We start from the raw sequence: 56,972 nt of genomic DNA, 5'->3' as shown, positions 1-56,972 counted from the left end.
GCGCGACTCCCCGCCGTGCCGCCTCCCGCACCGTCGGTGCCTCCGTTCCCGGCGGCAGCCGCAGCACCGCGTGCAGGCCCGCCGCGATTCCCGTGACCGCGACGTGCGGAGCCCGCTCGGCGAGCGCCGCGACGAGCCGGTCGCGCCGCCCCCGGTACCGCTGCCGCATCCGCCGCACATGCCGGTCGTAGGAACCCGAGTCGATGAAGTCGGCGAGGGCCAGCTGTTCCAACGCGCTCGCCCACGCCTCCCGTTCCCCCTTGACGTCCAGTACGGCGTCCACGTACCGCTCCGGCAGGACCATCCAGCCGAGCCGCAGCGCCGACGACAGGCTCTTGCTGACCGAGCCGATGTGGACGACCCGCTCCGCGTCCAGCCCCTGCAGCGCGCCCACCGGCCGGCGGTCGTAGCGGAACTCCCCGTCGTAGTCGTCCTCCAGGATCACCCCGTCCCGCGCCCGTGCCCAGTCGATCACCGCCGCGCGGCGCTCGGCGTGCAACGGTCCTCCCGTCGGGAACTGATGCGCGGGCGTGAGCAGTACCGCCCGCTCCCGGCCCAACGCGCCCACCTGGGCGCCGTCCTCGTCCAGCGGCAGCGGGACGGTCCGCACGGAAGCGGCGGCCAGCAGCTCACGGTGGAACCCGAGGCCGTACGACTCGACGGCCAGCGGACCCCGCAGGACCTGGGGGAGGAGCAGCCGCAGGGCGTGCGCGAACCCCGAGCAGATCACGATCCGTCCGGGCTCCGCACGCACCCCACGCGCGCGTGCCAGGTACTCGGCGAGCGCCTCCCGCAACTCGATCCGTCCTGCCGGATCGCCGGGCCCGAAGGCCTCGTTGGACGCCTGTTGCAGTGCCCGGCGGTAGGACGCCAGCCAGGCGGCACGTGGGAACGACGACACGTCCGGAGTGCCCTGCCGCAGATCGTGCCGGGGTCCCCGCGCACGGGACGCGGCCTTCTCCGGCACGGGCACCGGTGCGTTCCGGCGCCGTCCGCCGGGTGGGGGAGTGACACCGGCGGCCACCCGGGTGCCCGAGCCCTGCCGGGCGGTCAGCCATCCCTCGGCGACGAGTTCGGCGTACGCGTCGGCGACCGTGTTGCGCGCGACCCCGAGGTCCGCGGCGAGCGAGCGGTACGGCGGCAGCCGGGTGTCCGGCGCGAGCCGCCCGCTGCGTACGGCCTCACGCAGCGCACGGGTCAGCGCGGCCCTGCGCCCGCCGGGGCCCGACAGTTCGAGATGCAGGTCGGCGCCGATCCGCTCCGCGGAATTGACCCACGAATCCGTCATGGAAATGCACCCTACCGCCGGTCTTTCCGCCCCGTAGATTCATGGTCATGACGACGAACACGAACACCGCGGCGACGACCGGCACGACCACGACGGGGACCACCACCACGGGGGCCGTCACCCCGGCAGGGACCGGCGGGAGCGCCGGCGGCAGGCCCGGGCGGATCGACTTCGCCAAGGCCGCGCCGAAGGTCTTCCGCGCCCTCGTCGGCTTCGACGTGGCGGCCCGGGAGGGCCTCGACCCGGCGCTCGTCGAGCTGATCCAGATCCGTGCCTCGCACCTCAACCACTGCGCGTACTGCCTCCACATGCACACCAACGACGCCCGCAAGGCCGGGGAGAGCGAGGACCGGCTGCACATGGTCGCCGTGTGGCGCGAGGCCCGTCACTTCTTCACGCCGAAGGAGCAGGCCGCGCTCGCCCTGACGGAGGCCGTGACGCGTGTCGCCGACGCGGGCGTGCCCGACGACGTCTACGCCGAGGCCGCCGCCCAGTTCGACGACGCCGAACTCGGCCACGTCCTCGCCCTGATCCTCACCATCAACACCTGGAACCGGGTCGCCCTGTCGACGGCCAAGGTGGCCGGAACCGACGAACGCCGCTGAGGCGCGGCGCGGTCGTGGTGATGGCCGTGGCCGTGCGCCGACGCCGTGGCCGCACACCGAAAGGCCGCGAGTCCGCCGCTCACGCGGTCATCGGGCGGTCGTACGGGCCGATCGGGGCCGGCAGGCGCAGGCGGTCCGAACCACTCAGCACACGGTCCACGGCCGCGGCGACCGCCCTGCCCTCGGCGATCGCCCACACGACGAGGGACTGACCGCGTGCCGCGTCCCCGGCGGCGTACACACCCGGGACGTTCGTGGCGAAGTCGGGACCCCGCGCGATCGTGCCGCGCGGCTCGAGTGCGAGGCCCAACTGGTCGATCAGGCCGTCGTGCCGGTCGGGTCCGGAGAAACCGAGCGCGAGCAGGACGAGGTCGGCGGGCAGCACCCGGTCGGAACCGGGGACCGGCCGGCGCCCCGCATCGACCTCGACGAGGTGCAGCGACCGCACCCGGCCGCTCTCGTCCCCGGTGAAGCGGAGCGTGGACGCCGCGAAGAGCCGCGCGTCCGCGTGTGCGGCGGGCGCCGTCCCCAGTGCGCCGGCCTCCTCGTGCGCGCCGGACAGCCGGTAGATCTTCGGATACGTCGGCCACGGCTCGACGTCCTCGTCGCGCGCGACCTCCGGCTGCGCGTAGATGTCGAGCTGGGTCACCGAGGCCGCCCCCTCACGCACCGCCGTCCCCAGACAGTCCGCCCCGGTGTCTCCGCCCCCCACGATCACCACGTGCCGGCCCGCCGCCGACAGCGGGGAGACCGCCAGATCCCCCTCGCACACCCGGTCGGCCAGCGGCAGATACTCCATCGCCTGATGGATGCCCGACAACTCCCGCCCCGGTACGCCCAGATCACGCCAGGCGGTGGCACCCGTCGCCAGAATCACGGCGTCGTAGCGGGACACGAGGTCCCGCGCCCCGAGATCGGTGCCGATGACGGTCGACGTCCGGAACTTGGTCCCCTCCGCCCGCATCTGGGCCAGCCTCCGGTTCAGCTGCCGCTTCTCCATCTTGAACGCGGGGATCCCGTACCGCAGCAGCCCGCCGACCCGGTCCGATCCCTCGTACACGGCGACGGTGTGCCCGGCCCGCGTGAGCTGCTGCGCCGCGGCGAGGCCGGTGGGCCCCGAACCGACGATCGCCACGGTCCTGCCCGAGAGCCGGTCCGGTGGCCGCGGCGGGGTGAGCCCGTCCTCCCAGGCACGGTCGGCGATGGCGACCTCGACGTTCTTGATGGTCACCGCGGGCTGGTTGATCGCCAGGACGCAGCCCGCCTCGCACGGCGCGGGGCACAACCGCCCGGTGAACTCAGGGAAGTTGTTCGTGGCGTGCAGACGATCGCTTGCCGCCCGCCAGTCGTCGCGGGAGACGAGGTCGTTCCACTCGGGGATCAGATTGCCCAGCGGGCACGCCTCGTGGCAGAAGGGGACACCGCAGTCCATGCACCGGTCGGCCTGCCGGCTGACGATCGGCAGCAGGGCCCCGGGGACGTACACCTCGTTCCAGTCCCGCACACGCTCTTCCACGGGCCGGCGCGGATACTCCTCGCGTGGTGTGGTCATGAACCCCTTGGGATCGGCCATGGCCGTCTCCGTCACGTACGCGGACCGGTGCGGGACCGCACGACCGCAGGGCGTCATCGGCCACGGAAACGGGCGGCACTCCTTTCCCACCACGGTACGTCGCCTCCGCAGACCCCGCCGCCCCACTCGGGCGCGGGGACATCGGACGCTGCCGTGGGGACGGGACCGCGACGGGCCGGTTCAGGTGAGGGCGAGGGCGTAGGCCACCGCCGCGGCCGCCGAGGTGATCGTGCGTATGTGGTTCCACATCGTCCACTCGCGCACGTACGTGGGCCACAGCGCTGTCGCCTCGGGCGTCCCGGGGTCCAGCTTCATCAGCGCCTCGTTGCGCGGGACGTTCGCCGCGATCGTCACCCCGAACGAGCCGAACAGGTAGAGCGCGCTGCCGAGCAGCAGCTCAACCGTCGCCCCGCCCGGCCACACCACGAACGTCACCACGGCGAGCACCGCGCACAGCACCGCCGTTCCGACGAACACGAACATGAACGGAGGCCGCACCGCCGCGACGTTGATCGCCTGCATCGCGGCGACCCCCTGCGCAGGAGGCAGCTGGGCGAGGGCCCGCATCACGAACGTGGAGAACCCGCAGAACACCCCCGCCACGAGTCCGCAGCCGAGCACCCCCAGCAGCGTCAGCACGAAATACGGTCCGTCGATCATGTCCACTCCCCGTCACCCGTCGCCCGTCACTCGTCGAATCCCAGCCGCCGGCCGCCAGTCGGCGGTCACCGGTTGCCGGTCACCGCCTGTACGGTCACGTCACCGCCGCGCCCGCGTCGACGCCGCGCCACCGGTCCGGCGCGCCCGGCGCGCCGCCGAACAACCGTCGAGACGGCCGAGGTCGAGCCAGTGATCCTGCACAGCGTGGGCCCACATCACAAGTGAAATCCGCCCGGACGACCACGACCATGGCCGAGTCCCGCGCACCCATGCGCGAGCCTCCAGCACCTCCGCGCCACGCCCCACACACCGCGCTGTCCGAGCCCTCACTCCGCCCCTTCTCACACCCCCGCCGGCTCCTCGCCGCGCCACTCCCGAAGCCTCGCCTCCACGACGGAGGCGATCCGGCGACGCGCCTCGTACCGCGGCACCCCGTTCATCAGCAGCTCGTCGTAAGGGGTCTCCGTGTGCCGGACGGCCGCGCGGACAGCCGCTGTCACCGCCGCCTCGGACAGCGCACGGCCGGCCGAGCTGCGCCCGACCCGCCCGCTTCCCCGCACCGAGGCGTGCGCGGCGATCGCGTAGGCACGGTCGGCGGGACAGTCCGGGAACAACCTGGCTGTCTCCCGTGCGAACGCGTCCGTGAACCGCACGTCCTCCGCCTGCCGGCGTCGCGCTTCCCGGGCCCGGCGACGCCGTCGCGCCTCGGCGTCCGCCAGATACCGCTGCTCGGCTCGGGCGAGCGCCTCCTCCTCGACCAGCAGGCCCTGCCGCTCGTACCGCCCCCGCCGCCGGTGGAACCGCACCACCACGGCACTCAGACCGCTGCCTTCCCGCGATCTGCGGGTCAGCGCGGTGTCCCCCCGCGGCAGGAACACCAGGTGACCGAGATCCGCGCAGTCCAGGCAGCGCGGCGCGCCCTCCTCCAGGACCAGCAGCGCGAGCGGGCCGCTCCGGCACTCGGCACAGTGCCGCTTTCCGAGCGGCTGGACGACAAGCAGGGCACTGGCGGGAAGCGCACTGCTGCTCCGGTGCGGGGGAGTGGCGAACCGTGCCATGTGGGGATCCTTTCCCGCCCCCGACCGCCGTCCACGCGGCGGATCAGACGGTTCAGGTGGCCGGGGCGGCTCCTCCCGTCCGTCCTCCCCGGCGGCCGATGCATCATGGGCTCTGTGCGACTCGAAGCGATCACCTGGGAACGGCTCGGCGACCTCCTCGCCGACCGGCTGCTCGACCTGAAACCGGCCGACGGCGGTCCCTGGCCCCGCGTCGCCTTCGACGGAGCCCCGGCCGCCCTCCCCGGTGACCTCGCCCAACGGGTCTCCGAGGCGTTGCGCGTCCGCGGTCGTCCGTCGCTCGTCGTCGGCGCCGAGGGCTTCCTGCGGCCGGGCTCGCTCCGGTTCGAGTACGGGCACCAGGACGTCGACGCCTACTACGACGGCTGGTTCGACACCCGCGCCCTGTGGCGCGAGGTCTTCGGTCCCCTCGAAGCCGGGGGCGACGGCCGGGTCCTGCCCGACCTCTGGGACCCTGCCACCGACCGCGCGACCCGCAGCGCGTACGTCCAACTCCCGCCCGGTGGAATCCTGTTGCTGCACGGCCCCCTCCTCCTGCGCCACTGGTTCCCGTTCGACCTCAGCGTGCACGTCCTCCTCTCCCCGGGAGCCCTCCGCCGCCGTACCCCCGAGACGGAGCACTGGACCCTGCCCGCCTTCGCGCGGTACGAGGACGAGGTGGATCCGGCCGGCACGGTCGACGTCCTGGTCCGTGCCGACGATCCCCGTCACCCGGCGTGGAACGGCTGACCCGGCCGGGGCACGAACCGCCGGGCGGAGCCCGCCGCACCGGCCCCACCGCCGCGGCCCGCACAGCTGAGGCGAGCCGATCTCCAGGTGCGCAGCCCCTGAAGCGCGGCGAGAATATAGGGCGCCGGGACTAGCGGTGTGTTCGGCGCCGCGCCGGCCGTCCGGCACCGGGAGGTACTCCATGACCACCGCCGGAGACATCATGCACCGTGGTGCCCAGTGGATCCCCGCTCACGAGACCCTGGACCGCGCCGCCCAGCTCATGCGCGAGCTGAACGTGGGGGCGCTGCCCATCAGCGACGAGAACGAACGCCTCTGCGGCATCCTCACGGACCGCGACATCGTCGTCGGCTGTGTGGCCATGGGCCACGACCCGGCCCGGGTGACCGCGGGCGACATGGCCCACGGCACGCCCCGCTGGATCGAGTCCGACGCCGACGTCGGCGAAGTGCTCACGGAGATGAAGGGCAATCAGATCCGGCGGCTTCCCGTGATCGAGAACAAGCGGCTCGTCGGCATGATCAGCGAGGCCGACCTCGCCCAGCATCTCAGCGACGAACAACTGGCCGCGTGGGTGGAGAGCGTCTACGCGAGGAGTGCGACGGGCTGAGCCGTCCCCGCGTACGTCCGTCCTCCGCGGCGCGCACTCTCGTCCGGCCGGCCGTGCCGGGCGAGAGGTGTGTCAGTGTCAGAGCCAGCCGTTGCGCCGGAAGCCCCGGTAGAGGACGAGACAGGCGACGGATATGACGCCGATGACGATGGGATAGCCGAACCTCCAGTGCAGCTCGGGCATGTTGTCGAAGTTCATGCCGTACACCCCGCAGACCATCGTGGGCACGGCGATGACCGCGGCCCACGCCGTGATCTTCCGCATGTCCTCGTTCTGTGCGACCGTCACCTGTGCCAGGTGGGCCTGCAGGATCGAGTTGAGCAGTTCGTCGAAGGCGGCTATCTGTTCGGTGGCCCGCAGCAGATGGTCCGAGACGTCCCGGAAGTACGCCTGTATCTCCGGGTCGACCACGCGGATCGGCCGGGTCGCCAGCTCCTGGACCGGGCGGGCGAGCGGCACCGCGGCCCGCTTCAGTTCGAGCAGTTCACGCTTGAGCTGGTAGATACGGCCCGCGTCCGTGCGGGCGCCGTTCTCGGCGAACACGTCGGCCTCGACCTGGTCGATGTCCGCCTGGACGGAGTCGGTGACGCTCACGTAGTCGTCGACGACGTGGTCCGCTATCGCGTGCAGGACGGCGGCCGGCCCCTTCGACAACTGCGCCGGATCCGACTCCAGTTCCTCCCGCAGCGGGCCCAGTGAGCCGTGCCGGCCGTGGCGCACGGTGATGACGAAGTCCGGCCCGACGAACACCATGATCTCGCCGGTGTCGACCACCTCGCTGGTCGCCGTCAGCTCGGTGTGCTCCACGTAGCAGACTGTTTTGAACACGGCGAACAGCGTGTCGCCGTACCGCTCCAGCTTCGGACGCTGATGGGCCTCCACCGCGTCCTCGACGGCCAGCGGGTGCAGGTCGAAGAGTTCGGCGATGCCCGCGAACTCCTGCTCCGTCGGCTCGTGCAGTCCGAGCCAGACGAATCCCTCGTCCCGCTTGCGGATCCGCTCCAGGGTGTCGACCAGGTCCCGCCCCTCCGGAACCCGGGCGCCTCCCTGGTAGGCCACGCAGTTCACCACCGCGGAGCCCAGCGGTGACCGGGCGTGGTGACTCAGGTCGACACGGGGCCGCCGCCGCGTCAGCCGTGCCACCTTGCGGAGGCCGCCGACGGCACTCAGCGCCGTCACCCTCCGCAAATTCCCTGCCATGGACATGGGATCTCCTCGTGGAACTCCTCGGGCCGCGATCTGCGCCTGGCGAGCCAGTCTGCCAGTCCCGCTCCGCCACCGGAAAAGGCTGTGGGAATGGAGGATTCCGTTCCGCCGTGCGGGGTGGCCGACCCCTCCGCCCGGCGGGATGGACGGCCCGACAAGCCGGTCAACTGGGAGGATCCCCCCATGACGCGAACCGACGGGTATCTCCTCGACAACCAGCAGGACGAGGCGGGACAGCGCTTCCAGGCCTTCGCCACCCTCTTCGACCCCACGACGTTCCGGCACATGGAGCGCTTCGGCATCGGATCCGGCTGGCGCTGCTGGGAGGTCGGGGCGGGCGGCACGTCCGTGGTGTCCTGGCTCGCCAAGAAGGTCGGGCCCACCGGCAAGGTCGTCGCGACCGACATCGACACCTCGTGGGCAGCCTCGGCGGCCCGTCCCCCGGTCCAGGTCCGCGTCCACGACGTGGGCACCGAGGAGCCGCCCGGCGAAGGTTTCGACCTCGTGCACGCCCGGCTCGTACTGGTCCATGTGCCGGACCGGGAGCGGGCGTTGCGGTCGATGATCAAGGCCCTGCGGCCCGGTGGCCGACTCCTCGTCGAGGACGCCGATCCGGCGCTCCAGCCCCTCCTCTGCCCCGACGAGCACGGCCCCGAGCAGCAGCTCGCGAACCGGCTGCGCCAGGGGTTCCGCAAGCTCCTCGCCGACCGCGGCGCCGACCTCTCCTACGGCCGCAAACTCCCGCGCCTGCTCCGTGAGGCCGGGCTGCGCGGCGTCGAGGCCGACGCGTACTTCCCCGTCACCTCTCCAGCCTGCACCGTCCTGGAAGCGGCGACGGTGCGTCAGATCCGCGACCAGCTCGTCACGGCGGGCCTCGCGACCGAGGACGAGATCGACCAGCACCTGGCGAACGTCGCCGCCGGCTCCATGGACCTGGCGACGGCACCCATGATCTCGGCCTGGGGGCGCAAGGGCTGAACGGCCGCCGGCGCCGGGCAGTGACCGCCGCGGTGGTCCGTCCCGGTGGCGCCGTGCCGCGACAGCGGTGACGACCCGCCCCGCCGGGAGGCGATCCCCGGGGCCGCCTTGTCGTCCGAGGCGCCGACGGCCGCCTGTCAACAGTGCGCCGGTGGCCTCCCTCCGACCCGTTCCACCGCCTTCGCTCCCGCCGCGCATCCGGCGACCGCGGCGGCCTCCGGCGCGGTTCCCGCGAGCAGTGCGGCGAGGAACGCGCCGGTGAAGGCGTCACCCGCGCCCGTCGTGTCCCGGGGCGTCACCGACCGTGCCGGGACACGTGCCCGGACGGTCCCGGACCGGGCCACCAGGGCACCGGCACCGCCCTGCTTGACGACGACCAGGGGGAACTGACGGCTCAACTTGGCCGCCGCGTCCGCCGGATCGGGCAGCCCCGTCAGCAGACAGGCCTCGTCCCGGCTGGGCAGCAGCACGTCCGCCCCCGCCGCCAGTTCCAGGAAGCGGTCCACACCCGACGCGGTGAGGAAGCCGGCCGACGCGGGGTCGACGCTCACCGGCACGCCGGCCGAGCGGGCCGACTCCAGCACCACCGACACCAGCGCCCTGCTCGGCTCGGAGAAGAACAGATATCCCGACAGATGCAGCCGCCCGACCCCGGTGAGCAGTGCCGGCGACCAGTCCTGCGGAGCGAGCCGCAGCGACGCCCCGCTGTCCGTGAGGAACGTACGCTCCGCCGACGCGCCGGAGTCCACGAGACAGACGACCGTCCCCGTCGGCGCCTCCGGGTCCGTGACCAGGAGCGGCCGCACACCGCCTGCCAACAGCTCACGTTCGTGCCACTCCGCCGCGTCGGCACCGACCCGGCCGAGCAGCCGTACGTCCGCACAGCCCTCGAACGCGGCCCAGCACGCGACATTGGCGCCCGCGCCGCCCGGCACGGTGCGGATGGCGGCGACCGTGTCCGTGCCGGACGCGAGCGGTCCGCGATGCTGCGCCACGACATCGGTGACCACGTCCCCGACGACGAGCAGGGCGCCGCCATCGGGGCGCGAACCCTGGCCGGGGTCCGCGCTGTCCCCACTCGCCGGAGGGCGTTCGTGAGCGTCCCGGCCCGCGCCGCTCACGCGCTCGCCCAGGCCGCCGCGATCCGTCCCGCGAGGCGGACGTTGCCCCGCACCGCCGCCAGATTGGCGCTGAGTGAGGCGCCGTCGGTGTGCCGGACCAGATAGCCGAGCAGGAACGGCGTCACCGCCTGCCCGGTGATCCCCTCCTCCTCGCACGCCAGCAACGCGTCGGCGAGCACACGCGCGTGCAGCGACGGATCGAGCTGCTCCTCCCGCGGAACGGGGTTCGCCACGATCAGCGCCGACTCGGGGGAGTCCAACGCGTCCTGGGCGCGCATCACCTCCGCCACCTGCTCGGGGGAGTCCAGTGTCCAGTCGACGGGGTGTCCCGAGTCGGACAGGTAGAAGCCCGGGAACCGGTCCGTGCCGTACCCGGCGACCGCCACGCCCAGCGTCTCCAGACGTTGAAGCGTCGCCGGCACGTCCAGGATCGACTTGACGCCCGCGCACACCACCGTGATGCGGGTGCGCGCCAGCAGCCCCAGATCGGCGGACTCGTCCTGGGTCACCGTCCATTCACGGTGCACACCGCCGAGCCCGCCCGTCGCGAACACCCGTACCCCGGCGCGCGCCGCGAGCAGGGCCGTGGCGGACACCGTCGTCGCCCCGCTCGCCCCCGAGGCCACGGCGAGCGGCAGATCGCGGTGGCCCAGCTTGCGGATGCCGTCCTCGTTCGCGACCCGCTCCACCTGCTCCTTGTCCAGGCCGACATGGGGCCGGCCGTCGAGCACGGCGATCGTCGCGGGTACGGCACCCTGCTCCCGGACGACCTCCTCCAGGTCGAGGGCGACCTGCAGATTGCGCGGACGGGGCAGCCCGTGCGCGATGATCGTCGACTCCAGGGCCACCACCGGCCGGCGCGCGTCGAGCGCCTCCCGCACCTCTTCGGACACCACGATCACGCGTCTGTCTCCTGTCGGTCGAGGTTCCCCGTCCCTGGATCTCTGGCGGGCGACGCGTCCTCCCAAACCACCAGGACCCGCGGCGTACGACACCTGGCGGACGGCGAGGGCGAACAGGGGCTCCGCCGACGGGAGCAGGACAGGGGAAGGGGTGCTCCCACGCGCGGGAGCACCCCTTCCCCTACGGGATCAGACGGGCCGTACGCCCGCGAGTGCCCCATGGGGATCGATGACGTACTTGCGGCCGGCGCCCTGGTCGAACTCCGCGTAGCCGCGCGGTGCGTCGTCCAGGCTGATCACGGTCGCGTTGACCGCCTTGGCGATGTGCACGCGCTCGTGCAGGATCGCCTTCATCAGCCCTCGGTGGTACCGCATCACCGGGCACTGTCCCGTGGTGAACCGGTGGCTCTTGGCCCAGCCCAGGCCCAGGCGCACCTTCAGCGTCCCGGTCCGCGCGTCCTGGTCGATCCCTCCCGGGTCGTCCGTCACGTAGAGACCCGGAATGCCGAGGGACCCGCCCGCGCGCGTGACGCCCATCAGCGAGTTGAGGACGGTCGCGGGAGCCTCCTCGGCGTCCCTGCCGTGTCCCCGCGCCTCGAAGCCCACCGCGTCGACCGCCGCGTCGACCTCGGGTTCACCCAGGATCTGCGCGATCTGGTCCTCCACACCGCCCTGCGACACGTCGACGGTCTCGCAGCCGAAACTCCGCGCCTGGGCGAGGCGCTCGGCGTTGAGGTCCCCGACGATGACGACCGCGGCGCCCAGCAACTGCGCCGACGCCGCCGCGGCCAGTCCCACCGGGCCCGCGCCGGCGACGTACACCGTCGAACCCACTCCGGCGCCCGCGGTGACCGCACCGTGGAATCCGGTCGGGAAGATGTCCGACAGCATCGTCAGGTCCAGGAGCTTCTCGAGGGCCTGCTCGCGATCGGGGAACTTCAGCAGATTGAAGTCCGCGTACGGGATCATGGCGTACTCGGCCTGGCCGCCGACCCAGCCGCCCATGTCGACATAGCCGTAGGCCGCGCCGGGCCGCGCCGGGTTGACGTTCAGACAGATGCCGGTGTTGCGCTCCTTGCAGTTGCGGCACCGCCCGCAGGCGATGTTGAACGGCACCGAGACGATGTCGCCGACCTCGATGAACTCGACGTCCGGGCCGCGCTCCACCACCTCTCCGGTGATCTCGTGTCCGAGGACCAGTCCTTCCGGCGCGGTCGTACGGCCGCGCACCATGTGCTGGTCACTGCCGCAGATGTTGCTGGCGAGCACCTTGAGAACGACTCCATGCCGGCACGTGCGGCCGACGTTGTCGGCAGCCACCCCCGGCCCGTCCTGCAGTTCAAGCGTCGGATGGTCGATGGTCCTGACCTCGACCGCACCCGGCTTGAGATACGCGACTGCCCTGTTTCCGCTTCCGCTCATGCCTGTTCGCCGTCCCTTCGGCTTCGTGACGTCGGACGCCAGCGGCTGTGCGCAGGGCGGAGTCTGCTACCGGGCGGGCCTCCCGGCCACCCCGCGCGTCGGGACTTTCTCGAACGGCGGCGCGACCACCCGCGCGAGGAGGGAGACCCTCCCCGGCCCGGCGAGGCGACCCTCCTCGCGCAGACGCGCGGGCGTGCCCTTAGGGTGTGCGCTCATGACCACGAACTCCCAGGCCACCCCGTCCTTCGCCGTCCACATTCCCGACGCCGAACTGGAGACCGAGCCGCTGGACCCGGCCCAGATCGTCTCCGGCGAACCCGTCGTGACGGGCAAGGTGCTGTGGGAGTCCGCCGACGGCAAGCAGCTGCGCGGCATCTGGCAGATCACGCCGGGCGTGGTGACCGACACCGAGGCGAACGAGCTGTTCGTCGTCGTCAGCGGGCGCGCCACCATCGAGGTCGAGGGCGGTGACGTCATCGAGGTGGGACCCGGCGACGCGGCGGTGCTGCGCGAGGGCGACCGCACGACGTGGACCGTCCACGAGACACTCCGCAAGGCGTACCACATCAGCCTCTGAGCACCGGAACCGCGGGGAGGATGACGCCGGCCTCAGCGGGGCGACGGCGGCGACGGCGGCGTCAGAACAGCGGCTCGGGGAGGACCCCCTCCAGGGCCAGCAGCTTCCGCTTGGTCTCCAGGCCGCCCCCGAACCCGCCGATCCCGCCGTCACGCTCGACCACGCGGTGGCAGGGCACCACGACCGGCAGTGGGTTCGAGCCCATCGCCACCCCGACGGCCTGCGCCGCGCCCGGCTGGCCGACCCGGCCGGCCAGGTCGCCGTACCCGACGACGGAACCGAACGGAACGCCCGCGTTCAGCTCGCGCAGCACCTGGCGGTTGAACCCGGAGATCAAGGACCAGTCGAGCGGCAGGTCGAAGTCGCGGCGTGCTCCGGCGAAGTACGCCTCGACCTGGCGTATCGCCTCGGCGAGGAGCGGGGAGTCCGGTGCCTCGACGGGCGCGCTGCCCAGACGGGACGCGAGCCGGTCGAGCGCCTTGTCCCGTACCGCGTCCGAGGCGTGGAAGACGACGTTCACCAGGCCGTCGCGGGTCGCCGCGAGGAGCAGCGGGCCGATGTCCGTGCCGACGACCGCCCAAACGACCTGCTGCCCTTCGGGCCCATGGCTGTTCATGCGCTCCACGGTACGGCCGGCCACTGACAACGCCCGTGGCGGAGCCGGAGGTACCGGTCCACGCCACGGGCGTCGCGCCCTGGAGCCTGCCGTTCCGATCAGCCCTGGGCGTGCGGCCGTCGCGGTACGTCCAGGGTCCTGCTCACCACGTCGGGCACGTTCGTGATGACGCCGTCCACCCCGAAGCCCGCCACGCGGCGGGCGGCGGCCGCGTCGTCCACGGTCCAGGCGAACACCTTCATCCGGCCGTGCGGCCCGTGCAGCGCGTGGACCGCGGAGACGTAGTCGGCCGAGAGCGAGGTGTGGTCCGGGTTGACCTGATCGGCGAACCGGGCGTACCGGGGCAGGTCAGCGACCGCCGGTGTGCCCAGGAGCGCCGTCGTGATGCCCGGTCGCAAGTCGTGCACGATCCGCACGCTGTCGGCGCTGAAGCTCTGCACGATCAGACGGTCCCTCAGGTGCACCGGGTCCAGCCAGCCCTCGTTGCTCAGGAGCTTGAGGGTCTGCCGCTCGATGCCCGGATACAGCTCGGGGTTCTTGATCTCCAGGACGAGCTTCTGATGGTTGTGCGAGACACGCTCCATGTACTCCTTCAGGGTCGGCACCCGCACGCCCGCGTACCGGGCGCCGAACCAGCTCCCGGCGTCCAGGCGGGCGATCTCCGCCGCGGTGAAGTCCTTGACCTTCCAGGGGGCGCGGTCGGGGTAGACCTCCTCCACATCGGTCGTACGGGCCAGTGAGTCGTCGTGCAGGACGACCAGTTGCCCGTCCTTCGTGCGCTGGACGTCGTTCTCGACCCAGTCGAATCCCAGCTCGGCGGCGTGGTCGATGGCGGCCAGGGTGTTCTCGGGCGCGTAGGCGGAGGCGCCCCGGTGGGCGACGACCAGCGGGGTCGTGGTCCGGTCGCCGGCCTTGGCGTGCGGGCTGGGCAGTATCAGAACGGCTCCCCCGAGAAGCGCGGCGGTCGTGGCGGCGGCAACGCGCGCAAGCATGCGTACTCCTTGCTTCGAGAGATAACGGACAGCAACAGAGTGACAGCAGAGAGTCAACGAAGGCGGTTAGCGAGATGGCCGTGAATTGAATGGAGTTGCCCAAGTCCGCTCACTTGCGCCGCACAGGTGGGGGGAGGTCGTGTTTCTTTGCCGGAAAATCGTTCGACCATTCCGGTGGGGGTCATACTCTCTGCCTCAGCCCGGTCCGCTCCCGCGGTCCCGAGGGTGGGAGCGTTTCGGAGAGTTCACAGAGCGACAGCGGAAGGGCAGCCGCGCATGCAGGGCACGGTCGACGGCTTCAGTTACGGACTCGTCACACCGCTGGTGGCGTACTTCATGGCCTGCCTGGGCGGGGCACTGGGACTGCGCTGCACCACCCGGTCGATGCTCGTCGCCGGTCCGTGGCGGGCCGGCTGGCTCGCGCTCGGCTCGGTCGCGATCGCATCCGGCATATGGACGATGCACTTCATCGCGATGATGGGGTTCGCGGTCGACGAGACCCCCGTCCACTACGACCGGCCGACGACCTTCGCGAGTCTGGGCGTCGCGATCGTGATGGTCGGCATCGGGATCTTCATCGTCGGCTACCAGGGCGCCACCGGGACGGCCCTCTTCACCGGCGGGACCATCACCGGTCTCGGCGTCGCCTCCATGCACTACCTGGGCATGGCCGGGATGCGGCTCAACGGGAACCTCGAATACAACACGTTCACCGTGTCCGCCTCGGTCGTCATCGCCGTGGTGGCCGCGACCGCGGCCCTCTGGGCGGCCGGACAGGTGCGCGGATTCCTGTGGAGCGTGGGAGCGAGCCTCGTCATGGGACTCGCCGTCAGCGGGATGCACTACACGGGAATGGCCGCCCTCAGCGTCCACCTGCACGGCTCGGCGGGCGCCAGCCCCGCCGGGGACTCGGCGGCCTCCCTGCTCGCGCCCATGATGATCGGCCCCCTGGCCTTCCTCTGCCTGGCCGGCGTCGTCGTCCTGTTCGACCCGCTCATGGTCATGGGCAGGGCCGACTGGACCCCCGCGGAGAGCCGGCGGCCCGGCATCCCGGCACACACGGTCACCGCACGCCCCGCCCGCAGGACGGCCGTCCGCTCCGGACCGGACCGCGGACGCCGTTCCGGAGCCCCGCAGAGCCGCTGATCCGACCCGGTTGTCAGTGCGGGGTCGTACGGTGGATTGCATGCGGCCCGTATCCAAGATCGAACGTTCGGTGGCGCCCTTCGAGGTCGTCAGCTCCTTCCAGCCCGGCGGTGACCAGCCCACGGCCATCGCCGACCTGGAGAAGCGCATCACCGCGGGTGAGAAAGATGTCGTGCTCCTGGGCGCGACCGGCACCGGCAAGTCCGCCACCACCGCGTGGATGATCGAGAAGCTCCAGCGCCCCACGCTCGTCATGGCCCCGAACAAAACCCTGGCCGCCCAGCTGGCCAACGAGTTCCGCGAGCTGCTCCCGAACAACGCCGTCGAGTACTTCGTCTCGTACTACGACTACTACCAGCCCGAGGCCTACGTCCCGCAGTCGGACACCTACATCGAGAAGGACTCCTCGATCAACGAGGAGGTGGAGCGGCTGCGCCACTCCGCGACCAACTCCCTGCTGACCCGCCGCGACGTCGTCGTGGTCGCCTCGGTCTCCTGCATCTACGGCCTCGGCACGCCGCAGGAGTACGTGGACCGCATGGTCAACCTCAAGGTGGGCGACGAGATCGACCGCGACGACCTGCTGCGCCGCTTCGTCGACATCCAGTACACGCGCAACGACGTGGCGTTCGCCCGCGGCACCTTCCGCGTCCGCGGCGACACCATCGAGATCTTCCCGGTCTACGAGGAGCTCGCCGTCCGCATCGAGATGTTCGGCGACGAGATCGAGGCCCTCTCCACGCTCCACCCGCTCACCGGCGAGGTCATCAGCGACGACGAGCAGGTCTACGTCTTCCCCGCCTCGCACTACGTGGCCGGACCCGAGCGCATGGAGCGCGCGGTGAACGACATCGAGAAGGAGCTGGAGCAGCGCCTCGCCGAGCTGGACAAGCAGGGCAAGCTGCTGGAGGCCCAGCGCCTGCGCATGCGGACGACGTACGACATCGAGATGCTCCGCCAGATCGGCTCCTGCTCCGGCGTGGAGAACTACTCGATGCACTTCGACGGCCGCGAGCCCGGCTCCCCGCCGAACACCCTCATCGACTACTTCCCGGACGACTTCCTGCTCGTCATCGACGAGTCGCACGTCACGGTTCCCCAGATCGGCGCGATGTACGAGGGCGACGCCTCCCGCAAGCGCACCCTCGTCGACCACGGCTTCCGGCTGCCCTCCGCCCTGGACAACCGCCCGCTGAAGTGGGAGGAGTTCCAGAAGCGCATCGGCCAGACCGTCTACCTCTCGGCGACCCCCGGACAGTACGAGCTGTCCCGCTCGGACGGCCACGTCGAGCAGATCATCCGACCCACCGGCCTCATCGACCCCGAGGTCGTCGTGAAGTCCACCGAGGGCCAGATCGACGACCTGGTGCACGAGATCCGCAAGCGGACCGAGAAGGACGAGCGCGTCCTGGTCACCACGCTCACCAAGAAGATGGCCGAGGATCTCACCGACTACTTCCTCGAGCTGGGCATCCAGGTCCGCTATCTGCACAGCGACGTCGACACCCTGCGCCGCGTCGAGCTGCTGCGCGAGCTGCGAGCGGGCGAGTTCGACGTCCTGGTCGGCATCAACCTCCTGCGTGAGGGACTCGACCTTCCCGAGGTCTCCCTGGTGGCGATCCTCGACGCCGACAAGGAGGGCTTCCTGCGGTCCGGGACCTCGCTGATCCAGACCATCGGCCGAGCGGCGCGCAATGTGTCCGGGCAGGTCCACATGTACGCGGACAAGATCACCCCGGCGATGGCGAAGGCCATCGACGAGACCAACCGGCGCCGCGAGAAGCAGATCGCGTACAACAAGGAGAGGGGCATCGACCCGCAGCCCCTCCGCAAGAAGATCAACGACATCGTGGCGCAGATCGCCCGCGAGGACGTCGACACCGAGCAGCTCCTCGGCTCCGGGTACCGGAAGTCGAAGGACGGCAAGGGCGCCAAGGCCCCCGTGCCCGCGCTCGGCGGCAAGGCCGCGAAGGCCGGCAAGGCGGCCAAGTCCGCGAAGAACGCGGACACCGTGCCCACCGACCGCCCGGCTGCCGAACTGGCCGGGCAGATCGAGGAGCTGACGGAGCGCATGCGCGCGGCCGCCGCCGACCTCCACTTCGAGATCGCGGCCCGTCTGCGCGACGAGGTCTCCGAGATGAAGAAGGAACTGCGTCAGATGAGGGAGGCGGGCATGGCCTGACGGCCGCGCGGACGGCGTCGGACCTCGGCGGATGCGCTCTGTGTTGCAAGACCGACACAAAGTACGTCCCGGGGTTCGGCGCCGTCACCGCCGCTGCGTAGGGTGCTGCTCATCCGCGGAGTCCGCGGCAACAGGGGACAGTTCGAGAGGGGAACAGCGCGTGACGGTCAACATGACCAAGGGTCAGGCCATCAGTCTGCAGAAGAACGACGGGGGCACGCTGACCGCGGTCCGCATGGGTCTCGGCTGGCAGGCGGCTCCCCGGCGCGGCCTGTTCGGCTCGCGCACCCGGGAGATCGACCTGGACGCCTCCGCCGTGCTGTTCGCGGACAAGCAGCCCGTTGACGTGGTGTTCTTCCGGCACCTCGTCAGCGACGACGGCTCGGTCCGGCACACCGGTGACAACCTGGTCGGCGGCGTCGGCCAGGGCGGCGACGACGAGGCCATCCTCGTCGACCTGCAGCGCATCCCGGTCCACATCGACCAGATCATCTTCACCGTGAACTCCTTCACGGGCCAGACCTTCCAGGAAGTGCAGAACGCGTTCTGCCGTCTCGTCGACGAGACCAACGGCCAGGAGCTCGCCCGCTACACCCTCGCGGGCGGTGGCCAGTACACCGCGCAGATCATGGCGAAGGTGCACCGCGCCGGCAGCGGCTGGCAGATGACGGCCCTCGGCACGCCGGCCAACGGCCGCACGTTCCAGGACCTGATGCCGGCGATACTGCCGCACCTGTAGGCCGGTCGGCACGCCACGCACGAAGCGACATAGGGGGACAGGCGATGACGGCCGAGCTGGTCCGGGGGCAGAACCATCCGCTCTCCCAGGTCCGACTCGAGGTCCGGGTCTCGGCCGGGAAACCGGTCGTGGCGGGGGCCACGCTCAGCGACGAGCAGGGCAGGGTCCGCGGTGTCGAGTGGGTGGCCCATCCGGGCGCGCCCACCCTGCCCGGGCTCGAGGTCTCCCAGCAGGCGGCGGCCGACCACCGTCTCGCCTTCGACCTGGACGCCCTGCCGCCGGCCGTGCACCGGGTCAGCGTGCTCCTCGCGCTGCCCACGGCGACCGGCGGCCCCGTCCGGTTCGGGGCCGTCGCCGCCCCCTTCGTCGCGGTCACCGGTCTCGACGGCGCCGAGATCGCCAGCTTCACCCTCACGGGCCTCGACGCCGAATCAGCCGTCGTGGCCCTGGAGCTCTATCGCAGACAGGACGCCTGGAAGATCCGGGCGGTCGGGCAGGGTTACGCGGGCGGTCTCGCCGAACTCCTCGGCGACCAGGGTCTTCCCGAGGCCCGGCAACTCGCCGGGACGATCAACGAAGCGGTGGCCCAGGGCGTCGCCCGTTCGGTCGCGGCACCCCCGCCCCGCACACCCGACAGCGACCGTTCCCGGCAGGCGGCCGCCTCCGCGCCGGGCCCCGACCAGCCACGCACCGGTCCTGGAGTGCAGGGCGCGCCCGGCGGCACGACCCCGCCCCAGTCCCCGTACGACCTCGCCGGGTCCGGGAGTGCCACTCCGGCCCCGACGGGATATCCAGGCGGCTCCGCGCAGCCCGACCCCTCCGCCGTCACCCAGCCGTCCTCGCCGGCGGGCGGCCCGATCGACTACAGCCACCCCGGCCGCCGGACCTCGGCCCCGCCACCGCCCCCGCCGACCGCGCCTCCCGCCGAGCCGGGCCGGCCGGCCCGGCCCGTCGCGGGTGACGCGACCGGCTGGTCCATGGACGAGCGCCTGTACAACCAGGTGTGGGGCATGTTCGAGGACCTGGCGCGGACTGTCGCCGCGTACCGCAGTGCTGTCGACTTCGCCGACTCGCGCATGGAGAAGGAGCTCGACCACGCCCTGTCCGACCCGCGCAGCCGGATCGGCGGCCAAGGCGACGCCGCCCGCGAGGCGGCCCGCGCCAAGCACGCGGATCTCGTCGACCAGGCCCGCGCGGCCCTGGACCGGGACCTCGCTCAGCTGACCGCGGAGGCGGAGGTCGTGGAGCCCGCGCTGCCCACGGCCTACGCGAGCTGGGACAACCCGGTCTGGCACGGCTACCGGCCGCCCATGGAGATCCCGATGGCGGTCCGCCTCGGCGACCTCTCCCTGCCGGAGAGCGGCACGCTGAGCATTCCGATGCTGATGCGCCTGCCGCTGGAGCGCGGACTGTGGATCGACAGCGGTCGCGCTGCGCTCGACGGCACGCTCGCCGACTCCGACCAACTGCGCCGCCTCGCCATGGACACGGCGGTGGCGCACGCGGCCCGGCTGCTCGCGGTCTATCCCGCGGGCGAGTTCACTGTTCATGTCATCGACGCGGCCGGCGCCGGAGCGTCCTCGCTCGCCCCGCTCGTTCGGTCCGGGGTGCTCGCGGGTCCACCGGCGGTCGGTGCCGCAGGCGTCACGGACGTACTGGCCCGGCTCACCCAGCGCGTCGACCTGGTCCAGATGGCGTTGCGCGGGGGAGCGGCCGACTCGCTGCCGCCGGGCCTCGACACCGCCGAGCAACTGCTGATCGTCAACGATTTCCCGCACGGCTTCGACGACCGCGCCGTGACCCAGCTCCGCTACCTGGCGGACGAGGGCCCGTCCGTCGGCGTCCATCTGATGATGGTGGCCGACCGGGAGGACGCGGCCGCCTACGGGCCGCTGCTCGACCCGTTGTGGCGGGCGCTGCTGCGGATCACCCCGGTGCCGGACGACCATCTCGCCGACCCCTGGGTCGGGCACGCGTGGACGTTCGAGCCCTCACTGATGCCCGCCGGCAGCCAGGTGCTGGAGCGCGTTCTCGCGCAGGTGGCCGCGGCCCGCCGACCCTGGGACCGCTGACCCGCATCACGCCTCCAAAGCGTTTTACCAAGCATCAGTAAAGGCCTCTGACCTGCATACTTGGTCTTTCTTTTACTTAGCCCTTTACCTTTCCTTGGTGATTCGGGTACTGTCTTTCCATACGGAGGGGAGTACTCCCTACCTGCTGCGGCGCACCCGTCAATACGGATCAGGCCAGATCCCGGGGCGTCGGCCCGCAGGCTCCGGGCGCACCCAGCGTCCCGGCGGCCTCGGGTGGAAGAGACCTCCGGTAGCGACGACGCTGAAATCTGCCGTTACGTACTGCCGGAGGCGCAGTGAATGTTTCCCTGACCCTGTGGGTCCTGACCATCGTCGGGCTTGCCGCACTCATCGCGGTCGACTTCTTCATCGGTCGAAAGCCGCACGACGTATCGATCAAGGAAGCCGGCATCTGGACGGTCGTCTGGATCGCCCTCGCCGGGCTGTTCGGACTCGGCCTGCTTCTCTTCTCCGGAGGCCAGCCTGCCGGAGAGTTCTTCGCCGGATTCATCACCGAGAAGTCGCTGAGCGTCGACAACCTCTTCGTCTTCGTCCTGATCATGGCCAAGTTCGCCGTGCCCTCGAAGTACCAGCAGCGGGTGCTCCTCGTCGGCGTCCTCATAGCCCTGGTCCTGCGCGCGATCTTCATCGCCGCGGGCGCCGCGATCATCGCCAACTTCGCGTGGGTCTTCTACATCTTCGGTGCCTTCCTCATCTACACCGCCTGGAAGCTGATCCAGGAGGCGAGGGCGGACGAGGAGGACGAGGAGTTCGAGGAGAACAAGCTGCTCAAGGCGGCCGAGCGCCGCTTCGGTGTCGCCGACCGCTACCACGGCACCAAGCTGTGGATCCGGGAGAACGGCAAGCGTGTCATGACGCCCATGCTGGTCGTCATGCTGGCGATCGGCACCACCGACGTCCTCTTCGCGCTCGACTCGATCCCCGCGATCTTCGGCCTGACCCAGGACCCGTACATCGTCTTCACGGCCAACGCGTTCGCGCTGATGGGTCTGCGGCAGCTGTACTTCCTCATCGGCGGCCTGCTCAAGAAGCTGGTCCACCTGAGCTACGGCCTGTCGGTCATCCTCGGATTCATCGGCATCAAGCTGGTCCTGCACGCGCTGCACGAGTCCGGCGTCCACGTCCCCGAGATCTCCATCCCGGTCTCCCTCGGCGTGATCTGCGCCGTCCTCGTGGTCACCACGATCACCAGCCTGATCGCGACCAAGAAGCAGGCGCGCGAGGAGGCCGAGCAGACGGAGGAGGACAGCATCGACGCCTGACCCGGCCGACCGACCGCAGGAACCACCAGATCGGGAGCGGTACACCGTGAACTGCCGTCCATCGTCCCCGGCGTCCGCCACCCGGATACCGAGCGCCTCCCTCCCGGAGGCGTCCGGCCCGGGCGGCGGGGCCCGCCGGACCGGGCCCGAGCGGCATGGCGCCGGAGTGCGGGGCACGCTTCCGACTGGGACGATCGCGGCATGATCGTTCGGCTCCGGTCACTTCTCACGCAGTGGACCGCCGTGGTGCCCGTCGCCGCGGTGGTGCTGCTGGCCCTCACATGGGGCCGCGACCTGCCCGCAGCGGTCGTGGCGCTGGTGACGCTCGTCCTCGCCGGCGCCGTGCTCGCCGCGGTGCACCACGCCGAGGTGGTCGCGCACCGGGTGGGTGAGCCCTTCGGATCACTCGTCCTCGCTGTCGCGGTCACGATCATCGAAGTCGCCCTGATCGTGACCCTGATGGCGGACGGCGGGGACAAGAGCTCGACACTGGCCCGCGACACGGTGTTCGCCGCCGTGATGATCACGTGCAACGGCATCGTCGGCGTGTGCCTGCTCGTCGCCTCACTCCGTCACGGACTGGCCGTGTTCAACGCGGAGGGCACCGGAGCCGCCCTCGCGACCGTCGCCACGCTGGCCACGCTCAGCCTGGTCTTCCCGACCTTCACCACCAGCAAGCACGGGCCCGAGTTCTCCACGGCGCAACTCACCTTCGCCGCGGTCGCCTCCCTGGTCCTGTACGGCCTGTTCGTGGCCACCCAGACCGTCCGGCACCGCGACTACTTCCTGCCGATCACCCGGCAGGGCCAGGTCATCGACGCGGACGACCACGCCGACGCCCCGACCGCCCGTACGACCCGCATCAGCCTCGGGCTCCTCGGCCTCGCCCTCGTCGGCGTGGTCGGCCTCGCCAAGGGCGTGTCGCCGACCATCGAGTCCGGGGTCGAGGCGGCCGGCATGCCGCACTCCGTGGTCGGTGTGATCATCGCGCTGCTCGTGCTGCTCCCCGAGACGATCGCCGCCCTGCGGGCCGCCCGGCGGGACCGGGTGCAGACGAGCCTCAACCTCGCCCTCGGCTCGGCCATGGCCAGCATCGGCCTGACCATCCCGGCCGTCGCCCTCGCGTCCGTCTGGCTCTCGGGACCGCTCGTCCTCGGGCTCGGCCCCACCGAGATGGTGCTGCTGACATTGACGGTGGTGGTGAGTTCCCTGACCGTCGTCCCCGGACGGGCCACCCCACTCCAGGGCGGCGTCCATCTCGTGATCTTCGCCGCCTATCTGGAACTCGCCATCAACCCCTGATGCCCCTGACCGGCCTTCACTCGGCCGCGCGCACGACGCGCAGACGGGGCACCGGCCGGGTCTCCGGAAGGAGGGCGAAACAGCCGAGGCTCAGCAGCGCGACAGCCGTCAGATAGCCGGCCACCCCCCACGGAACGCGCTCCCCGCTCGCCACCGCCGTCGCCACGACCGGGGTGAGCGCGCCCCCGAGGACGCCCCCCAGGTTGTAGCCGACGGCCGCGCCCGTGCACCGCACCCGGGGCTCGTACAGCTCCGGGAGGTACGCGGCGATCACCGCGAACACCGCGACGAACGCCAGGAGCGCCACCAGGAATCCGATGAACATCAGCAGGGGCTCGCCCGTCGACAGCAGCCCGATCATCGGGAACATCCACACAGCGGCGCCCGCGCAGCCCGCCAGGCACAGCGGCCGCCGACCGTAGCGGTCGCCCAGCAGGGCCACCAGGGGCGTCAGCGATCCCTGCACCACCACGGCGGCCATGACACACGTGAGCATGACCGCCCGGCTCACCCCGAGCCGGTCGACGCCGTACGCGAGTGCCCAGGTCGTCACGGTGTAGAAGACGGCGTACCCGACCGCGAGACCTCCGGCCGTCAGCAGGACGAGCCGCCAGTGGTCGCGCACCACCTCGACGAGCGGCACGCGCGCGTGGTCCCCCACCTCCAGGAAGCGTGGGCTCTCCGTGAGCGAGGAACGCAGCCACAGCCCGGCGAGGGCGAGGACCCCGGCGGCCCAGAACGGCACCCGCCAGCCCCAGGCCGCGAACTGCGCGTCGGACAGCGTCGCGGACAGCAGCAGCATCACGCCGTTGGCGAGCAGGAACCCGACCGACGGACCGATCTGCGGGAAGCTCGACCACAGTCCGCGCCGCTCCGCCGGTGCGTGCTCGGCCGTCAGCAGCACGGCCCCGCCCCACTCCCCGCCGAGCCCGAGCCCCTGGAGGAACCGCAGCACCAGCAGCAGAACCGGGGCCGCCACCCCGATCCGGTCGTACGCCGGGACACAGCCGACCGCGACGGTCGCCGCGCCGGTCAGCAGCAGGGAGGCGACCAGCACGGGCCGCCGCCCGCGCCGGTCCCCGATGTGCCCGAAGAGCAGGGAGCCCAGAGGCCGGGAGACGAACCCGACGGCGAACGTCCCGAAGGCCGCCAGCGTCCCCGCCAGGGGCGAGAACGTCGGGAAGAACAGCGGCCCGAGCACCAGCGCGGCGGCGGTCCCGTAGACGAAGAAGTCGTAGAACTCGACGGCGGTCCCGGCGAGCGAGGCGGCCGCGAGCCGCAGCATGGAGGGAGCCCTTACGGAGCGTACGTCGCGCATGCCGCCTCAACTACCCACAGTGACGGTGGGTTACGGGGGCGTGCGGGAGTGCGGCGCGGGTCAGTAGGTGACCGTGATGCGCCGGGCGGGACCGTCGACGCGGACCGTCCCGCCGTACGGCATGACGAGCTGCGGATCGGTGTGTCCGAGGTCCACGTCGAACACGACCATCATGTCCGGGGCGTAGCGGTCGACCGCGCGGCGAACCGCTTCCCGCTGGTCGCGGACGTAGCGGGCCCGGTCCGCGGGGGCGAGCGGCCGGTCGAACGACCAGGCCTTCGGCCGGCCCATGAGGAGCGCCGGGAAGCGCTCCAGGAGGCCGCGCTCGCCCATGCTCCGCAGGATCCAGTAGACGTCGTCGGCGCGGGGCATGTCCTCCGAGGTCTCCAGGAACAGCACGTGACCGTCGTACACGGAGAGGTCGCGGGAGATCTCGCGGTCGGCCATCAGCAGCCACGACAGGATCTCCAGGTTGCCGCCCCAGGAGCGGCCCTCGACCACCCGGTCCGGGCGCACCCACGTCCATCCCGCGCCCGGCTCCGTGCGCGGCTCGCGGGCGAAGCTCTCCGGGTCGTCCCAGGGCAGGTCGACCTCGCGAAAGCGTTCGGCCGGCCGCAACTCGTAGGGCCCGGACGTGAACAGGGCAGCTCGTACGGACTCGGCGGTCAGCGGGTCCATCGCACCGGGGCGGCCGAACTCGCACATGACCGTGGCGCCGTGGTAGCCGACGATCCCGGTGTTCCACAGATGGGCGAGCAGGTTGGTGTTGTCGCTGAATCCGAAGAACGGCTTGAGGTTCGCCCGGATCAACTCCCGGTCCAGCAGGGGCAGCACCGTGATCTGGTCGTCACCGCCGATCGACGCGACGACCGCCTTGATCGTCGGGTCGGCGAACGCCGCGTGGAGGTCGTCGGCCCGTTCCCGCGCCGAGGAGCCCATCGTCCGGGTGGTCGGATACTCGACGGGTTCCAGCCCGAACGTTCCGCGCAGTCGCTCCAGGCCCAATTCGTACGGCAGGGGGAGCAGCCCCGGCAGACCGCTGGACGGGGAGAGCACGGCGATCCGGTCGCCGGGCACGGGCTTGGGCGGGTACACGGGCATGATCATGGCGCGAGGATACGAGCGGTCACCCGTCCGGTGCAGCGTGATAAACCGGGTGCGAGTAGCGGTCCTCGACGGGCCGGCCGACCCGAAGGACCGGAGGAACCGTGCCCCGCACCCTCGCCAACGCCCCGATCATGATCCTCAACGGGCCCAACCTGAACCTGCTCGGGCAGCGTCAGCCGGAGATCTACGGCCGTGACACGCTCGCGGACGTGGAGGCGCTGTGCGCCAAGGCGGCGTCGGCGCACGGGGGCACGGTCGACTTCCGGCAGTCCAACCACGAGGGCGAGCTGGTGGACTGGATCCACGAGGCCCGTCTGCACCACGCGGGGATCGTGATCAACCCGGCCGCCTACTCGCACACCTCCGTCGCCCTCCTGGACGCGCTCAACACCTGCGACGGGCTGCCCGTGGTCGAGGTCCACATCTCCAACATCCACCAGCGCGAGGAGTTCCGGCACCACTCGTACGTCTCGCTGCGGGCCGACGGGGTCATCGCGGGCTGTGGCGTGCAGGGGTACGCGTTCGCCGTGGAGCGGGTGGCGGCCCTGGCCGGTGCCGGGCTGGCCGCCACCTGAGCCTCACAGCCGCCCGGCGTCCACGATCCTCTTGAGGAAGCGCCGGGTGCGCTCCTCACGGGGGTCGCCGAAGACCTCCTCGGGCGTGCCGCGTTCCAGGATCACCCCGCCGTCCAGGAAGCACACCTGGTCCGCGACCTCACGCGCGAAGCCCATCTCGTGCGTGGCGAGGACCATGGTCATGCCGTCCTCCTTGAGGTCCCGGACGACGCCCAGGACCTCGCCGACGAGTTCGGGGTCGAGGGCGGCGGTGATCTCGTCGAGGAGCAGCAGCCTGGGGCGTACCGCCAACGCGCGGACGATGGCTGCCCGTTGCTGCTGGCCGCCGCTCAGCCGGTCCGGGTACTCGCCCGCCTTGGCGCCGAGCCCGAGCCGTTCGAGCAGCTCACGCGCGTGTGCCTCCGCCTCCGCGCGCCCTGTGCCGTGCACCCGGCGCGGGGCGAGGGTGACGTTCTCCAGGACGGTCATGTGCGGAAAGAGGTTGTACGCCTGGAAGACCACGCCGATCCGCCGGCGCACCGCGTCCTGGTCGGCGCCCGGGTCGGTGATCTCCTCACCGTCCAGCCAGATCGCCCCGTCGTCGACCTCCTCCAGGAGGTTGGCGCAGCGCAGCAGGGTGGACTTGCCGGACCCGGAGGCGCCGATCAGCGTGGTCACGGTGTGCGGGGCGACCTCCAGGTCGACGTCCCGCAGGACGACCGTGCCGCCGAACGTCTTGCGCACGGACTCCATGCGCAGCATCGGACCGCCGGGGGCGGATGCCGTGCTCATACGATGCCTCCCTGGCCGCGGCGCCGGTCCATGCGCGCGGTGACCCAGTCGGTGAAGCGCGTCATGGGGATGGTCAGGGCCACGAAGAGCAGCGCGGCGACGATGTACGCCGTGTAGTTGAGGCTCCGGCCCACGATGATGTCGGCCGAGCGCATCGCCTCGACCGCGCCGCCGATGGAGACGAGGCTGGTGTCCTTCTGCAGGGACACCATGTCGTTGAGGAGCGGCGGGACCTGGCGGCGTACGGCCTGCGGCAGCACCACATGGCGCAGGGTCTGCCGGTTCGTCAGGCCCAGCGAGCGTGCGGCGGCCCGTTGTGAGGGGTGCACGGACTCGATGCCGGCGCGGACGACCTCGGCGACGTACGCGGCGTATGTCAGCACCAGGCCCGCGCCCCCGAGCAGGACCGGGTCGTCGGTGACCCCCTGCAACTGCAGGGCGGGGACGCCGAACACGACGATCGACAGGCAGATGATCAGCGGCAGGCCGCGGAAGAAGTCGGTGTAGGCCGTGGCGAGGGCGCGCACCGGCCAGTACATCGGGCCTCGCAGGGTGCGTGCCACGGCTATGAGGGTGCCCAGCACCAGCACGAGCGCGCCGCACACCGCGAACAGCCGGAGGTTCAGCCACAGGCCTTCCAGGACCTTCGGGAAGGCCTCCCGCGCGAAGGACGCGTCGAAGAACGTCTCCTTGGTGCGCGGCCAGCCCGGCGCGCCGACGACGACGACGTACAGCACCACGGCGACGACCAGCGTGGACAGCGCGGCGACGGCGGTCGAACGGCGGGCCCGGGCGCGCCGGTGCCGCTCACGCTCGATGCGCCGCGGCGAGGGAACGTACGGGTCGGCGCCGCCGGTCATGTCGCCCTCGGCGGCATCCCCTCCCGACTCCTCCTTCACTGCCGTCACTTGAGCACCGGGGCGTCGACGGCCTCGGACAGCCACTGCTTCTCGATGCTCGCGAGCGTGCCGTCCTCACGAAGGGCGTCCACGGCCTTCGTCACGCACGAGGTCAGCGCGCTGCCCTTGTCGAGGACGAGCCCGAACTGCTCGGGCGTCCCGCCCTGGTTCTCGAACTGCCCGACGATCTTCGCGTCCGTCACCTCGGCGGCGGTGATGTAGAAGGCGGTCGGCAGGTCGGTGACGATGGCGTCTACCTGGCCGTTCTTCAACGCGGACTTGGCCTGGTCGTTCTTCGCGTACGCCGCGGGAGACCGGGTGGGCTTCACCACGTCGTCGATGTAGTCCAGGCTCGTGGTGCCGACCTGCGCGCCGAGCTTGAGGCCCTTGAGGCCGGCGAGCCCTGTCGCCTTCGCGGCCTTGGAGCCCTTCAGCGCGATGACGGCCTGGCGCACGTCGTAGTAACCGGACGAGAAGTCCACGGCCTTCTTGCGCTCGTCGCTGATGGACACCTGGTTGATGTCGAAGTCGAAGGTCTTGCGGCCGGGCGCGAACGCCTTGTTGAAGGGCACGCTCTGCCAGACGACGTCACCGCGCGCGTAACCGAGCTGCTTCGCCACGGCGTACGCCACCGCGGACTCGAAGCCCTTGCCGTTCGCGGGCTTGTCGTCCGTGAACCACGGTTCGTACGCGGGTTCGTCGGTCGCGACGGTGAGCTTGCCGGCGGTCCGCGTGCCCGACGAGCCCTTGGCGCAGGCCTCGGCACCGCTTCCGGAAGCCTTGCCGGACGCCTTCTCCTCAGGCTGCGGGGCGCAGCCCACGGCGAGGGCGAGCAGGACGACGGTGCCGGCGGACGCGGCGCGGGCCAGGGCGCGTTGAGCGAGATGCATGGCGGGAGAGTGACAGCGAACCGTGCCGTCTGTCGAGGTCACGGCGGTAAATGTCCGCATGGTGGGAACGGGTGTTGCAATCCCGTGAACACGTCGGGCGTGGCCGCCCCCGCAACGCGGGCGGGGGCGGGGAACGTGCCCGGGTTCACCAGCCCCGCGCGCGCCACTCCGGCAGGTGGGGGCGCTCGGCGCCCAGCGTGGTGTCGTTGCCGTGTCCCGGGTAGACCCAGGTCTCGTCCGGCAGCACGTCGAAGATCCTCGTCTCGACGTCGTGCAGGAGACTCGCGAACGCCTTCGGGTCCTTGTGGGTGTTGCCCACCCCGCCGGGGAAGAGGCAGTCGCCCGTGAAGACATGGGGGTGACCGTGCGGGTCGTCGTAGACGAGGGCGACCGAGCCCGGCGTGTGGCCCACCAAGTGGCGCGCGGTGAGGCGCACGTTCCCCAGGCGGACGGTGTCGCCGTCCTCCAGGAGGACGTCGGTCGGGACGGGGATGCCGTCGGCGTCCTCACGGCCCGCGTACGTCCGCGCGCGCGTGGCGGCCACGACGTCCGCGAGCGCCTGCCAGTGGTCGCCGTGCTGATGGGTGGTCACGACCGAGGCGATGCCGTCGTCGCCGATCAGGGTGAGCAGGGTCGGGGCGTCGCTCGCCGCGTCGATCAGGAGCTGTTCGTCGGTGGCCCGGCAGCGCAGCAGATAGGCGTTGTTGTTCATCGGGCCGACCGCGACCTTGGAGATCATCAGGTTCTGCAGCTCGTGCACGTCGGCAGGGCCGCCGACCTTCACCGCTCCGCTGTACGTCATGGCGGCCAGCCTATAGCGGGGGCAGGGCCGGCAGCGGCCCGCCGTCGACGGTCAGGGCCGAGCCGTCGCGGCGCCCGCAGAGCCAGCCGAGCAGGTCGGCCGCCGTGCCCCGGACCTCGACGGGGCCGCCCGTGGCGCCTCCGCCGGTGGTCCATGTGCGGCCGGTGTCGGAGGCCAGATCCGTCGAGGGCACGTCCGGGTGGTCGGCGAACCGCTCCACGAGGAAGTCGATCTCGCGGTCCGTGAACTCCTCCGGCAGGTCCTCCAGCTCGTACCCGGTCCCGAGGTCCACGTGGTGCAGCTCGGCCTCGACCCACCGCCGGAACGGCACCCGGGCCGCGGTGTCGGTGACGCCGTTGCGCAGTTCCACCGTGCGCGACCAGTCGGCCGGCGTGGCCCCCACGTCCTGGAAGCGGGCCGCGCTCTCGCGGACGTCGGCGAGCTGTGCGTCGAGGGGCCGCGGGGCGTCCCGCTCGATGTCGGCGTCGCGGGCGGTCGCGGAGGCGTACATGGGCCGGCCCTCCAGGACGTTCACGAGGGCGTCGGCGTTGCGGGCGACGTGGGCGAGCACGTGCCCACGGCTCCAGCCGGGAAGCCGTGACGGTTCCGTCACAGAGGCGTTGTCCAGTCCGGCGGCTGCGGTGAGCAGCCGATCCGTCGCGGCACGTACAGATGCCAGGTCGCGCACATGATCCATCATGGGGCCGACCCTAGCCGCGGCACACGTTCGGGTGAAGGTGGTCGGCCGCCCCCATAAATCGAATGCACGTGCTATACGCTCGTGAACGGCGTCGGGCATGCTGGACGGTCCGGGATTGTTGTGAACCAACGAAAGCAACCGGCGCTGTCAGTGGCTCGCCCTAGTCTGGGAAAGACGGGGGCCCGCGGCCCCTGTCACCACTCTCAAGAAAGGTGCGGACCGGCGTGGCCGACCGTCTCATCGTCCGTGGAGCGCGCGAGCACAACCTGAAGAATGTCTCGCTCGACCTCCCGCGCGACTCGCTCATCGTCTTCACGGGCCTGTCGGGGTCGGGCAAGTCCTCCCTCGCCTTCGACACGATCTTCGCCGAGGGCCAGCGGCGCTACGTGGAGTCCCTCTCCTCGTACGCACGGCAGTTCCTCGGCCAGATGGACAAGCCGGATGTGGACTTCATCGAAGGCCTCTCCCCGGCGGTCTCCATCGACCAGAAGTCGACCTCGCGCAACCCGCGCTCGACGGTCGGCACCATCACCGAGGTCTACGACTACCTGCGGCTTCTCTTCGCCCGCATCGGGAAGCCGCACTGTCCCGAGTGCGGCCGCCCCATCTCCCGGCAGTCCCCGCAGGCCATCGTCGACAAGGTGCTGGAGCTGCCCGAGGGCAGCCGCTTCCAGGTGCTGTCGCCGCTGGTCCGCGAGCGCAAGGGCGAGTTCGTCGACCTCTTCGCCGATCTCCAGACCAAGGGATACAGCCGTGCCCGGGTCGACGGCGAGACCATCCAGCTGACCGAGCCGCCCACGCTGAAGAAGCAGGAGAAGCACACCATCGAGGTGGTCATCGACCGCCTCACGGTGAAGGACTCCGCAAAGCGCCGGCTCACCGACTCCGTGGAGACCGCGCTCGGCCTGGCCGGCGGCATGGTCGTGCTCGACTTCGTCGACCTCCCCGAGGACGACCCCGAGCGCGAGCGCATGTACTCGGAGCACCTGTACTGCCCGTACGACGACCTGTCCTTCGAGGAGCTGGAGCCCCGCTCCTTCTCCTTCAACTCGCCCTTCGGCGCGTGCCCGGACTGCAGCGGCATCGGCACGCGCATGGAGGTCGACCCCGAGCTGATCGTCCCGGACGAGGAGAAGTCCCTCGACGAGGGCGCCATCCACGCCTGGTCGCACGGGCACACCAAGGACTACTTCGGCCGGCTGATCGGCGCCCTCGCCGACGCGCTGGGATTCCGCACCGACATCCCCTTCGCCGGCCTGCCGCAGCGCGCCAAGAAGGCCCTGCTCTACGGCCACAAGACGCAGATCGAGGTCCGCTACCGCAACCGGTACGGCCGCGAGCGGGTCTACACCACGCCCTTCGAAGGGGCCGTCCCCTTCGTCAAGCGGCGCCACAGCGAGTCCGAGAGCGACGCCAGCCGCGAGCGCTTCGAGGGCTACATGCGCGAGGTGCCCTGCCCCACCTGTCACGGCACGCGCCTGAAGCCGCTCGTCCTCGCGGTGACGGTCATGGAGAAGTCCATCGCCGAGGTCTCCGCCATGTCGATCAGCGACTGCGCGGACTTCCTGGGCCGGATGAAGCTCAACGCCCGTGACAAGAAGATCGCCGAGCGCGTCCTGAAGGAGGTCAACGAACGGCTGCGCTTCCTGGTCGACGTCGGCCTCGACTACCTGTCGCTGAACCGCGCGGCCGGCACCCTGTCCGGCGGCGAGGCCCAGCGCATCCGGCTGGCCACCCAGATCGGCTCCGGACTCGTCGGCGTGCTCTACGTCCTCGACGAGCCGTCCATCGGCCTGCACCAGCGCGACAACCACCGGCTGATCGAGACCCTCGTCCGCCTCCGGGACATGGGCAACACGCTCATCGTCGTCGAGCACGACGAGGACACCATCAAGGTCGCCGACTGGGTCGTCGACATCGGCCCCGGCGCCGGTGAGCACGGCGGCAAGGTCGTCCACAGCGGTCCCTTGAAGGAACTGCTCGCCAACTCCGAGTCGATCACCGGGCAGTACCTGTCGCGGAAGCGGGAGATCCCCACCCCGGACGTGCGCCGCCCCACCGACCCGAGCCGCAGGCTCACGGTGCACGGCGCCCGGGAGAACAACCTCCGGGACATCGACGTGTCGGTCCCGCTGGGCGTCCTCACGGCCGTCACCGGCGTGTCCGGCTCCGGCAAGTCGACCCTGGTCAACGACATCCTGTACACGCACCTGGCCCGCGAGCTGAACGGTGCGAGGAACGTGCCGGGCCGCCACACGCGCGTGGCGGGCGACGACCTCGTCGACAAGGTCGTGCATGTCGACCAGTCGCCGATCGGCCGCACCCCGCGCTCGAACCCGGCGACGTACACCGGAGTCTTCGACCACGTCCGCAGGCTGTTCGCCGAGACCACCGAGGCGAAGGTACGGGGCTATCTGCCCGGCCGCTTCTCCTTCAACGTCAAGGGCGGCCGCTGCGAGAACTGCTCGGGCGACGGCACCATCAAGATCGAGATGAACTTCCTGCCGGACGTGTACGTCCCCTGCGAGGTCTGCCACGGGGCGCGCTACAACCGGGAGACCCTGGAGGTCCACTACAAGGGCAAGTCCATCTCCGAGGTCCTCGACATGCCGATCGAGGAGGGGCTCGCCTTCTTCGAGGCGGTCCCGGCGATCGCCCGCCACCTGAGGACGCTGAACGACGTCGGCCTCGGGTACGTCCGGCTCGGTCAGTCCGCGCCGACCCTGTCGGGCGGTGAGGCCCAGCGCGTCAAGCTCGCCAGCGAGCTCCAGAAGCGTTCCACCGGCCGCACCGTGTACGTGCTCGACGAGCCGACCACCGGTCTGCACTTCGAGGACATCAGCAAGCTCATCACGGTGCTGTCCGGCCTGGTCGACAAGGGCAACACGGTCATCGTGATCGAGCACAACCTGGACGTCATCAAGACGGCGGACTGGGTCGTCGACATGGGCCCCGAGGGTGGCAACGGCGGTGGACTGGTGGTCGCCGAGGGCACTCCCGAGGAGGTCGCCGGCGTTCCGGCCAGCCACACCGGCAAGTTCCTGCGCGAGGTCCTCGGCGCCGACCGGATCAGCGACGCCGCGCCGGTGAAGGCGCCGCGCAAGGCGGCCGCCAAGAGGGCGGTCGCGGCCAAGGCGCCCGCCAAGAAGACCGTCACCGGCACGGCCACCAAGGCCGCCGCCAAGAAGACCGCCGCCAAGAAGACCGCCGCCAAGAAGACCGCCGCGCAGTCGACGGCGGCGAAGAAGGCGGCGCCCGCGAAGAAGACCACGCGGGCGCGCAAGGCCTGAGCGGACGCCCGGCCGGGCGGACGGCGACTCACCGACGGCGGCGCCCCGCGGATCTCTCCGCGGGGCGCCGCCGTGTCACGCCGGGCCCCGGTCTCGGCGCCGTTGTGGCCGCGGTCCGCCCCACGCGCGGAAGCCGCACGGCTGCTGCCGCCCGGTGTCAGACAGCGCCGATTTCCGAGGCGTACGGCGGTTCCGCACCCGCCCGTGAGCAGGTGATCGCCGCGGCACGGGCGGCGAAGCGCAGGAGGTCGGTCCAGCCCTCGGGGCCCAGCTCGGCCGTCGCCGCGGAGGACAGGGCGTCCCGGGCGGCCAGGCCGTGCAGCAGCGCCGCGTTCACGGTGTCACCCGCGCCGATGGTGTCCACGACCTCCACGGCCTCGCCCGGAACGGAGTGCACCGAGCCGTCCCGGGTGAAGGCCGTGAGCCCGTCGCCGCCCCGGGTGACCACCACGGCCGCCGGTCCCGCGGCCAGCCATTCCCGCGGTGTGCCGCCGAGCCACGCGGCGTCCTCCTCGGACAGCTTCAGCAGGGACACCGAGGGGAGCCAGCTCAGGAACCGGGCGCGGTAGGTGTCGGGATCCGGGATCAGGCCGGCGCGGACGTTCGGGTCGAGCGCGGTGAACACCCCCTGTGCGGCGGACTTGCGCATCAGCTCCTCGTACGCGCTCGCGCCCGGTTCCAGCACGAGGGAGCAGGTGCCGAAGGACACGGCCCGAGCGGCGTCCGGGAGAGCGGCGGGAGTCGAGAAGAGGCGGTCCGCCGTGCCCTCGACGTAGAAGGAGTAGGCGGCCGAGCCGTCCGGTCCGATCGTGGCGGCGGCCAGTGTCGTCGGCTCGTCGCCGCGCTGCACGGACGACACGTCGACGCCCGCTCCGGTCAGCCCTGCCAGGAGAGCCTCGCCGAACGCGTCCCGCGAGACGCGGGAACAGAAGGCGGTGGGAGAGCCGAGGCGGCCCAGCGCCACGGCCGTGTTGTAGGGGCCGCCGCCGAGACGCGGCAGCAGGCCCGCCAGGGCACCCGCGCCCTGCGGCACCAGATCGATCAGGGCCTCACCGGCGACGACGATCACGACGTGGTTCCTTTCCTGGGGGCCACATGGCTTTCGGGGAGCGTGGAGTTGTCGGGACAGCCGCACGAGGTGCGGTGGACGAACGTGGCGGGCAGCCGCACGGTGCGGCTCTCACGGGCCGGCTCCGCCAGCCGCCCCAGGAGCAGTTCGACGGCGCGGGCGCCGATCTCCTTGCTGGGCTGGGCGATCGTGGTGAGCCCGGGGCTGAACAGGTCCGCCCAGGAGAAGTCGTCGAAACAGCACAGGGCCAGGTCCTTCGGCACGGACAGTCCTCGTTCGCGCAGCGCCCGCAACGTGCCGATCGTCATCGCGTTGTTGGCCGTGACGAGGGCGGTCGGCCGCGCCGTGAGGGACAGCAGCCGGTGGGTGGCGTGCTCGGCCGTGTCCGTCCGGGACTCGCCGTGCGCGACGAGCCGTTCGTCGTAAGGGAGCCCGGCGTGGGCGAGGCCGAGCCGGTACCCCGTGACGCGCTCCGCCGTGGTGCTGAGCCCCGGGAGCCCGGCGACGAGTCCGATGTGCCGGTGCCCCCGTCCCGCGAGATGGCTGACGAGGGTTGTCATGGGCGCGATGTTCTCGGTGCCGACCTGGTCGTGGCGGAAGCCGCTCCCGGCGGGGGAGCGCACCGTCCGGTCCAGGAACACGGTGGGCACGGCGTGCTGCCCGAGATAGCGCAGCAACGCCTCCGGGGTCGCGGAGGGAGCGATGATCATGCCGTCCACGCGCCGTTCGTGCAGCAGCTGGACGATCTTCCGCTCGTGTTCCGGGTCGTCGTGCGGATCGGCGATGAGCAGGGTGTATCCGTCCTCCAGAGCGCGGGCCTCCACACCCTGCAGGATCTCCGTGAAGTACGGGTTGCTGATCGCCGAGACGGCGAGCCCGATCGACCGGGTGCGCGAGGTGACGAGCGAGCGGGCCAGGGTGTTGGGCGTGTAGCCCAGCTCGTCGATCGCGTCGAGGACGGCCTGGCGCGTCCGCGGCAGAACGGGGCGCGTGTCGTTCAGGACGTGCGACACCGTCGCGATGGACACGCCCGCACGCCGGGCCACGTCGACCATCGTCGCCATGGCACTCCCTCCCCGGGACCTGGTGGCTCGCTCCGGGGACGTCGTCGTCCCCGCGCCGACGGGGCGCCGCTCCGCCCGTGACCCGAGGGTGTCCGGGCGTGCGGAGCCGCCCGTCCGCCCGCGAAGGTATCCCATCCGGCACCGCACGTAAACGCTTACGTGGAGGATCCACGGGCCCGCTCGGTGCGGACGTAAGCGTTTGCGCGGGCCGGTCGGCCGCGCTCACCCGGCGTCAGGCGGAACGGTCTGTGCCGGTATCGTCGCCCTGCGCCCCCGTGCCACACCGGGTGGAGCATCCGCGCAGTCACCGAATCACCGACCAGACCAGGGGAGATGCCATGCCCGGGCGTCCGTCCGCGAGCCGTCGCACCGTCCTGAGGGGAGCGGCGCTCACCCCGGTCGCCGGGCTCGGACTCGCCGCGTGCTCCGGAGGCGGCGGCGGGGGAGCCCCCGCGACACCGACCGCCCCGGTCGTGCTGGGTGCGGAGAGCGAGGTCGCCAAGGGCGGTGCCGAGCTCTACCAGGACCAGAACGTCGTGGTCAGCCGCGCCGAGGACGGTTCGCTCAAGGCGTTCAGTTCGATCTGCACGCACGCCGGGTGCGCCATCAACAAGTTGGAGGGCACGACACTCGTGTGCCCGTGCCACGGAAGCGAGTTCGACGCACGGACGGGCAAGGTGCTGCGGGCGCCGGCCACCGAGCCGCTCAACGCGCTGTCCGTCGAGGAGAAGAACGGCAAGATCGTCGCTGGTCCGGAGGCCTGAGCGCCGGTCCTGGGGCCCGGGCGGGTGCCGGTCCTCGGCCCGGGCGAGGTCCGGGTACGCGCTCGGAGGCCCAAGGGGCTGGCCCGGAGGTCCCGCGGCGGGCTGGGAGGTCCCGGCGGCGGAAGGGAGTTCCGCACCGGCTGCCCTCCGGTCCGTGCCCAGCGGAGGCAGCCCGGAGACGGATGCACCCCGAGACGAGTGCCCCGAGACGGGTACGCCCCGAAACGGTCCCGCCCGCAGAGACGGTCACGCCCTGAAGGGGCGACCGGTCACTCCCAGTCCCACCCGATGCCCACGATCCCCGACCGCACGCGCGGCTCGACCAGGTGCACCGAGTGGTGGCGGCCGCTCAGCGTGAGTTCCTGGCGGCCGCTGCGCGGCGCGGCAGCCGAATGCTGGGTGAAGCGATGGCAGCGCACGGGAAGCGCGTCCTCGGCGAAGTGCACCTGGAGCGCGTACTGTCCGCCGGCGAAACCGAACCCGCGGACGTACTCGCTGGACGCCCCGGCCGTCCCGTCCTCGAAGCCGTAGCGGAAGAGAAACGTATCGCCTGCTCGGAGCCGGATGTCGAAGAGGAGTTCGGCCACGAGGATCCCCGTGTCGTGGTGCCGGCGCACCCGGCCCGTACGGCAGTTCTCCAGAGCGAGGACCGCCGTGCTCTCCGGGTCGCATCCCGGGTCGCCGTGGTGGACGGCCACATAACGGTCGACGCCGTCCTTGTGGGCGCGCACGATGTGCTGCGATTCGCGGCCGAGCAGTTCGCGCCGGGCACCGATGCGGACCCGCTCATGATGGCCGATGGTGTGCAGGCCGCCGTCGAGAGGCGACTCCAGTTCGGCGAGCAGCCCCTCCAGGACGCCGGACGCCTCCACCAGGGAACGGTAGGAGCGGCCGGTGGGACGCTCCGGGTCGGCGCGCTCCTCGGCTCTGGCGAGCAGGCGTATCAGGGACTCGTCGGGCAGCTGGAGTATCTCCTCCAGGGCGCGGACCGCCCGGAGCGACTCGGGGCGCTGCGGCCGCCGGGCCCCCTGCTGCCAGTAACTCAGGCTCGTCACGCCGACCTTGACCCCGTAGCGCGACAGATGGTGCTGGACGCGTTGCAGCGGCAGTCCGCGGGCGGCGATCGCGGCACGCAGCGCGACATGGAACGGGCCGCCGCGCAGGGCCGTGTCCAGTTCCGCCGTGCCGATCTCCGCGTCCGCGTGGTGTGTGCCGTGCCGCATGCAGGGGCCTTTCTGTGAATGTTCACTGCGGCTGACCAGGCCGTTCGTGTGATGGTCGGGCCGCCTGGTGGGCGCGCGGGGACCGTTCACACGCGGGTTGCGCCGTTCACGCCCCAAGTTCCCCCGCATTGAAGCGTGTTGACCAAGTCCCGACAACACCTGATGCTCAACATGGCCGACCTCGGCCCCCGTAGGCGCTCCTTCCCCCTCGACCCCAGCGGGAGCAACGCGATGCGCTCCGTACGACGACTCGCCGTTCTCGCCGCGATACTGGCCGCCGTCGGCGGCGGCCCGCCGGCCCACGCGCAGGGGCGCGCGGACGTCCGTCACGCCGCGCCGGCCTCCGCGGATCGCGGGTACGGGAACGCGGGGCCCATCAGGACGGCCGACGGGGCGGCCGACGGGACCGGCCTCGGACGGCACGCGGCCGGCAACGGACCGGGGCGGGGCGGACGGGCCGGGGAGGAGAGCCCGCGAGGGCGCAGGAACGCGCGGAGCGAGCGGACCGACCCCTTCGTCGTGGTGGCGTCGGCCGCGGCCGGTGCGGGGGCGCTCGTCGCGCTCTTCCTGAGCGTCTCGCGCGCCCTGCGCCGCCGTCGCGGCTGACGGGCCCGAGGTCGCCCCGGGAGAGCCTGCGGCGCCCGGGAACGCCACCCCCGCGCGGTGCCGTCGGCCGGGAGCCCGCCGCGCTGTCGGCGCACGCCAGTAGGGTGTGTGACATGGCCGACCCCTCCAGCTACCGCCCCAAGCCGGGACAGATCCCGGACACTCCCGGGGTGTACAAATTCCGCGACGAGCACCGCCGGGTGATCTACGTCGGAAAGGCGAAAAGCCTGCGCCAGCGCCTCGCGAGCTACTTCCAGGACCTGGCGAACCTCCACCCGCGCACCCGCACCATGGTCACCACCGCCGCGTCCGTGGAGTGGACGGTCGTGTCCACGGAGGTCGAGGCCCTCCAGCTGGAGTACTCCTGGATCAAGGAGTACGACCCCCGGTTCAACGTCAAGTACCGCGACGACAAGAGCTATCCCTACCTCGCGGTGACGATGAACGAGGAGTTCCCGCGCGTGCAGGTGATGCGCGGCCACAAGAAGAAGGGCGTGCGGTACTTCGGCCCCTACGGGCACGCCTGGGCCATCCGCGACACGGTGGACCTGCTGCTGCGCGTCTTCCCGGTCCGCACCTGCTCCGCCGGCGTCTTCAAGAACGCCGCCCGCACCGGCCGCCCCTGCCTCCTCGGCTACATCGGCAAGTGCTCCGCCCCCTGCGTCGGACGGGTCTCGCCCGAGGAACACCGCGAGCTGGCCGAGGAGTTCTGCGACTTCATGGCCGGCCGCACCGGGACGTACATCCGCCGGCAGGAACAGCAGATGGCGGAAGCCGCCGAGGAGATGGAGTACGAGCGCGCGGCCAGGCTGCGCGACGACATCGAGGCCCTGAAGAAGGCCATGGAGAAGAGCGCGGTGGTGCTCGCCGACGCGACCGACGCGGACCTCATCGCCGTCGCCGAGGACGAGCTGGAAGCCGCCGTGCAGATCTTCCATGTACGGGGCGGACGCGTGCGGGGCCAGCGCGGCTGGGTCACGGACAAGGTCGAGGCGGTCACCACCGGTGACCTCGTCGAACACGCGACCCAGCAGCTCTACGGCGAGGAGACCGGCGACTCCGTCCCCAAGGAGGTGCTCGTCCCGGCCCTGCCCGATCCGGTGGAACCCGTGCAGGAGTGGCTCACCGCGCGCCGCGGTTCGAACGTGTCGCTCCGCATCCCGCAGCGCGGCGACAAGAAGGCCCTCATGGAGACCGTGCAGCGCAACGCGCTCCAGGCCCTCGCCCTGCACAAGACCAAGCGCGCCTCCGACCTCACCACCCGCTCGCGGGCCCTGGAGGAGATCGCCGAGGCGCTCGACCTGGACAGCGCGCCCCTGCGGATCGAGTGCTACGACATCTCGCACCTGCAGGGCGACGACGTCGTGGCGTCCATGGTCGTCTTCGAGGACGGCCTCCAGCGCAAGAGCGAGTACCGGCGCTTCCAGATCAAGGGTTTCGCAGGCCAGGACGACGTCCGGTCGATGCACGAGGTGATCACCCGCCGCTTCCGGCGCTACCTGGTCGAGAAGGAGAAGACGGGGGAGTGGACGGACGGCGCGGACACCTCCGCCGAGGCCCCGTCCTCCGTCGCCACCGGCTCCGAGCCCGGTACGGACGCCGACGGGACCCCCGGGGGCGAGGTTCCCGAGATCACCTTCACCGAGGACGACGGGCGCCCCAAGCGCTTCGCCTACCCGCCGCAGCTCGTCGTCGTCGACGGCGGCCGGCCCCAGGTCGCCGCCGCCAAGAGGGCCCTCGACGAACTCGGCATCGACGACATCGCCGTCTGCGGGCTCGCCAAGCGCCTGGAGGAGGTGTGGCTGCCGGACGACGAGGATCCCGTGGTCCTGCCGCGCAGCAGCGAGGGCCTGTACCTCCTCCAGCGCGTCCGGGACGAGGCCCACCGCTTCGCGATCACCTACCAGCGCGCCAAGCGGGCCAAGCGCTTCAGGTCCGGCCCCCTGGACGACGTGCCCGGCCTCGGCGAATCACGCAAACAGGCACTGATCAAACACTTCGGCTCGGTGAAGAAGCTGCGTTCCGCGACGATCGACCAGATCTGCGAGGTTCCCGGCATAGGCCGAAAGACGGCGGAGACCATCGCCGTGGCCCTCGCCCAGGCGGCTCCCGCCGCACCCGCCGTGAACACGGCGACTGGAGAGATCATGGAAGACGACGAAGACGCGGCGCCCGCGACGACGGCGGGCCCCGTGGAGGAGCCCGTGACCGCGGGAGCCTCGGACGAACGACGGGGGCAGGAGACATGAGCGAGAACGACGCGCACGAAGCGGAACGCCCGGCGCAGGCCCAGGAGGACCACGGCGTGCCGGCCGCGGACCGAACAGAGCACGAGGCGGCACACGAAGACGGAGCACACGTGGGTACGGGCACCGAGACGGTCACGACCGCAGTCCCGGACGGGGTCATCCCCGAACTGGTGATCATCTCCGGCATGTCCGGAGCCGGCCGGTCCACCGCGGCCAAGTGTCTGGAGGACCTCGGCTGGTTCGTCGTCGACAACCTCCCGCCCGCGCTGATCCCCACCATGGTGGAGCTGGGCGCCCGCTCCCAGGGCAACGTCGCGCGGATCGCCGTCGTCGTCGACGTACGCGGCCGCCGCTTCTTCGACAACCTGCGCGAATCCCTCGCCGACCTGGAGGCGAAGCACGTCACCCGGCGGATCGTCTTCCTCGAGTCCTCCGACGAGGCCCTGGTCCGTCGCTTCGAGTCCGTGCGCCGACCGCACCCCCTCCAGGGCGACGGCCGCATCGTGGACGGCATCGCCGCCGAACGCGAACTGCTGCGCGAGCTGCGCGGCGACGCCGACCTGGTCATCGACACCTCCAGCCTGAACGTGCACGAGCTGCGCGCCAAGATGGACGCCCAGTTCGCGGGCGACGAGGAGCCCGAGCTGCGGGCCACCGTCATGTCCTTCGGCTTCAAGTACGGGCTGCCGGTCGACGCCGACCTGGTCGTGGACATGCGCTTCCTGCCCAACCCGCACTGGGTCCCGGAACTGCGCCCCTTCACCGGCCTGAACGAAGAGGTCTCGGCGTACGTCTTCAACCAGCCCGGCGCCAAGGAGTTCCTCGACCGCTACACCGAGCTGCTCCAGCTCATCGCTGCCGGATACCGGCGCGAGGGCAAGCGCTACGTGACCATCGCCGTGGGCTGCACCGGCGGCAAGCACCGCTCCGTGGCCACCTCGGAGAAGCTCGCCGCCCGCCTCGCCTCCCAGGGCGTGGAGACCGTGATCGTGCATCGGGACATGGGGCGCGAGTGACCGAACGTGCCGTCTCCCGGCTGTACCGGCTGCGCCGGGAGACCCCCGGTGAGCGCGCCGGCCGTCCGGTCGTGGCGCGCGGCGCCAAGCCGCGCCGCCGTGGCGCCCAGCCCAAGGTCGTCGCCCTCGGCGGCGGCATGGGTCTGTCCGCCTCGCTCGCCGCGCTGCGCAGGATCACCGGCGACCTCACCGCCGTCGTCACCGTGGCCGACGACGGCGGCTCCAGCGGGCGCCTGCGTGACGAACTGGGTGTCCTGCCCCCCGGCGACCTGCGCAAGGCCCTGGCGGCCCTGTGCGGCGACGACGACTGGGGCCAGACCTGGGCCCGCGTCATCCAGCACCGCTTCCAGTCCAAGGGCGACCTGCACGAACACGCGGTCGGCAATCTGCTGATCGTGGCCCTGTGGGAGCAGCTCGGCGACCACGTTCAGGCACTCGACCTGGTCGGCAGGCTGCTGGGCGCCCACGGCAGGGTGCTGCCCATGTCGGCCGTGCCCCTGGAGCTGCAGGCCCTGGTCAGAGGGCACGACCCGGACCGGCCCGAGGACGTCGACACCGTCCGGGGCCAGGCGACCGTGGCGCTCACCCCGGGTGAGGTCCAGTCCGTACAGGTCGTGCCGCACGACCCGCCCGCCGTGCCGGAGGCCGTCGCCGCCGTCCTCGACGCCGACTGGGTGGTCCTCGGTCCCGGCTCCTGGTTCTCGTCGGTGATCCCGCATCTGCTGGTGCCCGAACTCCTCGACGCCCTCATCCAGACGAAGGCGCGCCGGGTACTCTCCCTGAACCTCGCGCCGCAGCCCGGAGAAACCGAAGGCTTCTCCCCGCAGCGTCATTTGGAGGTTTTGGGACGACACGCCCCTAAACTCGCCCTGGACGTGGTGCTGGCCGACGAGGCCGCCGTGCCCGACCGCGACTCTCTCGCCGACGCCGCCAAGCGGCTCGGCGCCGCGGTCGAGCTGGCGCCGGTGGCCCGGACCGACGGATCTCCGCGGCACGACCCGGAGCTGTTGGCCGCCGCGTACGACCGTATTTTTCGGATGCATGGAAGGATCGGCCCATGGCGATGACGGCAGCGGTGAAGGATGAGATTTCCCGGCTTCCCGTCACCCGGACCTGCTGCAGAAAGGCGGAGGTCTCCGCCATTCTGCGGTTCGCCGGCGGCCTTCACCTGGTGAGCGGCCGGATCGTGATCGAGGCGGAGCTGGACACCGCCATGGCGGCGCGCCGCCTCAAGCGGGACATTCTCGAGATCTTCGGCCACAGCTCCGAACTGATCGTGATGGCGCCCGGCGGCCTGCGCCGCGGCTCGCGCTACGTCGTGCGGGTCGTCGCGGGCGGTGACCAGCTGGCCCGCCAGACCGGGCTCGTGGACGGCCGCGGCCGTCCCATCCGCGGCCTGCCGCCGCAGGTGGTCTCGGGGGCCACCTGCGACGCCGAGGCGGCCTGGCGCGGGGCGTTCCTGGCGCACGGCTCCCTCACGGAGCCCGGCCGCTCCTCCTCCCTGGAGGTGACCTGCCCGGGCCCGGAGGCCGCGCTCGCGCTGGTCGGTGCCGCCCGCCGGCTGTCCATCGCGGCGAAGGCGCGCGAGGTGCGCGGCGTGGACCGCGTCGTCGTCCGTGACGGTGACGCGATCGGCGCCCTGCTGACCCGCCTCGGCGCGCACGAGTCGGTGCTGGCCTGGGAGGAGCGCCGGATGCGCCGCGAGGTGCGCGCCACGGCGAACCGGCTGGCCAACTTCGACGACGCCAACCTGCGCCGGTCGGCGCGCGCCGCCGTCGCCGCCGGGGCCCGCGTGCAGCGCGCTCTGGAGATCCTCGCCGACGAGGTGCCGGAGCACCTCGCCGCCGCCGGGCGGCTGCGCATGGAGCACAAGCAGGCCTCCCTGGAGGAACTGGGTGCTCTCGCCGACCCGCCGCTGACCAAGGACGCCGTCGCGGGCCGGATCCGCCGTCTGCTGGCCATGGCCGACAAGCGGGCGCAGGACCTCGGCATCCCCGGGACCGAGTCGAACCTCTCCGACGAGATGGCCGACAACCTCGCGGTCTGACCTGACGGAAGCTCAACACGCCGGTGCCGACGCCCGCTTGGGACGTCGGTGCCGGCGTTTGACCAGTCTTGAGGCGCTCTTGACTTGACCATGAACTGTCATGAGCCTGGCTCTGTTCGCTGCTGTGGCGGACCAGTGCAAGGGGGGCTCATGAGACGAAGAGCGAGCGCGATCCTCGCTACCGGCGCGCTCCTGCTGGGCGGTGCGGCCGTGGCGCCGATCGCCCAGGCGCAGAACGGGAGTTCGCCCGGGCCCGACACGAACGCCGTCAAGGTGTTCCGCGCAGAGGTCACGAAGCAGCAGGTACCCCTGCTGCTCGCGGCCGGTCAGGACGGCCACGAACTCGGCGACGCCACCTGGAAGAACGGGAAGAGCACGGTCGAGGTCTACGTCACCGACCGGCAGGCCCGGAAACTGGAGAAACAGGGCGTCGACCTCACCGAACACACGCTGTCCGCCAAGGCCGAGAACCGCGTCGCCGACGCCGCCCAGGGGGTGTTCCGCCCGTACAGCGGGAAGGGCAACCTCCAGGAGGAGATCATCAGAACGGGTGAGGCCAATCCCGGTCTCACCAAGGTCGTCTCCATCGGCAAGACCCTCAAGGGCCAGGACATCCTCGCGCTCAAGCTGACCAAGGGTGCGAAGAAGACCAAGGACGGCGCCAAGCCGTCGGTGCTGTACATGTCCAACCAGCACGCGCGCGAGTGGATCACCCCCGAGATGACCCGGCGGCTGATGCACTACTACCTCGACAACTACGCGACCGACCGGCGTGTCAGGAAGATCGTCGACTCGACCGAACTGTGGTTCGTGCTGTCCGCCAACCCCGACGGCTACGACTACACCTTCCAGGACGAGGACACCCGCCAGTGGCGCAAGAACCTGCGGGACGTCAACGGCGACGGCGTCATCTCCACCGGTGACGGCGTCGACCTCAACCGCAACTTCGCCTACAAGTGGGGCTACGACGACGAGGGGTCGTCCCCGAACGCCACCAGCGAGACCTACCGCGGCGCGAGCCCCGCCTCCGAGCCCGAGACCAAGGCCCTCGACGCCTTCGAGAAGCGCGTCGGCTTCACGTACGGCATCAACTACCACTCGGCCGCCGAACTGCTCCTCTACGGAGTCGGCTGGCAGGTGGCGACACCGACCCCGGACGACGTGCTCTACAAGGCGCTCGCCGGAACCCCCGAGAACTCGGCGATCCCCGGCTACCACCCGCAGGTCTCCTCGGAGCTGTACACCACCAACGGCGAGGCGGACGGACACGCAGGCAACGTCAACGGCACGGCGATGTTCACCCCCGAGATGTCGACCTGCCAGACCGCGTCGGACCTCGACCCGGACGACGCCTGGAACGCGGCCGACTGCGCCTCCGTCTTCACCTTCCCGGACGACGAGAAGCTGATCAAGCAGGAGTTCGAGAAGAACGTCCCGTTCGCGCTCTCCGTCGCCGAGACCGCGGCCCACCCCGACCGGCCGTCCTCCTCGGTGGGCCTGGACGCCCCCGACTTCACCCCCGCCGCCTTCACCACGTCGTACTCCCGCGGCGCGGACCAGGAGGTCTCCGCGGTCGTCCGAAGGTCCGTGCGCGACAAGGAACTGAAGTACCGCGTGAACGGCGGGCGCACCCGGGACATGGCGCTCCGGCCCTGGAAGGGCGGCGAGACGTACGGCGGCGCCGACAACCTCTACTTCGACGAGTACCGCGCCAAGGTCAAGGACGGCGACCCGGGCGACAAGGTCGAGGTCTGGTTCACCGGCGAGACCAGGAGCGGGAAACCCACCACCAGCCCGCACTTCAGCTACACCGTCGCCGAACGGCCCCGCGCCGACGTCCTCGTCGTCGCCGAGGAGGGCGCCACCGCCACCCAGGCCCGGACGTACGTCGACGCGCTGAAGGCCAACGGAAAGAAGGCCCTCGTCTGGGACGTCGCCACCCAGGGCGCGCCCGACGCGCTCGGCGTCCTCGGCCACTTCGACACCGTGGTCCACTACACCGGCGCCCCGCGCCCCGGCAACGCCACCCAGCTCCAGCTGCGCGCCTTCCTCAACGAGGGCGGCAAGCTGGTCGAGGCGGGCGAACAGGCCGGCGGCAACGTCGACCTCGGCGGCGGCAACCTCTCGAACGACTTCAGCCAGTACTACCTGGGCGCCTACTCCCGTACGTCCACCCCGGGCGCCACCGGCTTCACCGGCTCCGGCCGGCTCGCCGGTGCCGCCGGAACGCTCGGCGACGCGCCCGGCAACCCGCTGAACGCGGCGGGAACCTACGGCGTCACCTCGGACTCGCTGTCCGCCACGCAGTACCCGCAGTTCGCCACCAGCGCGGGAGCGGGCCAGTTCGCCGGGACCGTCAACCCGTACGGGCCCTACGCGGGCTCCTTCATGGCCGCGGCGGTCCACACCGACGACGCCTACAAGCGCCTCACCCGCACCATCGACCTCACCGGTGTCTCCGCGGCCGACCGGCCGGCGCTGCGCTCCCAGCTCCTGTGGGACACGGAGCCCGGCTACGACCACGCGATCGTCGAGGTCCACACGACGGGCGCCGACGACTGGACCACGCTCCCCGAGGCGGGCGGCGCCACCTCGGCCACCGTGCCCACCGAGTGCGAGGCCGGTTTCCTCGCACGGGAACACCCGTGGATCCGGCACTACCTCACCGTGGAGGCGTCCGGCTGCTCCGCCACCGGCACCAGCGGCGCCTGGAACAGCTTCACCGGCGCCTCCAGCGGCTGGCAGCAGGTCTCCTTCGACCTGAGCGCGTACGCGGGCCGGTCGATCGAGGTGTCGTTCAGCTACATCAGTGACCCGAGCGCGGGCGGCCACGGCCTCCTCGTCGACGACGCGTCCCTCGTCGTCGGCGGCACCGCGACCGCGACGGAGGGCTTCGAGTCCTCCTTCGGCCCGTGGGCCGTCGCCGGACCGCCCCCGGGCAGCCCGGCCGTCCTGCGGGACTGGACGCGCACGGGAGAGCTCTTCAAGACGTACGGAGCGGTCACCACCCGCGACACCGTGCTCCTCGGCTTCGGCCTGGAGCACGTCACCGCGGCGGCCGACCGTGCCGCCCTCATAGGAAAGGCTCTTTCCGCACTGCGGCGCTGACGCTGCGTGACGAACGCGTGAACAGCGCGGGTGGTCCGTACCCCTACTGGCGGGTACGGACCGCCCTGCCGTGTATGGCCCTACTCGATGTCACTCCGTGGGCCTCAGGGAGGTAGGGTCGTAGGCGGTCGGGGACATCCCATACAACTCGCCGACATCAGAGTCGGCGCGTACCTAACGAGGAGATCGGTTCGTGACGATCCGCGTAGGCATCAACGGCTTTGGCCGCATCGGTCGTAACTACTTCCGCGCGCTGCTGGAGCAGGGTGCTGACATCGAGATCGTGGCTGTCAACGACCTGGGTGACACCGCGACCACCGCTCACCTGCTCAAGTACGACACCATCCTGGGCCGCCTCAAGGCCGAGGTGTCGCACACCGCCGACACGATCACCGTGGACGGCCACACCATCAAGGTCCTGTCCGAGCGCAACCCCGCGGACATCCCGTGGGGCGACCTCGGTGTCGACATCGTCATCGAGTCGACGGGCATCTTCACGAAGAAGGCCGACGCCGAGAAGCACATCGCCGGCGGCGCCAAGAAGGTCCTCATCTCGGCTCCGGCCAAGGACGAGGACATCACCATCGTGATGGGCGTCAACCAGGACAAGTACGACGCGTCGAAGCACAACATCATCTCCAACGCCTCCTGCACCACCAACTGTGTGGCGCCGATGGCCAAGGTTCTCGACGAGAACTTCGGCATCGTCAAGGGCCTGATGACGACGGTCCACGCGTACACGAACGACCAGCGCATCCTGGACTTCCCGCACTCGGACCTGCGCCGCGCCCGCGCCGCCGCCGAGAACATCATCCCGACCACGACCGGTGCCGCGAAGGCCACCGCCCTGGTCCTCCCGCAGCTCAAGGGCAAGCTGGACGGCATCGCGATGCGCGTCCCGGTCCCCACGGGCTCGGCCACCGACCTCGTCGTGACCCTCCAGCGCGAGGTCACCAAGGACGAGGTCAACGCCGCGTTCAAGAAGGCCTCCGAGGACGGCGACCTCAAGGGCTACCTGGCGTACACCGAGGACCCGATCGTCTCCTCGGACATCGTCGGCGACCCGGCCTCCTGCACCTTCGACTCCTCCCTGACCATGGTCCAGGAGGGCAACTCGGTGAAGATCCTCGGCTGGTACGACAACGAGTGGGGCTACTCCAACCGCCTCGTCGACCTCACGGTCTTCGTCGGCGGCCAGCTCTAAGTCCCGGAGCAGGCACCTCGATGTGAGACAGGGCCCGGGCAGCGCAGAGCCGCGCTGTCCGGGCCCTGTGCCACGTACTGATCGATCCGCCCTCCCGGATCCGAAGAGCCTTCCTAGGAGACCTTTCATGAAGACGATCGACGAACTTCTCGCCGAGGGCGTGGACGGAAAGCGGGTCTTCGTCCGCGCCGACCTCAACGTGCCGCTGGCCGACGGACTCATCACCGACGACGGCCGCATCCGCGCCGTCCTGCCCACCGTCAAGGCGCTCGCCGACGCGGGCGCCAAGGTGATCGTGGCCTCCCACCTTGGCCGCCCCAAGGGCGCCCCGGACCCGGCCTTCTCCCTCCTGCAGCCCGCCGAGCGCCTCGGTGAACTCCTGGGCGCCCCCGTGGCGTTCGCGCAGGACACGGTCGGCCCCGCCGCCCACGACGCCGTGAACGGCCTGGAGCCCGGCCAGGTCGCGGTCATCGAGAACCTCCGTTTCAACCCCGGCGAGACGTCCAAGGACGACACCGAGCGCGGCGAGTTCGCCGACCGGCTCGCGGCCCTGGCCGACGTCTACGTGGGTGACGGCTTCGGCGCCGTGCACCGCAAGCACGCCTCCGTGTACGACCTCCCGGCGCGCCTGCCGCACTACGCCGGCTACCTCATCGCCACCGAGGTCGGCGTGCTGAAGAAGCTCACCGAGGACGTCGCGCGGCCGTACGTCGTCGCGCTCGGCGGCTCCAAGGTCTCCGACAAGCTCGCCGTCATCGACCAGCTCCTCGGCAAGGCCGACCGCATCCTGATCGGCGGCGGCATGGCCTTCACCTTCCTCAAGGCCAAGGGCTACGAGGTCGGCACCTCCCTGCTGCAGGAGGACCAGATCCCGGCCGTCACCGAGTACATGGAGCGCGCCGAGAAGACGGGCGTCGAGCTGGTGCTCCCGGTCGACGTCGTCGTCGCCCCCGGATTCCCGGACCTCAAGGCCAAGGCGTCCACCGAGCACACCGTCGTCGACGCGGACAAGATGCCCGCCGGACAGCTCGGCCTGGACATCGGCCCGAAGACCGGCGCCCTCTACGCAGCCAAGCTCGCCGACGCCGAGACCGTGTTCTGGAACGGTCCCATGGGCGTCTTCGAGCACCCCGACTACGCCGAGGGCACCAAGGCGGTCGCCCAGGCCCTCGTCGACTCCAAGGGCTTCACCGTCGTCGGCGGCGGAGACTCCGCCGCCGCGGTGCGCACCCTCGGTTTCGACGAAAACGCATTCGGCCACATCTCGACCGGTGGCGGCGCCTCCCTCGAATACCTCGAGGGCAAGACGCTCCCCGGCCTCGCCGCACTGGAGGACTGACCTACATGAGCACGCGCACGCCGCTGATGGCGGGCAACTGGAAGATGAACCTCAACCACCTCGAGGCCATCGCGCACGTCCAGAAGCTCGCCTTCGCCCTGGCGGACAAGGACTACGAGGCCTGCGAGGTCGCCGTCCTGCCGCCCTTCACCGACCTGCGCTCCGTGCAGACCCTGGTCGACGGCGATAAGCTCAAGATCAAGTACGGCGCCCAGGACATCTCGGCGCACGACTCCGGTGCCTACACCGGTGAGATCTCCGGCTCGATGCTGGCCAAGCTCAAGTGCACCTACGTGGCCATCGGCCACTCGGAGCGCCGCCAGTACCACGCCGAGACCGACGAGATCGTCAACGCCAAGGTCAAGGCCGCGTACAAGCACGGCCTGACCCCGATCCTGTGCGTCGGCGAGGAGCTGGACGTCCGCGAGGCGGGCAACCACGTCGCCCACACGCTGTCGCAGGTCGAGGGCGGTCTCAAGGACCTCCCGGCCGAGCAGGCCGAGTCCGTCGTGATCGCCTACGAGCCCGTCTGGGCCATCGGCACGGGCAAGGTCTGCGGCGCCGACGACGCCCAGGAGGTCTGCGCCGCGATCCGCGCCAAGCTGGCCGAGCTGTACTCCCAGGAGCTGGCCGACAAGGTCCGCATCCAGTACGGCGGCTCGGTGAAGTCCGGGAACGTCGCCGAGATCATGGCGAAGCCCGACATCGACGGCGCTCTGGTCGGTGGCGCGTCGCTCGACGCCGACGAGTTCGTCAAGATCGCCCGGTTCCGCGACCAGTAAGTATGCGGTAGCGGCGATTCGTCGTACCCTTGCGGGGGTCTGGTGCCCCGGCACCGGGCCCCCGTCGTCCATCCAGTTCCGAGGAAGTTGGTCCAGCCGTGGTTTTGGGGTTCTCGATCGCCCTGATCGTCTTCAGCCTGCTGCTGATGCTGCTCGTGCTGATGCACAAGGGAAAGGGCGGCGGCCTCTCCGACATGTTCGGTGGCGGCATGCAGTCGTCCGTCGGTGGTTCCTCGGTCGCCGAGCGCAACCTCGACCGCATCACCGTGGTGCTCGGCGTGCTCTGGTTCGCGTGCATCGTCGTGCTCGGCGTCCTCATGAAGATCAACAACTGATCGCCCGCCGACAACGGTACGCAGCACAACTGCACATAACGCAAGCACATTCCGCACGTAAGGCCCCATGTCCGGTACGCGCCCCCGAGCGCCGCCTATCATGGGGCTTGCGTCTAGGGGTGGGGATGTAACGCCAATCACTGGACGCGCGTTGGGCCTTACGTAGACTGAGGCGCTCGCAGCGAAGCGTCACGCCGACTCGTTTCGCGGCACCATCACGCAGGGAGTTACGACCGTGGCAAGTGGCAACGCGATCCGAGGAAGCCGGGTCGGGGCGGGGCCGATGGGCGAGGCCGAGCGCGGCGAGTCCGCGCCGCGGCTGCGCATCTCCTTCTGGTGCTCCAACGGGCACGAGACGCAGCCCAGCTTCGCCAGCGACGCGCAGGTCCCCGACACCTGGGACTGCCCGCGCTGCGGCTTCCCCGCCGGACAGGACCGGGACAATCCGCCGGACCCGCCGCGCACCGAGCCGTACAAGACGCACCTCGCGTACGTACGGGAGCGGCGCAGCGACGCGGACGGCGAGGCGATCCTCGCCGAGGCGCTCGCCAAACTGCGGGGCGAGATCTAGAAGTTCACCACCGGCCGGGCACCCAGGTGCCTGGCCGGAGCCGTCTTCCGACGGCCCCGCCGACCGGGGCCCCGCCCCGTCGCCGGCTCTCGCCGTGCCCGAATCCCCTGGTGGGACCCGGTTGTCAGTGCCGCCCTCTACGGTTCGTGAAGTGGCCGGACCTGAGGGGGCGTTGTGGCGACGGGGGAGATGACGGGAGCCGGGGCCCCCGCGTGGCGCGGGGGATTCGGGCGGCTGTGGAGCGCGGCCGTGGTGTCGCGTTTCGGGGACGCCCTGCGTACGGCCGCGCTGCCGCTCATCGCAGTCGGGCTCAGCGACGATCCGCTCGTCATCGCCTCCGTCACGGCCTGCGGCTATCTGCCGTGGCTGCTGTTCGGACTGCTCGGTGGAGCGCTCGCCGACCGGGTGGACCAGCGTCGCGCCATGTGGGCCGTCGACACCGTCCGCGGCGGACTGGTCGCCTGTTTCGCCCTGGCCGTCGGACTCGGACACGCGTCGATCGGGCTGCTCGTCGCCCTCGCCTTCACCCTGACGACCCTTCAGACCCTCTTCGACAACGCGTCCACCGCTCTGCTGCCCTCCCTGGTGGACCGTGCGGCGCTCGGCAGCGCGAACGCGCGGCTGATGACCGGGCAGCAGCTCGCCGGCGGTCTCCTCGCGAGCCCCCTGGTGCCACTGCTGCTGACCGCGGGAGCCGCCCTGCCGTTCGCGGCCGACGCCACCTCCTACCTGCTCGCGGCCGCGCTGGTCGCCTCCCTGCGCGTCCAGGGGCCCGAGCGGGCGCCACGGCCGAGCGGCAGCACGCTGCGCAAGGAGGTGGGCGAGGGGCTGCGCACCCTGTGGGACGACCGGGTCCTCCGGGCGATCTGCACGGCCACGCTGCTGTGCAACATCGGCATGGGCGCGCTCATCGGCACCCTGGTCCTGCACGTGACGCGCTGGCTGCACGCGGGGAACGCGGGATACGCCACGGCGATGACGGCGTTCTCGGCGGGCAGCCTCTGCGGCGGCTTCGTCGCCCAGCGTCTCGCCCGCCGCTTCGGACGGGCCCGCACCCTCCTGCTGGGCGGATCGGTGCAGACGCTCTCGCTCGTGGTCATGGGCACGGTCCGCCGGCTGGACGCCCTCGTCGTGGCCATGCTGCTGCTGGGCCTGATGAACATGGTGTGGAACGTCAACCAGGTCACGCTGATGCAGCAGCGGAGCCCGGCCACCATGGCGGGGCGCGTCAGCTCGGCGTTCCGCACCGCCTCGACCTCCGGTGCTCCGCTCGGTGCCCTGCTCGGAGGCGCCGCCGCGACGGTCTGCGGACTGAACGGGCTGGCCCTGTTCGCCGCCGCCCTCTTCGCCTTCGCCGTCGTCTCGCTGATACCCGCGGTCCAGCGGGACGTATCTGTTGTTGAGCCGGAGGACGGCGTGACGTCAGCTCGTGTCCAGTCCTGATCAATTAGGTTGGAACCGGCAGCGGGGCAAGGCAGGCAAGCGCATACGCAGGAAAGAAGGCGGAAGTCCCAGATGAACGCAGACAGCCGTACCCGGCTCAACCAGACACCCGAGTGGACCGCTCTCGCCAAGCACCGCGAGGACCTCGCGGACACCCACCTGCGGGACCTGTTCGCCGCCGACCCCGGGCGCGGCTCCGGCTACACGCTCCGGGTCGGCGATCTGCACATCGACTACTCCAAGCACCTGATCACGGACGAGACGCTCGCCCTGCTCCAGGAACTGGCGACCGCCACCGACGTGTTCGGGTTGCGGGACGCGATGTTCCGGGGCGAGAAGATCAACACGACGGAGGACCGGGCGGTGCTGCACACCGCGTTGCGGGCGCGGGCCGACGCGGTCGTGGAGGTCGACGGCGAAAACGTGGTGCCCGGGGTGCACGCGGTGCTGGACAAGATGGCCGCGTTCGCGTCGCGGGTGCGCTCGGGTGAGTGGACCGGTCACACCGGGCGACCGATCCGCAATGTGGTGAACATCGGGATCGGCGGCTCGGATCTGGGCCCGGCGATGGCCTACGAGGTGCTGCGCCCGTTCACCGACCGCGGGCTGACGGTGCGGTTCGTGTCGAACGTGGACGGCGCGGACCTGCACGAGGCGTTGCAGGGCCTGGACCCGGCGGAGACGCTGTTCGTGATCGCGTCGAAGACGTTCACGACGATCGAGACGATTACGAACGCGACGTCCGCGCGTGCGTGGCTGCTGGAGGGTCTGAAGGCGGGTTCGGAGGCGGTCGCCCGGCATTTCGTGGCGTTGTCGACGAACAGCGGCAAGGTCGCGGACTTCGGGATCGACACGGCGAACATGTTCGAGTTCTGGGACTGGGTCGGGGGCCGGTACTCCTTCGACTCGGCGATCGGCCTGTCGCTGATGATCGCGATCGGTCCGGACCGGTTCCGGGAGGTGCTGGACGGGTTCCGTCTGGTCGACGAGCATTTCCGTACGGCTCCGGCGGAGGCGAACGCGCCGTTGCTGATGGGCCTGTTGGGGATCTGGTACGGGAACTTCCACGACGCGCAGTCGCACGCGGTGCTGCCGTACTCGCACTACCTGTCCAGGTTCACGGCGTATCTGCAGCAGCTGGACATGGAGTCCAACGGCAAGTCGGTCGACCGTGAGGGCCGGCCGGTGGAGTGGCAGACGGGTCCGGTGGTGTGGGGGACGCCGGGCACCAACGGGCAGCACGCCTACTACCAGTTGATCCATCAGGGCACGAAGCTGATCCCGGCGGACTTCATCGGGTTCGCGAACCCGGTGGGTGAGCTGAGTGAGACGCTCAAGGCGCAGCACGACCTGCTGATGGCGAACTTCTTCGCCCAGACGCAGGCCCTCGCGTTCGGCAAGACGCCCGACGAGGTCCGTGCCGAAGGGGTCCCGGAGGAACTGGTCGCACACAAGACGTTCCGCGGTGACCATCCCACCACCACGATCCTGGCGGCCGAGCTGACGCCGTCCGTGCTGGGCCAGTTGATCGCCCTGTACGAGCACAAGGTGTTCGTCCAGGGCGCGGTCTGGAACATCGACTCCTTCGACCAGTGGGGCGTCGAACTCGGCAAGGTCCTCGCCAAACGCATCGAACCCGCCCTCACCGACGGCACCGAGGTCCCGGGGCTGGACGAGTCGACCCAGGCGCTGGTCGCCACGTACCGGGAGCTGCGGGGGCGTTGAGCCCACGGGCTGCATGAGGAGGACGCGGGAAGCGGGCGGTGGGAGTCCGCCCGCTGCCCGTACTCCGGCACCGACCCGCATCCGTACGGCCAACGGCCCGGCGGGAGGTGACGCCGGACACCGGAACGCCGAACGCCGGAGAAGCCTGGACGTTCGGCCTCTCCGGCGTTCGGCGTTCGTACCGGTCAGGGGGAGGCCGGCGGGTACAGGGAGCGCGGCAGCTGGGAGGCCGCCGCCGCGTCCAGCAGCCACAGGGTGCGGGAGCGGCCCTGGGCGCCCGCCGCCGGAGCCTGGATCTCACCCGCGCCGGACAGGGCGATGGCGGCCGCCTCCGCCTTGTCCTCGCCCGCCGCGAGCAGCCACACCTCGCGGGCGGAGCGGATCGCGGGCAGGGTCAGCGAGATGCGGGTCGGGGGCGGCTTGGGCGCGCCGTGCACACCGACCACCATCCGCTCCGTCTCCCGCACCGCGGGCAGCTCCGGGAAGAGCGAGGCGACGTGGGTGTCCGGGCCGACACCCAGCATCAGGACGTCGAACTCCGGCACCGTGCCGTGGTTCTCGGGCCCCGCGGCCTTGGCCAGCTCGGCCGCGTACGCCTCCGCCGCCGCCTCGACGTCGTCCCCGTGGGGACCGTCGGACGTGGGCATCGGGTGGACCCGTGCCGCATCCAGCGGGACCGCGTCGAGGAGGGCCGCGCGGGCCTGCGTGTCATTGCGGTCGGGGTCGCCCTCGGGGAGGTAGCGCTCGTCGCCCCACCACAGGTCGAGGCGTCCCCAGTCCACGGCGTCCCGGGCGGGCTGGGAGGCGAGCGCGGCGAGGAGGCCGTTGCCGTTGCGTCCGCCGGTGAGCACGATCGAGGCGTATCCGCGCGAGGCCTGCGCGTCCACGATCTTCGTGATCAGCCGGGCCGCCGCGGCCTGGGCCATCAGTTCCTTGTCTCGGTGGACGACGAGCTGCGGGGTGTTCACTCGGCGGCCGCCTTCTTCGCCGGGGCCTTCTTGGCGGTGGACTTCTTCGCCGCGGAGCCCGACGTCGCCTTCTTGGCCGTGGACGACGAGGCGGTCTTCTTCGCCGCCGGGGCCGCCGTGGACTTCTTGGCGGCCGGAGCCGTCTTCGTGGCCGTGGCCGTACCGCCCGAGGAGGCCTCCTCGGCGGCCGCGGCCTCCGCGTTCAGCCGGTCCACGCCGTAGCGCAGCGCCGAGGCGTAGGTGTCGTCCGGATCGAGGCGGCGCAGTTCCTCCGCCATCAGCTCGGCCGTCTCGCGGCGCTTGAGCGCCACCGCACGGTCGGGCTGGCCCTCGATGGAGAGGGTGGCGAGAGAGCCGTCGGCCCGGTCCAGGACGATCGGGCCGCAGCTCGTGTCCATCCGCACCGCGGTGAGACCCGGGCCGGCCGACAGCGAGCGCTTGACGGGGACGTCGAGCCGGTCCGCGAGCCACATCGCCAGCAGCTCGCAGCTCGGGTTGAACTCCTCGCCCTCCACCTCGACCGCGGACACGTCGCACACGACCTGGTCCAGGGCCGCGGCCAGCATCGAACGCCAGGGCGTGATGCGGGTCCAGGACAGGTCGGTGTCGCCGGGGGCGTAGGCGTCGGCGCGGGCGTTGAGCTCCCGGACCGGCGACTCCGCGGCGTAGGTGTCGGTCACGCGGCGCTGCGCGAGCGCGCCGAGCGGGTCCTTCGCCGGATCGAGCGGCGCGTTCACCGGCCACCAGGCGACGACGGGCGCGTCCGGCAGCAGCAGCGGCAGCACGACCGACTGGGCGTGGTTGAGGACCTCGCCGTACAGGCGCAGCACCACCGTCTCGCCGGTACCGGCCTCCGCTCCGAGCCGTACCTCGGCGTCGAGGCGCGACTTCGTGCGGTCCCGGGGCGAACGGGAGACGCGCTTGATGACCACGAGGATGCGCGAAGGGTGCTCGCGCGAGGCGTCGTTGGCGGCCCTCAGGGCGTCGTAGGCGTTCTCCTCGTCGGTGACGATGACGAGGGTGAGCACCATGCCGACGGCGGGGGCGCCGATTTCGCGGCGGCCCTGCACGAGCGCTTTGTTGATCTTGCTGGCCGTGGTGTCCGTGAGATCGATCTTCATGGGCGACGCCAGCTCCGTCCGTCTCGCTCGAGCATTTCGTCGGCCTCGACGGGACCCCAGGTGCCCGACGCGTACTGCGCGGGCTTGCCGTGCTTGTCCCAGTACTGCTCGATCGGGTCGAGGATCTTCCAGGACAGCTCGACCTCCTCGGTGCGCGGGAAGAGGTTCGAGTCACCGAGCAGGACGTCGAGGATCAGCCGCTCGTACGCCTCGGGGCTGGACTCGGTGAACGACTCGCCGTAGGCGAAGTCCATCGAGACGTCCCGGATCTCCATCGACGTGCCGGGGACCTTGGAGCCGAAGCGGACCGTGACGCCCTCGTCGGGCTGGACGCGGAAGACGATCGCGTTCTGGCCCAGCTCCTCGGTCGCCGTGTGGTCGAAGGGGGAGTGCGGGGCGCGCTGGAAGACGACCGCGATCTCGGTGACGCGCCGGCCGAGCCGCTTGCCGGTGCGCAGGTAGAAGGGGACGCCGGCCCAGCGGCGGTTGTCCACCTCGACCTTGATCGCGGCGAACGTGTCGGTCTTCGACTTGGGGTCGATGCCGTCTTCCTGGAGGTAGCCGACGACCTTCTCGCCGCCCTGCCAGCCCGCCGCGTACTGACCGCGGACCGTGTCCTTGCCGAGGTCCTTGGGCAGCTTGGCGGCGCCGAGCACCTTGGTCTTCTCCGCGGCGAGCGCGTCGGCGTCGAAGGAGGAGGGCTCCTCCATGGCGGTCAGCGCCATCAGCTGGAGGAGGTGGTTCTGGATGACGTCACGGGCGGCGCCGATGCCGTCGTAGTAGCCGGCGCGGCCGCCGATGCCGATGTCCTCGGCCATGGTGATCTGCACGTGGTCGACGAAGGACCGGTTCCAGATCGGCTCGAACATCGTGTTGGCGAAGCGGAGCGCCAGGATGTTCTGGACGG

At 71.1% G+C, this 56,972-nt stretch carries 51 protein-coding genes (2 of these 51 cut by a window edge); 27 read left to right on the top strand and 24 right to left on the bottom strand.

Annotation, left to right across the window (positions count from 1 at the left end; translation table 11 throughout):
• Positions 1-1,288: the 5' portion of a PLP-dependent aminotransferase family protein gene (locus tag B0675_RS36185; RefSeq protein WP_081223817.1), read on the bottom strand. Its footprint begins 140 nt before the window's first position; the window shows 1,288 of its 1,428 coding nt (coding positions 1-1,288); the start codon lies at positions 1,286-1,288; its stop codon lies off the left edge, out of view.
• A 47-nt stretch (positions 1,289-1,335) separates the two neighbouring features.
• Between B0675_RS36185 and B0675_RS36180 the strand changes: the two genes are divergently transcribed.
• Positions 1,336-1,893 carry a carboxymuconolactone decarboxylase family protein gene (locus tag B0675_RS36180; protein ID WP_081224083.1) on the top strand — a complete coding sequence of 186 codons (558 nt, stop codon included), beginning with the start codon at positions 1,336-1,338 and terminating at the stop codon, positions 1,891-1,893.
• Between the two features lie 79 nt (positions 1,894-1,972).
• Here B0675_RS36180 and B0675_RS36175 read toward each other — a convergent pair whose 3' ends face one another.
• From B0675_RS36175 to B0675_RS36165, 3 genes are all read right to left on the bottom strand, one after another.
• On the bottom strand, positions 1,973-3,466 hold the full coding sequence (locus tag B0675_RS36175; protein WP_081224082.1) for a glutamate synthase subunit beta: 1,494 nt from the start codon (positions 3,464-3,466) through the stop codon (positions 1,973-1,975).
• Between the two features lie 180 nt (positions 3,467-3,646).
• Positions 3,647-4,126, bottom strand: coding sequence for an anthrone oxygenase family protein (locus tag B0675_RS36170; RefSeq protein WP_081223816.1), 480 nt, complete (start codon positions 4,124-4,126; stop codon positions 3,647-3,649).
• A gap of 341 nt (positions 4,127-4,467) precedes the next feature.
• Complete coding sequence (locus B0675_RS36165) at positions 4,468-5,184, bottom strand: DUF2293 domain-containing protein (protein ID WP_081223815.1); 717 nt, start codon at positions 5,182-5,184, stop codon at positions 4,468-4,470.
• A 105-nt stretch (positions 5,185-5,289) separates the two neighbouring features.
• Here B0675_RS36165 and B0675_RS36160 point away from each other — a divergent pair, with 105 nt between their 5' ends.
• Together B0675_RS36160 and B0675_RS36155 are read left to right on the top strand one after the other, a co-directional pair.
• Entirely contained in the window at positions 5,290-5,931 is a 642-nt protein-coding gene (locus tag B0675_RS36160; protein ID WP_179165504.1) for a uridine kinase, read from the top strand.
• A 181-nt stretch (positions 5,932-6,112) separates the two neighbouring features.
• Entirely contained in the window at positions 6,113-6,541 is a 429-nt protein-coding gene (locus B0675_RS36155) for a CBS domain-containing protein (protein ID WP_081223814.1), read from the top strand.
• 78 nt (positions 6,542-6,619) lie between these two features.
• Here B0675_RS36155 and B0675_RS36150 read toward each other — a convergent pair whose 3' ends face one another.
• Positions 6,620-7,747, bottom strand: coding sequence for a magnesium and cobalt transport protein CorA (locus tag B0675_RS36150; RefSeq protein ID WP_081223813.1), 1,128 nt, complete (start codon positions 7,745-7,747; stop codon positions 6,620-6,622).
• Between the two features lie 183 nt (positions 7,748-7,930).
• Between B0675_RS36150 and B0675_RS36145 the strand changes: the two genes are divergently transcribed.
• The gene (locus B0675_RS36145; RefSeq protein WP_081224080.1) at positions 7,931-8,725 is read left to right on the top strand and encodes a methyltransferase domain-containing protein; all 795 of its coding nucleotides are present in this window, start codon (positions 7,931-7,933) and stop codon (positions 8,723-8,725) included.
• A gap of 137 nt (positions 8,726-8,862) precedes the next feature.
• Here the strand turns inward: B0675_RS36145 and B0675_RS36140 are convergent, their stop codons facing one another.
• From B0675_RS36140 to B0675_RS41630, 4 genes are all read right to left on the bottom strand, one after another.
• Entirely contained in the window at positions 8,863-9,753 is an 891-nt protein-coding gene (locus B0675_RS36140; protein ID WP_241540127.1) for a sugar kinase, read from the bottom strand.
• Positions 9,754-9,842: 89 nt separating this feature from the next.
• Positions 9,843-10,748 (bottom strand): pseudouridine-5'-phosphate glycosidase, encoded by a 906-nt coding sequence (locus B0675_RS36135; protein ID WP_081223811.1) that lies wholly within the window; start codon positions 10,746-10,748, stop codon positions 9,843-9,845.
• 189 nt (positions 10,749-10,937) lie between these two features.
• Positions 10,938-12,170 carry a formaldehyde dehydrogenase, glutathione-independent gene (fdhA, locus tag B0675_RS36130; RefSeq protein ID WP_081223810.1) on the bottom strand — a complete coding sequence of 411 codons (1,233 nt, stop codon included), beginning with the start codon at positions 12,168-12,170 and terminating at the stop codon, positions 10,938-10,940.
• A gap of 66 nt (positions 12,171-12,236) precedes the next feature.
• Positions 12,237-12,386 (bottom strand): hypothetical protein, encoded by a 150-nt coding sequence (locus tag B0675_RS41630; protein ID WP_179165503.1) that lies wholly within the window; start codon positions 12,384-12,386, stop codon positions 12,237-12,239.
• Between B0675_RS41630 and B0675_RS36125 the strand changes: the two genes are divergently transcribed.
• Positions 12,385-12,747: a cupin domain-containing protein gene (locus B0675_RS36125; RefSeq protein WP_081223809.1), complete on the top strand. Its 363-nt coding sequence runs from the start codon at positions 12,385-12,387 to the stop codon at positions 12,745-12,747. The two genes, B0675_RS41630 and B0675_RS36125, sit on opposite strands and share 2 nt — an antisense overlap.
• Before the next feature lie 61 nt (positions 12,748-12,808).
• On the opposite strand, the gene B0675_RS36120 is transcribed toward B0675_RS36125, so the two are convergent.
• Positions 12,809-13,363 carry a methylated-DNA--[protein]-cysteine S-methyltransferase gene (locus B0675_RS36120; protein WP_081223808.1) on the bottom strand — a complete coding sequence of 185 codons (555 nt, stop codon included), beginning with the start codon at positions 13,361-13,363 and terminating at the stop codon, positions 12,809-12,811.
• Positions 13,364-13,461: 98 nt separating this feature from the next.
• On the bottom strand, positions 13,462-14,355 hold the full coding sequence (locus tag B0675_RS36115) for a glycerophosphodiester phosphodiesterase family protein (RefSeq protein ID WP_081223807.1): 894 nt from the start codon (positions 14,353-14,355) through the stop codon (positions 13,462-13,464).
• 276 nt (positions 14,356-14,631) lie between these two features.
• Here B0675_RS36115 and B0675_RS36110 point away from each other — a divergent pair, with 276 nt between their 5' ends.
• The 6 genes from B0675_RS36110 (at position 14,632) to B0675_RS36085 (ending at position 23,079) form a co-directional block, all read left to right on the top strand.
• Positions 14,632-15,501, top strand: coding sequence for an MHYT domain-containing protein (locus B0675_RS36110; RefSeq protein ID WP_081223806.1), 870 nt, complete (start codon positions 14,632-14,634; stop codon positions 15,499-15,501).
• Positions 15,502-15,541: 40 nt separating this feature from the next.
• Positions 15,542-17,683: an excinuclease ABC subunit UvrB gene (gene uvrB / locus B0675_RS36105; RefSeq protein ID WP_081223805.1), complete on the top strand. Its 2,142-nt coding sequence runs from the start codon at positions 15,542-15,544 to the stop codon at positions 17,681-17,683.
• Between the two features lie 160 nt (positions 17,684-17,843).
• Complete coding sequence (locus tag B0675_RS36100; protein WP_081223804.1) at positions 17,844-18,422, top strand: TerD family protein; 579 nt, start codon at positions 17,844-17,846, stop codon at positions 18,420-18,422.
• A 44-nt stretch (positions 18,423-18,466) separates the two neighbouring features.
• Positions 18,467-20,494, top strand: coding sequence for a TerD family protein (locus B0675_RS36095; protein ID WP_081223803.1), 2,028 nt, complete (start codon positions 18,467-18,469; stop codon positions 20,492-20,494).
• Between the two features lie 296 nt (positions 20,495-20,790).
• On the top strand, positions 20,791-21,777 hold the full coding sequence (locus B0675_RS36090; RefSeq protein ID WP_107482917.1) for a TerC/Alx family metal homeostasis membrane protein: 987 nt from the start codon (positions 20,791-20,793) through the stop codon (positions 21,775-21,777).
• Positions 21,778-21,978: 201 nt separating this feature from the next.
• Positions 21,979-23,079 carry an ionic transporter y4hA gene (locus tag B0675_RS36085; RefSeq protein ID WP_081223802.1) on the top strand — a complete coding sequence of 367 codons (1,101 nt, stop codon included), beginning with the start codon at positions 21,979-21,981 and terminating at the stop codon, positions 23,077-23,079.
• 16 nt (positions 23,080-23,095) lie between these two features.
• Here the strand turns inward: B0675_RS36085 and B0675_RS36080 are convergent, their stop codons facing one another.
• Positions 23,096-24,397, bottom strand: a complete 1,302-nt coding sequence (locus tag B0675_RS36080) for an MFS transporter (protein ID WP_081223801.1) — start codon at positions 24,395-24,397, stop codon at positions 23,096-23,098.
• Positions 24,398-24,457: 60 nt separating this feature from the next.
• Positions 24,458-25,504 (bottom strand): S66 peptidase family protein, encoded by a 1,047-nt coding sequence (locus tag B0675_RS36075; RefSeq protein ID WP_081223800.1) that lies wholly within the window; start codon positions 25,502-25,504, stop codon positions 24,458-24,460.
• Positions 25,505-25,605: 101 nt separating this feature from the next.
• Between B0675_RS36075 and aroQ the strand changes: the two genes are divergently transcribed.
• Complete coding sequence (aroQ, locus tag B0675_RS36070) at positions 25,606-26,079, top strand: type II 3-dehydroquinate dehydratase (protein WP_081223799.1); 474 nt, start codon at positions 25,606-25,608, stop codon at positions 26,077-26,079.
• 3 nt (positions 26,080-26,082) lie between these two features.
• On the opposite strand, the gene B0675_RS36065 is transcribed toward aroQ, so the two are convergent.
• From B0675_RS36065 to B0675_RS36045, 5 genes are all read right to left on the bottom strand, one after another.
• Positions 26,083-26,850, bottom strand: a complete 768-nt coding sequence (locus B0675_RS36065; protein ID WP_277625265.1) for an amino acid ABC transporter ATP-binding protein — start codon at positions 26,848-26,850, stop codon at positions 26,083-26,085.
• Positions 26,847-27,758: an amino acid ABC transporter permease gene (locus B0675_RS36060; RefSeq protein ID WP_081223798.1), complete on the bottom strand. Its 912-nt coding sequence runs from the start codon at positions 27,756-27,758 to the stop codon at positions 26,847-26,849. Before B0675_RS36060 ends, B0675_RS36065 begins: the two co-directional genes overlap by 4 nt.
• A complete protein-coding gene (locus B0675_RS36055; RefSeq protein WP_081223797.1) occupies positions 27,755-28,639 on the bottom strand; it encodes an ABC transporter substrate-binding protein in 885 nt (294 codons plus the stop codon). Before B0675_RS36055 ends, B0675_RS36060 begins: the two co-directional genes overlap by 4 nt.
• 145 nt (positions 28,640-28,784) lie before the next feature.
• Positions 28,785-29,441 carry an MBL fold metallo-hydrolase gene (locus B0675_RS36050; protein ID WP_081223796.1) on the bottom strand — a complete coding sequence of 219 codons (657 nt, stop codon included), beginning with the start codon at positions 29,439-29,441 and terminating at the stop codon, positions 28,785-28,787.
• A 10-nt stretch (positions 29,442-29,451) separates the two neighbouring features.
• Entirely contained in the window at positions 29,452-30,141 is a 690-nt protein-coding gene (locus B0675_RS36045; RefSeq protein ID WP_081223795.1) for a maleylpyruvate isomerase family mycothiol-dependent enzyme, read from the bottom strand.
• 224 nt (positions 30,142-30,365) lie between these two features.
• Between B0675_RS36045 and uvrA the strand changes: the two genes are divergently transcribed.
• A complete protein-coding gene (gene uvrA, locus B0675_RS36040) occupies positions 30,366-33,431 on the top strand; it encodes an excinuclease ABC subunit UvrA (RefSeq protein ID WP_081223794.1) in 3,066 nt (1,021 codons plus the stop codon).
• 157 nt (positions 33,432-33,588) lie between these two features.
• On the opposite strand, the gene B0675_RS36035 is transcribed toward uvrA, so the two are convergent.
• Both B0675_RS36035 and B0675_RS36030 read right to left on the bottom strand, forming a co-directional pair.
• Positions 33,589-34,500: a carbohydrate kinase gene (locus B0675_RS36035; protein ID WP_081223793.1), complete on the bottom strand. Its 912-nt coding sequence runs from the start codon at positions 34,498-34,500 to the stop codon at positions 33,589-33,591.
• On the bottom strand, positions 34,497-35,564 hold the full coding sequence (locus tag B0675_RS36030; protein WP_081223792.1) for a LacI family DNA-binding transcriptional regulator: 1,068 nt from the start codon (positions 35,562-35,564) through the stop codon (positions 34,497-34,499). Before B0675_RS36030 ends, B0675_RS36035 begins: the two co-directional genes overlap by 4 nt.
• Positions 35,565-35,902: 338 nt before the next feature.
• Between B0675_RS36030 and B0675_RS36025 the strand changes: the two genes are divergently transcribed.
• The gene (locus tag B0675_RS36025; protein WP_081223791.1) at positions 35,903-36,328 is read left to right on the top strand and encodes a Rieske (2Fe-2S) protein; all 426 of its coding nucleotides are present in this window, start codon (positions 35,903-35,905) and stop codon (positions 36,326-36,328) included.
• Between the two features lie 269 nt (positions 36,329-36,597).
• Here the strand turns inward: B0675_RS36025 and B0675_RS36020 are convergent, their stop codons facing one another.
• Positions 36,598-37,551, bottom strand: coding sequence for a hypothetical protein (locus B0675_RS36020; protein WP_081223790.1), 954 nt, complete (start codon positions 37,549-37,551; stop codon positions 36,598-36,600).
• 135 nt (positions 37,552-37,686) lie between these two features.
• On the opposite strand from B0675_RS36020, the gene B0675_RS41625 reads away from it, so the two are divergent.
• From B0675_RS41625 to pgi, 13 genes are all read left to right on the top strand, one after another.
• Positions 37,687-38,157: a hypothetical protein gene (locus B0675_RS41625; protein WP_179165502.1), complete on the top strand. Its 471-nt coding sequence runs from the start codon at positions 37,687-37,689 to the stop codon at positions 38,155-38,157.
• A gap of 113 nt (positions 38,158-38,270) precedes the next feature.
• Positions 38,271-40,406: an excinuclease ABC subunit UvrC gene (gene uvrC / locus B0675_RS36010; protein WP_081223789.1), complete on the top strand. Its 2,136-nt coding sequence runs from the start codon at positions 38,271-38,273 to the stop codon at positions 40,404-40,406.
• Entirely contained in the window at positions 40,403-41,422 is a 1,020-nt protein-coding gene (gene rapZ / locus B0675_RS36005) for an RNase adapter RapZ (RefSeq protein ID WP_081223788.1), read from the top strand. Before uvrC ends, rapZ begins: the two co-directional genes overlap by 4 nt.
• Positions 41,419-42,489 carry a uridine diphosphate-N-acetylglucosamine-binding protein YvcK gene (yvcK, locus tag B0675_RS36000; protein ID WP_081223787.1) on the top strand — a complete coding sequence of 357 codons (1,071 nt, stop codon included), beginning with the start codon at positions 41,419-41,421 and terminating at the stop codon, positions 42,487-42,489. Before rapZ ends, yvcK begins: the two co-directional genes overlap by 4 nt.
• Positions 42,480-43,469, top strand: coding sequence for a DNA-binding protein WhiA (gene whiA, locus B0675_RS35995; RefSeq protein WP_081223786.1), 990 nt, complete (start codon positions 42,480-42,482; stop codon positions 43,467-43,469). The genes yvcK and whiA overlap by 10 nt, the downstream gene beginning before the upstream one ends.
• Positions 43,470-43,619: 150 nt before the next feature.
• Entirely contained in the window at positions 43,620-46,577 is a 2,958-nt protein-coding gene (locus tag B0675_RS35990; protein ID WP_081223785.1) for a M14 family metallopeptidase, read from the top strand.
• 193 nt (positions 46,578-46,770) lie between these two features.
• Positions 46,771-47,781: a type I glyceraldehyde-3-phosphate dehydrogenase gene (gene gap / locus B0675_RS35985; protein ID WP_081223784.1), complete on the top strand. Its 1,011-nt coding sequence runs from the start codon at positions 46,771-46,773 to the stop codon at positions 47,779-47,781.
• Positions 47,782-47,908: 127 nt separating this feature from the next.
• The gene (locus tag B0675_RS35980; RefSeq protein ID WP_081223783.1) at positions 47,909-49,120 is read left to right on the top strand and encodes a phosphoglycerate kinase; all 1,212 of its coding nucleotides are present in this window, start codon (positions 47,909-47,911) and stop codon (positions 49,118-49,120) included.
• A 5-nt stretch (positions 49,121-49,125) separates the two neighbouring features.
• Positions 49,126-49,902 (top strand): triose-phosphate isomerase, encoded by a 777-nt coding sequence (gene tpiA / locus B0675_RS35975; protein ID WP_081223782.1) that lies wholly within the window; start codon positions 49,126-49,128, stop codon positions 49,900-49,902.
• Between the two features lie 98 nt (positions 49,903-50,000).
• Entirely contained in the window at positions 50,001-50,237 is a 237-nt protein-coding gene (gene secG / locus B0675_RS35970; RefSeq protein WP_107482916.1) for a preprotein translocase subunit SecG, read from the top strand.
• Positions 50,238-50,472: 235 nt separating this feature from the next.
• Positions 50,473-50,808, top strand: coding sequence for an RNA polymerase-binding protein RbpA (locus tag B0675_RS35965; RefSeq protein ID WP_003957010.1), 336 nt, complete (start codon positions 50,473-50,475; stop codon positions 50,806-50,808).
• Between the two features lie 249 nt (positions 50,809-51,057).
• The gene (locus B0675_RS35960) at positions 51,058-52,251 is read left to right on the top strand and encodes an MFS transporter (protein WP_241540084.1); all 1,194 of its coding nucleotides are present in this window, start codon (positions 51,058-51,060) and stop codon (positions 52,249-52,251) included.
• A 72-nt stretch (positions 52,252-52,323) separates the two neighbouring features.
• The gene (gene pgi, locus B0675_RS35955; protein ID WP_081223780.1) at positions 52,324-53,976 is read left to right on the top strand and encodes a glucose-6-phosphate isomerase; all 1,653 of its coding nucleotides are present in this window, start codon (positions 52,324-52,326) and stop codon (positions 53,974-53,976) included.
• Positions 53,977-54,161: 185 nt separating this feature from the next.
• Here the strand turns inward: pgi and pgl are convergent, their stop codons facing one another.
• The 3 genes in view from pgl to zwf are tightly spaced (each overlapping or abutting the next) and all read right to left on the bottom strand, a layout consistent with a single transcriptional unit that may run on beyond the window.
• Positions 54,162-54,944 carry a 6-phosphogluconolactonase gene (gene pgl, locus B0675_RS35950; protein ID WP_081223779.1) on the bottom strand — a complete coding sequence of 261 codons (783 nt, stop codon included), beginning with the start codon at positions 54,942-54,944 and terminating at the stop codon, positions 54,162-54,164.
• Positions 54,941-56,065, bottom strand: coding sequence for a glucose-6-phosphate dehydrogenase assembly protein OpcA (gene opcA, locus B0675_RS35945; protein ID WP_081223778.1), 1,125 nt, complete (start codon positions 56,063-56,065; stop codon positions 54,941-54,943). Before opcA ends, pgl begins: the two co-directional genes overlap by 4 nt.
• A protein-coding gene (gene zwf / locus B0675_RS35940) for a glucose-6-phosphate dehydrogenase (RefSeq protein ID WP_081223777.1) crosses the window boundary here: on the bottom strand, positions 56,062-56,972 show its 3' portion. The gene runs 613 nt beyond the window's last position; 911 of the gene's 1,524 nt are visible here — the last part of the coding sequence; the start codon falls outside the window, past its right edge; its stop codon occupies positions 56,062-56,064. The genes opcA and zwf overlap by 4 nt, the downstream gene beginning before the upstream one ends.

Source organism: Streptomyces sp. M41(2017) (genome assembly GCF_002078175.1).
Taxonomy (GTDB): Bacteria; Actinomycetota; Actinomycetes; order Streptomycetales; family Streptomycetaceae; genus Streptomyces.
This window is presented reverse-complemented; position numbering and strand designations above follow the sequence as displayed.

Bases quoted from the DNA above. Each gene is read 5' to 3' on its own strand.
- B0675_RS36155 (WP_081223814.1), top strand. From the start codon at position 6,113: ATGACCACCGCCGGAGACATCATGCACCGTGGTGCCCAGTGGATCCCC.
- rapZ (WP_081223788.1), top strand. From the start codon at position 40,403: ATGAGCGAGAACGACGCGCACGAAGCGGAACGCCCGGCGCAGGCCCAG.
- B0675_RS36050 (WP_081223796.1), bottom strand. From the start codon at position 29,441: ATGACGTACAGCGGAGCGGTGAAGGTCGGCGGCCCTGCCGACGTGCAC.
- B0675_RS36085 (WP_081223802.1), top strand. From the start codon at position 21,979: ATGATCGTTCGGCTCCGGTCACTTCTCACGCAGTGGACCGCCGTGGTG.
- opcA (WP_081223778.1), bottom strand. From the start codon at position 56,065: ATGAAGATCGATCTCACGGACACCACGGCCAGCAAGATCAACAAAGCG.
- B0675_RS36120 (WP_081223808.1), bottom strand. From the start codon at position 13,363: ATGAACAGCCATGGGCCCGAAGGGCAGCAGGTCGTTTGGGCGGTCGTC.
- B0675_RS36020 (WP_081223790.1), bottom strand. From the start codon at position 37,551: ATGCGGCACGGCACACACCACGCGGACGCGGAGATCGGCACGGCGGAA.
- B0675_RS36030 (WP_081223792.1), bottom strand. From the start codon at position 35,564: ATGGCGACGATGGTCGACGTGGCCCGGCGTGCGGGCGTGTCCATCGCG.
- B0675_RS36160 (WP_179165504.1), top strand. From the start codon at position 5,290: ATGGGCTCTGTGCGACTCGAAGCGATCACCTGGGAACGGCTCGGCGAC.
- B0675_RS36055 (WP_081223797.1), bottom strand. From the start codon at position 28,639: ATGCATCTCGCTCAACGCGCCCTGGCCCGCGCCGCGTCCGCCGGCACC.
- B0675_RS36175 (WP_081224082.1), bottom strand. From the start codon at position 3,466: ATGGCCGATCCCAAGGGGTTCATGACCACACCACGCGAGGAGTATCCG.
- pgi (WP_081223780.1), top strand. From the start codon at position 52,324: ATGAACGCAGACAGCCGTACCCGGCTCAACCAGACACCCGAGTGGACC.
- B0675_RS36125 (WP_081223809.1), top strand. From the start codon at position 12,385: ATGACCACGAACTCCCAGGCCACCCCGTCCTTCGCCGTCCACATTCCC.
- B0675_RS35990 (WP_081223785.1), top strand. From the start codon at position 43,620: ATGAGACGAAGAGCGAGCGCGATCCTCGCTACCGGCGCGCTCCTGCTG.
- B0675_RS36165 (WP_081223815.1), bottom strand. From the start codon at position 5,184: ATGGCACGGTTCGCCACTCCCCCGCACCGGAGCAGCAGTGCGCTTCCC.
- uvrB (WP_081223805.1), top strand. From the start codon at position 15,542: ATGCGGCCCGTATCCAAGATCGAACGTTCGGTGGCGCCCTTCGAGGTC.
- B0675_RS35980 (WP_081223783.1), top strand. From the start codon at position 47,909: ATGAAGACGATCGACGAACTTCTCGCCGAGGGCGTGGACGGAAAGCGG.
- B0675_RS36025 (WP_081223791.1), top strand. From the start codon at position 35,903: ATGCCCGGGCGTCCGTCCGCGAGCCGTCGCACCGTCCTGAGGGGAGCG.
- uvrC (WP_081223789.1), top strand. From the start codon at position 38,271: ATGGCCGACCCCTCCAGCTACCGCCCCAAGCCGGGACAGATCCCGGAC.
- B0675_RS36045 (WP_081223795.1), bottom strand. From the start codon at position 30,141: ATGATGGATCATGTGCGCGACCTGGCATCTGTACGTGCCGCGACGGAT.
- B0675_RS36145 (WP_081224080.1), top strand. From the start codon at position 7,931: ATGACGCGAACCGACGGGTATCTCCTCGACAACCAGCAGGACGAGGCG.
- whiA (WP_081223786.1), top strand. From the start codon at position 42,480: ATGGCGATGACGGCAGCGGTGAAGGATGAGATTTCCCGGCTTCCCGTC.
- B0675_RS36075 (WP_081223800.1), bottom strand. From the start codon at position 25,504: ATGATCATGCCCGTGTACCCGCCCAAGCCCGTGCCCGGCGACCGGATC.
- B0675_RS36150 (WP_081223813.1), bottom strand. From the start codon at position 7,747: ATGTCCATGGCAGGGAATTTGCGGAGGGTGACGGCGCTGAGTGCCGTC.
- B0675_RS36065 (WP_277625265.1), bottom strand. From the start codon at position 26,850: ATGAGCACGGCATCCGCCCCCGGCGGTCCGATGCTGCGCATGGAGTCC.
- B0675_RS36080 (WP_081223801.1), bottom strand. From the start codon at position 24,397: ATGCGCGACGTACGCTCCGTAAGGGCTCCCTCCATGCTGCGGCTCGCG.
- fdhA (WP_081223810.1), bottom strand. From the start codon at position 12,170: ATGAGCGGAAGCGGAAACAGGGCAGTCGCGTATCTCAAGCCGGGTGCG.
- B0675_RS41630 (WP_179165503.1), bottom strand. From the start codon at position 12,386: ATGAGCGCACACCCTAAGGGCACGCCCGCGCGTCTGCGCGAGGAGGGT.
- B0675_RS36095 (WP_081223803.1), top strand. From the start codon at position 18,467: ATGACGGCCGAGCTGGTCCGGGGGCAGAACCATCCGCTCTCCCAGGTC.
- tpiA (WP_081223782.1), top strand. From the start codon at position 49,126: ATGAGCACGCGCACGCCGCTGATGGCGGGCAACTGGAAGATGAACCTC.
- B0675_RS36170 (WP_081223816.1), bottom strand. From the start codon at position 4,126: ATGATCGACGGACCGTATTTCGTGCTGACGCTGCTGGGGGTGCTCGGC.
- B0675_RS36115 (WP_081223807.1), bottom strand. From the start codon at position 14,355: ATGCTTGCGCGCGTTGCCGCCGCCACGACCGCCGCGCTTCTCGGGGGA.
- B0675_RS36110 (WP_081223806.1), top strand. From the start codon at position 14,632: ATGCAGGGCACGGTCGACGGCTTCAGTTACGGACTCGTCACACCGCTG.
- B0675_RS36180 (WP_081224083.1), top strand. From the start codon at position 1,336: ATGACGACGAACACGAACACCGCGGCGACGACCGGCACGACCACGACG.